The sequence below is a fragment of the Gilliamella sp. B3023 genome, assembly GCF_026536845.1.
In the GTDB taxonomy this organism is placed as follows: Bacteria; Pseudomonadota; Gammaproteobacteria; order Enterobacterales; family Orbaceae; genus Gilliamella; species Gilliamella apicola_E.
Window position 1 is genome coordinate 173,015 of record NZ_JAFNNH010000001.1, and the last position, 57,671, is coordinate 230,685.

The following is a 57,671-nucleotide window of genomic DNA, read 5'->3' on the forward strand; positions in this document are numbered from 1 at the left end:
TTACAGGTAAATTAGCCGATCGGCCTATCACGAATGTTGTTATGATGGGTATGGGTGAACCTTTACTTAATTTATCTAACGTTGCACCAGCAATGGAAATCATGTTAGATGATTTTGGTTATGGTTTATCAAAAAGACGTGTCACACTTTCAACCTCTGGCGTAGTACCGGCATTAGATAAATTGGCAGGAATGATTGATGTTGCTTTAGCTATTTCACTTCATGCACCAAATGATGAAATCCGAAGTGAAATAATGCCAATCAACCAAAAATATAATATGGCAATGCTACGTGATTCAATTTTACGTTATCTATCAACATCAAATGCTAATCACGGTAAGGTGACAATTGAATATGTTTTACTCAATCAAATCAATGATAGTGTTGAACATGCGCATGAACTGGCAAAATTCTTAAAAAATGTGCCTAGTAAGATCAATTTAATTCCATGGAATCCATTCCCTGGAGCACCTTATTCTCGTTGTTCAAATACCCGAATTGATCGCTTTATGAAAACATTAATGGGTTATGGATTTACGGTTATTGTTCGTAAAACACGCGGTGATGATATTGATGCGGCTTGCGGGCAACTTGCTGGAGAAGTGGTTGATCGTACTAAACGCACACTGTATAAGAAACAAAACCTTATTCAACAATAAAAAGGAGTTGTGGATGAAAGGCGTATTAATTGCATTAATTAGTATGTTAATACTAGCTGGCTGTCAAACAAATGCTCGTGAAGAATTTGATCCTGAAGCAGCGGCACTCGCTAGAATGCGATTGGGGTTAGGCTACTTAGCTAAAGCCAATGAATCCGAGGATAATGTTAAAGCTGCACATTATAATCTAAAATTAGCCGCTCAGTATTCACCCAATAATCCACAAGTGATGCTGGCAATGGCAATGTTTGATCAGCATGTTGGTGAATATAATGAAGCAGAAATGATCTACAAACGTATTACATTAATGCAACCTGGTAATGGCTTATTTCATGTCCATTATGGCTCCTTTTTATGTGGCAGGAATCGTTATCAAGAAGCCAAAGAACAATTTAGCAAAAGCCTAGAATTTGATCGACACCGTTGGAAAGCCGATACCTACGAGCAATATGGTTATTGTGCGATTCAAAATGGAGATACAAAAACGGCAGACCTTATGTTCAAACAACTTTTTGAATATGATTCAAACCGCCGAAATAATGTAATAAAAACAGCAGAATTTTATAAAAACAAAGGCGATAAAAAGATAGCTAATTATCTATTTTTAATATCAAAAAAATAAATTATAAAAATTAAAATAAAAATCATTAGAAGCAAGAGTAAATATCATGAGTTTTTGGGCTATTTTATTATTAGCATTAGCCATGTCGACTGATGCATTTGCGGTAGCGGTTTGTCGTGGCGTTTCGCTTAAATCAACACCCTTTTTCGGTGCATTAAAAGTAGGCGTTTTATTTGGCTTTATCGAAGCTATTACCCCTATACTAGGCTGGTTTATTGGCTATATTGCACTTCAATATATTGAAAACTGGGATCATTGGATCATTTTTGCCGTCATGCTTCTGTTAGGTCTTAATATGATTTATCATAGTTTTAAAGAAGAAAACGATGAAAATGACGACCAAAAACCCCTCTCCTCAAAATCATTTCTAATATTAGTCCTTACGGCTATTTCAACTAGTATTGATGCTTTTGCAATTGGTGTTGGATTAGCCCTTGCTAGTGTCAATATCTACTTCGCATCAACAATGATCGGGTTAGCGACTTGTATTATGGTTACCCTTGGGTTATTGCTAGGTAAAAAAATTGGTTGTTTAATTGGGAAAAAAGCATCATTTATTGGCGGTATAGTGCTTATCATCATTGGTTCAATAACACTTTACCAGCACTTAACAAGTTAATTTTGAATATTTTATATAATCAATCGCTAGGTATAAAAAAACCACTCACATAACGGAGTGGTTTTTATTAGGAGAAACAGCAGAATTACATCATTCCGCCCATTCCACCCATGCCGCCCATACCTGCAGCAGCACCTAAATCAGCTTTATCATCTTTAGGTAGATCAGTAACCATACATTCAGTTGTGATCATAAGACCAGCAACAGATGCAGCATATTGTAATGCGCTACGAGTTACTTTAGTTGGATCTAAGATACCCATTGCGATCATATCGCCGTACTCTTCAGTTGAAGCATTGTAACCATAGTTACCTTTACCACCTTTAACTGCGTTAACAACAACAGATGCTTCTTCACCACAGTTAGTCACGATTTGACGTAATGGCGCTTCCATTGCACGAAGGGCAACTTTAATACCAACGTTTTGATCTTCGTTTGCACCTTTAAGGTCTAAAATTGCAGATGCAGCACGAACTAACGCAACACCACCACCGGCAACCACACCTTCTTCAACAGCTGCGCGAGTAGCATGTAATGCATCTTCAACACGTGCTTTTTTCTCTTTCATTTCAACTTCAGTTGCTGCACCAACTTTAATTACTGCAACACCACCAGCTAATTTAGCTACACGTTCTTGAAGTTTTTCTTTATCGTAATCAGAAGTTGATTCTTCGATTTGTTTACGAATTTGTTCAACACGAGCACTGATTAAAGACTCTTCACCAACACCATCAATGATAGTGGTATTGTCTTTATTGATAACAACACGTTTAGCTTGACCTAGGTCTTCTAAAGTAGCTTTTTCAAGCTCTAAACCGATTTCTTCTGAAATTACAGTACCGGCTGTTAAAATAGCGATGTCTTGTAACATAGCTTTACGACGATCACCAAAGCCAGGTGCCTTAACTGCGGCAACTTTAACAATACCACGCATAGTATTCACAACTAAAGTTGCTAATGCTTCGCCTTCAACATCTTCAGCAATGATTAGTAGTGATTTACCTGCTTTAGCAACTGCTTCTAATACTGGTAATAATTCACGGATGTTAGAGATTTTTTTATCAGCTAATAAAATATATGGGCTATCTAATTCAACAGTAGCTGTTTCTGGTTTATTGATGAAATATGGTGATAAATAACCACGATCAAATTGCATACCTTCAACAACATCAAGCTCGTCTTGTAAACCAGTACCATCTTCAACAGTGATAACACCTTCTTTACCCACTTTTTCCATTGCTTGAGCAATTAAAGTACCAACAGTTTCATCTGAGTTAGCAGAGATTGTACCTACTTGAGCAATCGCTTTAGAATCAGCACATGGTGAAGATAATTTTTTAAGCTCTTCAACTGCTGCAACAACTGCTTTATCGATACCACGTTTTAAATCCATTGGATTCATACCCGCAGCAACCGCTTTTAAACCTTCATTAACAATAGCTTGAGCAAGTACTGTTGCGGTAGTTGTACCGTCACCAGCGGCATCGTTTGCTTTTGAAGCCACTTCTTTAACCATTTGTGCACCCATGTTTTCGAATTTATCTTCTAATTCGATTTCACGAGCAACTGACACACCATCTTTAGTAATAGTTGGTGCACCGAATGATTTATCTAATACTACGTTACGTCCTTTTGGACCTAAAGTTACTTTAACTGCATCAGCTAATACATTGACGCCTTTAAGCATTTTAACGCGAGCGTCATTACCAAATTTTACATCTTTAGCTGCCATTTTGTATTTCTCCTAAATTCTGTCTATAAATTAAATTATTTGCCAATTACGCTTGAACAATGGCTAAAATATCGCTTTCAGATAAGATAAGCACTTCTTCGTTATCAATTTTTTCTGTTTTAACGCCATATCCTTCATTGAAAATAACGATATCACCAACTTTTACATCTAGTGGTTGAACTTGACCATTTTCTAAAATGCGACCATTACCAACAGCTAAAACTTCACCACGTGTTGATTTACCCGCAGCTGAGCCTGTTAAAACAATACCGCCAGCTGATTTTGACTCTACTTCTTTGCGTTTAATGATCACACGATCATGCAATGGACGAATTTTCATTAGTTATCTCCTAGCACTAATATAAATTAAATAATTATTAACAATAAATCATAAAATTATGATCTATATAATATAGTGAACATTAAATGGGGGTTGTTTTAAATTCTTCAAGAGAATAACATTAAAAAATTTTTTAATTGATTAATTATTAGTCATCTTTACGCTCAAATTCACCCTCAATTACATCATTAAGTTGCGCATTGTTGCTAGAAGAAAATGATCGAACTTTGAAAGGAAATTTTTTAACAATAAAGCGAACAATATAATCTTGAACGCGTGGAATTAACAAAATCCCGCCAAGCATATCGGTTAAAAAACCAGGAATTAGCAATAAAAAACCCGCAAAGAGTAAGGACACACTCTTAATAATTTCATCTTTAGGGCTTTGATTATTAGCGATTTTTTGTTGCATAATACTTAGGTTATTTAAACCCTGCTTTTTAATTAAAGAAAACCCAATAATCGAAGTGGCAATAATGCCAATTAAAGCAAGAAAAACACCTATTGAATCAGCAACTTTTATAAAGAAGCTGAGTTCCAAATAAGCATAAATAAAAAAAACAATAAATCCAAAGACTCGCATATAAAATTCCTCTAAGTATAGAGTGATATTATGTCATAATAAGTTACTAATATAGTAATAACTAGTTAAATTTCAACCAAACGACATATATTTTTCAAAATATCTTACAAAAGGGATTGACTGATAATCGGGAATCGTGTTTAATACACCTCCATTGTTGCCCGGATAGCTCAGTCGGTAGAGCAGGGGATTGAAAATCCCCGTGTCCGTGGTTCGATTCCGCGTCCGGGCACCAATTACGAAAAAGGAACACCAGCGAAAGCTGGTTTTTTTGTGTCTGAAAATTTTGTGTTTTTTATTCTATCTATCAATAAAGTTCCACTGAGTTTATGCTAAATAGTACTTATAAAAGCAAGTAATTTTGGTTTAATATTAGAAAGTATCCTCAGAAATTGTCATTAATGTCGAAGTGAATAGCTGTCCGCTGGAAAAGATTTTTTTGATAATATGTAAAGAATCATCAATTAAATAGTCAGCCAGTATGCTCACTCCAAAATCATTTTTAATAGCGACATAAATAGAGTTCAACATATTGGTTTCGAAAAATATAGACTTTGTCCCATATTTATCAAGTATATAATGATATTTGAATTATTGGTCTATATGATTTATTTAAGCTGAATTAGTATAAATACTTTTAGCGCACAATCCGTATAATATGTAGCATCAAATAAAGAATTTCTTCATTTGAGATCGTGATATTAATCTGATTAATCAAATATTTTTTGATAACCTGCGCACATTTAAACTCATCTGGATATTGCTTAATTACCTGCCGAAAAACAAATTCGTTATCAGAACTTAGCTGCTGATGCTCAAAAATACGCTGAATAAAAAATTGCATATGAGTTAAAAAACGAGAATAGTGTAATGATTGTTTGTCTATTTCAATTGCAAAATTGAATTGAATAATATTAAAAATATCTTTCAGGATTTTAACGGATAATAAAGTATGCTGCATGGTTTGCTGATGTGATTGTCCATTAACTAGATGAAATGCTATATTACCCACTTCCTCTTCAGGTAAAGCGATATTAAGCTGCTGGTTGATATAGGCTATTCCATGCTCTGCAACTTTAAATTCATTCGGATAAAAGCTTTTCACTTCATATAATAGCCGATTTTGAATAACCACACCTGAATAATACCGTTCAATAGCATAATTAAGATGATCCAATAAGGTAAAGAAGAGCGTTTCTCTAAATGTTGTTTTTAGTGTTTTACTAGCATAATCTAACAAAAATCTTGTTAACTCGATATAATCATCCGGTAATGATTCAATTAAGCTAAGGTAGCCTTGTATTCCCGTTATTTGATGTAAAACGAAACATTTTTCAATCTGCGCTAACTCGATAAGATCACCGACTTTAGCATTAAAACCAATTCCCTTTCCCATCAATATTACCTCGTTATTATCACTGCTTTTCGATAATACGAGGCTATTATTTAAGATTTTATTTACTCTAAATGTTGTCATGAGCTTTACGTCAATTGGTCTAATTGACCATTAACATTAATTAACTTTTGATACCAATAATAACTTTTTTTCTTAATACGCTTCATATCTTTCAGATTAAATTCATCACGATTAACATAGATAAAGCCATAACGTTTACCATAACCTTGGTGAGTACTAACCACATCTATCACCGACCATGGGCAATAACCTATTAACTCCACTCCATCAGTTATAGCTAATTGCATTTGAGTAACATGTTGGCTGATAAAGTCAATACGGTAATCATCATTAACGGTATTATCTATATTTAGTTCATCTGGAGCACCAATGCCATTTTCGGTAATAAGAATTGGTAAATAATAGCGTTCGTAGACTTTTCTTAAAGTTAAACGTAACCCAATGGGATCAATTACCCACCCATATGCGGTTTTATCAACAAAAGGATTGTCTGCCGATCGATATACTCCTGATTCTCCAAGCATAATCTGTTGATCACCGGCTCTTGCAGATATATCAGAGGCGTCGCCTTTACTAGCTGCAATTGTTGCTGTTGAATAATAATTCATAGCAATAAAATCAGGTCGGGCATTTTTTAATACTATCAGATCTTCATCTAAAATAGTTGGGCAGATCTCTCGATCCTTTAAATAACTTAAAAATAACGTATTATAGCGCCCTAATACAGCAATATCGAGAAAGCTCCAACAACGAATAGTTTCCCAATTGTGTGCAGCAATTGCATCTTCAGGTCGGCAAGTTTCTGCATACATTGAGGTAATATTTAATGCTGGACCAATTTTGGCATTTGGACTGAGAGTATGACATAATTGCATTGCTCTAGCTTGTGCAATAAACATATGGTGGCTTTGTTGAAAAAGCGTTTTTTTACTTGGTAATTTGCCATCTTTAGGAACTCCAATTGCTCCCGGATGTAGGATCATGGTATTTTGTTCATTAATCGTTAACCAGTAGTTAACTTTTTTACCAAAATTTCTAAATAAAACTTCAGTATATTGGACAAAAGCCTCGATAGTTGATCGTTCACTCCAACCTCCTTGTTTCTCTAATTGATATGGCAAGTCAAAGTGATACAGCGTAACTATCGGCTCAATACCATAACTAATTAGTTCGTCAATTAAATTGTGATAAAAAGCTAATCCTTCTGGATTAACTTCACCAATCCCGTCGGGGATAATACGAGTCCATGCAATTGAAAAACGATAGGCCTTTAAACCTAACTCAGCAAAAAGCCGGACATCTTCTTTATAATGATGGTAATGATCACTTGCGACTTTAAAGTCCGATACGTTCTGAGGATGACAATACATATCAACAATTGATGGCGATTTGCCAGCTTCATTCCATGCACCTTCAAATTGATAAGCTGAGGTTGAGCCACCCCATAAAAAGCTTTGTGGAAAAGGTTTTAATGTTTTATAAATCATGATCATTCCCTTGGTTTAACTTTTTCACGATCAACAGATCTTCGCTTATTGTTACCATGTCTTTTTTAAGATTTTCGATAATATAATTATCTGAATGTAAGATAATTATCGGTGTAGTTGTCATATAACCTGCTTTTTCAATGGCAGCTAGATCAAATTCAATTAACTCATCTCCGATATTAATTCTTTGACCTTGCACAACTTTATTAGTAAAAAATTGACCGCCTAACTTAACAGTGTCCAATCCTACATGGATCAAAATTTCAATACCTTCATCGCTTTTTATGCCGATCGCATGTTTTGATTCAAGCAAACTCATCACTTGACCGTTGATTGGAGCAACAACTTTACCTTCACTCGGTTCAATGGCAACACCATTACCAATCAAATTTTTTGAAAAAATATCATCATTTACCTCTGATAATGGAATCACTTTTCCTGCTAAAGGACTATTTAAGGTAACGCCACTAAAATCAGAAATATAAGGGCTATTTTGCGAGGATAAATCTGTTTCCATATTGGTAGTCTTTATTGCATCATCTTCATTGATTGGGTCATCAAATCCCATAAACCATGTCAATATAAATGTCACTACCACCGCAATACAACAAGTGATCAAAGCATGGACAATATTCATTGGATTTTCACCAATAAACGCAGGTAATCCTGCTAATCCAGGGGATACGAAAGCATACCGTAATAAACCTGATAATCCTGCATAAACTCCAGCAATTCCACCACCTATCATTGAAGCAATAAGTGGGCGTTTTAGCTTTAATGTTACTCCATACAATGATGGTTCAGTAATACCTAGTAATGCTGTAAAACCAGCAGAATACCCAAGTTGTTTTAAATTTTTATTTTGTGTTTTGATTGCCACACATAATGTTGCTGCTCCTTGCGCTATATTTGATGCTAACATTCCAGGGCCATTAATCATTTCGGAGCCATTACGACTGAGTTGTCCAGTTGCAATTGGTGTCATTGCCCACGCCGTACCGGTAATAATTAAAAATGGTTGTAAACCGCCCATCAACATTGGAATTAGCCAACTGGCTTTACCATTAATATATCCTGCTCCTTGCGCAACTAAATCATTCAATAAAACACCAAATGGACCGATAACAACTAATGCCAATGGTCCTGTTAGTAATAGAATAATCATCGGTTTGATAAAAAATTTTATCATTGATGGCGTGATTTTTTCAGCCAATCTTTCAATGTAGGACATAGCCCATACAGTAATAATGATCGGTAATACTGAACCAGCATAATCAGCTAATTTAACAGGAATACCTATGAAAGTAATATCTTGATTTAATGCCATTAACCTTCCTAGGTTTGGATGAAGCAATGCTCCAGCAATCGTCATAGCTAATATTGGATTGCAGCTAAATTTACTTGCAGCGCCATATGCTAATAAAATAGGCATAAAGAAAAATGCTGCATCAGCTAGCATATCCAACAAGTAATAGGTATGACTATCTGGGGATAATATTCCTATCAGCTTACCAATAGCTAATAGAGCTTTAATCATACCAGCCCCAGTCAAAGCTGGAATTACTGGCGTAAAGGAAGTAGAAATAATACTGATAATATAAGAAAGTATGCCCTCTCTTTGCTTCGCTTTTTGAGTACATTGATTTTCGTTAGACAGATTCTGGTTTATAGATTGATAAACTTGTTGTACTTCATTCCCGATTACAACTTGGAACTGACCACCACTATCAACTACACTAATCACGCCCGTTAATTTAGTAATTGCATCTTTATTCACAATGCTTTTATCTAACAAATCAAATCGTAAGCGAGTTGCACAATGAGTCAAAGAAATCAGGTTTTCCTTTCCTCCAACAAATTCTAAAATTTTTTTACCCAAATGTTGATAATCCATATCTATACTCACTTTTAAAAGACTAAAAAAAAGGACCAAAACAAAAACTTACTTATCTTAATAAGTTTTTGTTTTGGTCCTGCCTGAATAAATCAGTAACATGCCATAATTAAATTAATGGTATACATAATTTACTTTTTTTTCAAACTAAGATACGAAAAATGTGATCTATATCTTATTTTCTAGTTATAAAATAAATTATTAACAAGCAAACTATCTAACAAATGTAGATCTATTCATAAATTGATCACAACTAAAACCACATGCTTATAATTCTACAAAAACACCAGCGAAAGCTGTTTTTTTATGTCTGAAACTCTACCAAATTAAAAACTGTTAAAAATCATTATTAATATCGATATATAAACATGTTTACTAACCTGAGATTTAATATAACCTTCACATTAGAATAAAAAATAACCATATTAATAAAATATAAATTATAATCCTCATCGCAATTCCAACAGAAAAGGCTTGAAAGGTATAATCAAATGGTTGGTTTAAAAAATTCGTTATTATTAACACTATTATGCTTGCCCGTTGTTAGTCACGCAGATTGTGAAAAATGGATTGATATATTGCTCAATGAGCGACACCATTCTCGTGATAGCAAAATGGCAATTTGCGATGTTTGGCCAGCAGATGAAAGCAAATCTATTGTTGTTTTACCCTTACTACAAAAAGGCGGTATAGTTGACACATATGACCTTGATGTTTTATTAATTGATAATCAATCAGGTCAAGTCATTGCTGATAGTTGGCAACCTGATGCGCTTGAAAGTGATGCCAAAGAATTAATTGGTTTTGAAATTGATAAAGATAATTATCAACTTAATCCTGAAACTTTGGCTTTTGGTGTACGTATTCAATATAGAATCAGATCAACTTCCTCTCCTTATAGCGGAGAATATATTAATCTCTACGTTAAACAAAATGATAAATTAAAACCCGTTGTTAATAATCTCCCCATGTTTGAACTTTCAGGTGAGAATGATCAAAGGTGCGCACATAACATTCATATCTATGATCGTAATATAACTTTGGGAAGTAGTATGACTAATGGTTATTTCGACCTAATTGTTTTTGAAAAAAATGTAAATCAAATAGCTGTGGTAGATGATTATGGCGAATGTATTGCACAAGAAATTGTCTTACCTAATAAAACATTTTATATGTATTACAATGGTTTAGAATATCCTGTAATAGAGATTGAGGAATAAGCAATAACAGAGGAACGCAGGAATTGAAAAATTTATAAATATTTTGTTTCAAGAAATAATAATTTTTCGACACGTTATATAAACGTTCTGTAAGAATAATATGGAATTAAAAAAATTTGTAATATAATTTAGTATCCAAAAAATAAAGCCAGCGATTGCTGGCTTTTTATCAAATACAATTTGGAAGTAAATACTCTCATTTTCTCTATAATAAAATTATTTTTTTCAGTGTGTTTCAACTTTTTGTGAGCTAGATCACAAAAATATTCCTATATTTGTAATAATGTCCCAATTTTTACATTAGGTTAATGAAAATAATGGGTATCAAACAATTACAACATAAAATCATCGATATCATCATTTGGAAAAAAGGCAAACAACCAGCACTACATAAACCTTTTTTGTATGTATTATCAAAACATAAACATGATCATACGCGTTCATTTAATTATAAGACTGAGATTGAGCAACCATTGCTTAATTTATTAAAACGTTTAAGACCACAGTGTAAGTATCACAATTCTAATATGCCTTTGGGGCGATTGAGATAAGCGTTTAGGAAATGCATATGATGAATCCAGTTGACAATAAAATTAAACAATTAACACCTGGTGCAGTTTTAAATAACCAACAATTATGTGATATTTTTAAATGTAGTCCACAAGGTGGAATGCGAAAATCTAATACCACTCATACTCTAGTTCTAATTACAAATCATGTAGAGTCAGTTTATTCTGATGTTTGGGATGATGATGTACTACATTATACTGGAATGGGGCAAAGAGGTGATCAAAGTTTGGAATTTATGCAAAATAAAACACTTAATGAGATTGAGTTTAATGGTATTAGTGTACATTACTTTGAAGTGTTTAAGGACAAAGAATATACATATTCAGGACGATTAATTAAAGCAGCTTCTCCCTATCAAACGCAGCAATACGATGCTAATCAATTATTACGTAAAGTTTGGGTTTTTCCATTAAAACTTATTGATAATAAGTTGCCCAATAGTGTTTTTACTGATTATAAAAAAGCGCAAGAAGAACAAGTCCATAAGTACAAAATAGATAAATTACTCAATAAAATAATAAAGCAAAATAAAAAACCAGGTAAACGAGACATTGTTACGCCTCAATATATAAGAAGTACTGAGTTAGCGGAGTTTATAAAACGCAAAGCTGAGGGAAAATGCGATCTATGTGAAAATCCAGCTCCTTTTTTCACCAGAGAAAATATTCCTTATTTAGAATGTCATCATATTCTTTGGTTGTCTGAGGGCGGGGAGGATTCTATAGAAAATACGGTTGCATTATGTCCAAATTGTCATCGTAAAATGCATTTTGTTAAAGATAATAACGATATTTCTAAATTAAAAGCGATAGCAAAGTTGAGAGCAAAAGAGGCCGCAAAAAATGACTGAATTAATTCATGTTGTTGCAGCCGTGATTATTAGTGAAGGGAAATACCTTTGTGCTCAACGTGGTAACACAAAATATCTAGCCTATAAATGGGAATTTCCTGGCGGTAAGGTTGAACCTGATGAAAAATTGGAAGATGCACTGATACGTGAAATTAAAGAGGAACTGGGTTGTAGAATAACGGTCAAAAAGCATTTATTAACGACTGTTCATAACTATGATTTTGGCTCAGTAAAAATTGACGCTTTTGTTTGTGGACTTATAAATGAACAACCACAATGTTTAGAACATCATGAGATTCGTTGGTTGAAAAATGATGAGTTGGGAGGCCTTGCGTGGGCTGAGGCAGATTTGCCTATTGTTTCATATTTGGATACCGTGACTTTTCAATAAATGTTAACACTAGAATCTTTTTTTATACTAATTAAAGGTTCCTTATGTTACAGATGTTATCAAAACTATTATTTAATTTCTTTAGGAATATTGAGTATTAGTTTATAAATATGTTTTATCTTGTGATCCCCAAATTTTTTGTTCAGAAATAGTTAAATCTATTTAATTTATGATTTGAGTGCTAACGCTATAAAAATCTACCCCAACACCTATATATCTATTTTTGTTATAACTAAATGCAAAATAATCGTTTTCGCATCTCACCATAATTTGGTCTAATTATTTCATATTTTTATCATTACTAATCCAATACATTAGTAGCGTAGCGTGAGGTGTCGAGTGAAAAATTTACCTCTTTTTCAAAAATTATATAGGCATGGGATCAGCTTAATCTTATTGGCAATTTGCACTTTTATGCATCAAGCGCAAGCAATTGAATTACTCAATGTCTCTTATGATCCCACGCGAGAACTTTATAAAGCATATAATCAGGCTTTTATCGAGTATTGGCAGCAGCAAACCGGTGAACGGTTGACGATAAATAATTCGCATGGTGGGTCTGGTAAACAGGCGCGTTCGGTCATTGATGGTTTGCAAGCTGATGTGGTTACGCTTGCTTTAGCGAGTGATATTGATGCGTTAAACCGTTATCAAACTAACATATCACCTGATTGGCAAGCTAGGTTGCCAAACAATAGTGCGCCTTACCATTCAACTATTGTTTTTTTAGTGCGTAAAGGTAACCCAAAACAGATTTATGATTGGGGTGATCTCATAAAAGATGATGTTGAGGTAATAACACCCAATCCCAAAACCTCGGGTGGGGCACGTTGGAATTTTTTGGCGGCTTGGGCTTATGCTAAAAGTACCTATGGTAACGATGAACAAGCTCAAGATTTTGTCACCAAATTATATCAACATGTTCCGGTTTTAGACACTGGTGCCAGAGGCGCAACCATTAGCTTTGTACAGCGAGGCTTAGGTGATGTTTTAATTTCTTGGGAAAATGAGGCTTATTTGGCGTTAAGAGAGCAAGGTGGCGATCAATTAGAAATTATTATGCCCTCATTATCCATTTTAGCTGAGCCGACTGTGGCTTTAGTCGATAAAGTTGTTGATAGCAAAGGTACACGTAAGCAAGCGCAAGCTTATTTGGAATACTTATATAGCGATCCGGCACAACATATTATAGCCAAGCATTTTTACCGTCCTGTTAATCCTGATGTCCTTAAACAATATGCTGATCAGTTTCCTACTATTAAGTTAGTTACGGTTGATAACGATTTTGGTGGATGGCAAACAGTGCAAAAAAAATTTTTTAGTGATGGGGCCATCTTTGATGCAATTTATGCTGAGATAAACTAATTACTGCTTATTCTGGCGATGTTAAGTGTGTGCTCACTTAGCTTTGCGGTATAAAGGTGAATGTTATGAAAGTTGCAAGCATTAAACAACAACGGATCATCCCAGGTTTTAACTTAACGTTAGGTTATACTTTAACCTTTCTTAGTTTGATTGTGCTTATTCCGTTATTAGGTTTGTTTCTTTATTCAACAAAGCTGTCTTTTGAGGAGTGGCATCGGTTATTAGTCAGCAAACAGTTTTTATTGGCATTAACTCTTTCATTAAGTACCGCATTTATCAGCGCCGGTCTAAACAGCTTTATTGGTTTACTATTGGCTTGGGTACTGGTGCGTTATCGATTTCCAGGACGTAAGATAATGGATATCTGTATTGATATCCCGTTTGCTTTACCAACAGCCGTTGCTGGCATTGCGTTAACCGCAATTTATGCCAAAAACGGGCCAATTGGGCAATGGTTTAGTTTTAAAATTGCTTATACCCCCATTGGCATTACCTTAGCGCTGTTATTTGTTACATTGCCGTTTGTTGTGCGCACTTTACAACCGGTAATGGCTGATTTACCACGTGAACAAGAAGAAGCGGCGAGTTTACTTGGTGCATCGCCTAGGCAAATTTTTATGCATATTATTTTACCTGCCATTTTACCTGCTTGGCTAACGGGGTTTACCCTCGCTTTTGCTCGTGCTATTGGCGAATATGGTTCAGTGGTCTTTATTGCCGGTAATATTCCATTTAAGACCGAAATATTACCGTTATTAATTGTCTCAAAACTTGACCAATATGCTTATGATGTCGCTGCCGCGATTGGCGTAACGATGTTACTGATTGCTTTTGTATTGTTATTAATTATGAACAGTTTACAGCGAAAACTTAACCGTAAGATTAATAAAAACCATTAATATAAGATTATGCAGATATTACAATCAATAACAGAAAAAAAGAGAGTAACCCGTTTACAGCTATTGCTAATCTTGTTGGCGGTATTACTGTTTTTCGGACTTTTATTGTTGCCGCTAGTTGTGGTGCTCGCGCAGGGGCTAGCTAATGGTGTAAATGCATTTTGGCAAGTGATTATTGAGCCAGATACCTTATCCGCTTTTAAATTAACACTGATTGCCGTTGGTGTAGCGGTGCCATTAAATGTGATATTTGGTGTATGTGCAGCTTGGGTCATAACTAAATATCAGTTCAAAGGCAAACAAATATTAGTCACATTAATTGATTTACCGTTCTCGATTTCCCCCATTGTTGCAGGTTTAATCTATGTATTGCTATTTGGCGCACAAACTGCGTTGTATCCGTTTTTGCAGGCGTGGAATATTCAAATTGTCTATGCGATTCCAGGAATTATTTTAGCAACGATTTTTGTATCCGTTCCTTTTGTGGCAAGAGAACTCATACCGATAATGGCGCTACAAGGTACTCATGAAGAAGAGGCCGCCAGCGTCCTTGGTGCAAATGGCTGGCAAATTTTTTTCCACATTACTTTACCCAATATTAAATGGGCCTTAATGCATGGTGTTGTTCTTTGCACCGCTCGCTCACTCAGTGAATTTGGCGCGGTATCGGTTGTTTCTGGGCATATTCGTGGTTACACCAATACATTACCGCTTCATGTTGAGATTTTATACAATGAATACAATATTGTTGCCGCATTTAGTGTCGCTATTTTGCTATTAATGATGTCGCTTGCGTTACTCTTGATTCGTCAATGGATTGAAAGGCGCTTAGCCAATGAATGTCATTACGGGAACTAAGAGGTAGATATGAGTATTACACTACACAATATCAATAAAAGTTTTGAACACGTTAATGTCTTAGAAAATATCAATTTCAGCATAAAACAAGGTGAATTAGTTGCACTATTAGGCCCATCTGGTTGTGGAAAAACAACTTTACTGCGCATTATAGCCGGTTTAGAAACTGCCAGTTCAGGGCAAATCTATTTTGCTGATAGGGAAGTAACTAAGCTGAGCGCCAAGCAACGAGATATTGGTTTTGTCTTTCAAAATTATGCGTTATTTCGGCATATGAATGTAGCTGAAAATGTGGCATTTGGACTAAAAATGAAACCAAGATCTGTACGATTAAATAAAACAGCTATTGATGAACGCGTTAATCAATTACTCGAATTAGTGCAACTTGACCATTTTGCCAAACGTTATCCAGACCAACTGTCAGGTGGTCAGCGTCAGCGAGTTGCGTTAGCGCGTGCGTTGGCTTCGAAACCTAATGTGTTGTTGCTTGATGAACCATTTAGTGCTTTAGATGCTAAAGTCCGTAAAGATTTAAGACGTTGGTTGCGTGATTTTCATCATGAACTCAATGTTACCAGCATCTTTGTTACCCATGATCAAGAAGAAGCACTGGAAGTTGCTGATAGAATAATTTTAATGAATCAAGGTCACATAGAACAAATAGGTACCCCTGCCGAAGTCTATAAGCAACCAAAAACCGCCTTTGTTGCGCATTTTCTAGGGGATGTTAACCTTTTATATGGTTATATTGAAAATAATACATTAATCATTGGTGATTTTCACAAAGATATGAGGGAACAAGGTACCTGGCCTGATCAGTCTGCTATCGCTTATGTTCGACCTCACGAAATCAGTATTGCTAAAATTGCCCGAAAAAATGATATCCAAGGAGAAGTTGTACGTATACATACTGCTGGTCCAACCGTCTTTCTGGAAATTGCTGTAGCCGGACAACCAAAGCATATTGATGTATCTATTAGCTATCGACAATATGAACAACAGCAAGTTGAAATTGGTGATACTGTCTACTGGCAACCTGCACTCGTTAATATTTTTATGCAAGATGAACTATTAGAGTTTATGATTTAAGAAGAATGATTCCTATAAATTAAATCTGATAATCAAGTATTTTGGAATGAGTTTGCTCAATTAATGCATGACTTTTGATATCTTCCAATGACAACTCTTGATTGCATAATTGAATAAAGCGCCAAATATAATTACGTTGTAATTTATGTCGTTTTAATCCTAGCCATGTAACATGTGATTCAAACAGATGTTTCGCATCCAATTCAACTAAATTGATATCATGATCAGGGTTATACATTTTATTACCTAAAATACCAATCCCTAAACCTAACTCAACATAAGTTTTAATAACATCAGGCTCCTGAACATTGAGCGAGATATTGGGTGTCAATCCAATAGCCGAAAAGGCTTTATCAATACTTTTACGAGGAAATATTCCTTGACGATAAGTGATGATAGGTAATGTTTGTAACATATCTAACGTCACTTTATCGACTTTAGTCAAAGGATGATCTTTAGGAGTAACTATAGAGTAATGCCAACGATAAAAAGGGTAAATAGCAAGTGAATTGTTATCTACTCTTTCATTATCAATACCAATATCCGCTTCGCCAGAAAGAAGCTGAGAGATAATTTCACTAGATGATCCCTGATTGATAATGATATGAACTTTAGGAAAAAGCATTCTAAAAGATTTTATAATATTTGGGAGAATATAACGGGCCTGAGAGTGGGTGGTCGCTATCACTAATGAACCTTCATCAGTATTAGAAAAAATGGTTGATAACCGCTTAATATTATTAATTTCATTTAAAATTCGTTCGGCAATAACCACCAATTCTAAACCGGGTTCAGTCATGTTAATCAAGCGCTTACCTTGACGAATAAAAAGATCAATATTCAGCTCTTCTTCTAGCTCTTTGATATGTCGGCTTACACCAGACTGAGATGTGTATAAAGAATTTGCGACTTCGGTTAAATTATAATTACAACGCGCAGCTTCGTGAATAATCCTTAATTGTTGTATATTCATGACGATCTTCCTAGTAAAAATTACTTTATTCCCGTTATATAGTTGTATTATTTATGTGTAAGTTGCTGTATATAATTAATAACTAAAAAGTGAATTATTTAAAAAATTTCAGACCGCCAGCAAGCATAAGCAATATGATGAAACTGGTTATAAGCATTTTGTCTAATTTATAAATTATGCTTATTCGTAATTTTATTAGTAAAATTATGTGCTTTGATAAGTAATTTCAGTATAAAAGAACGTATAAAAAAGACAAATATGATAAAGTAATAACCATATGAATTATGGCTATATATGCCTACAGTCAATAAACATAGTTTAAAATTATCAATCAACAACTTTTATACTTATCTCAATTCGCCTCTTGATAAAAATCGATCGCTGAATTGAGTACCGGTTTCACAATCTCATGACGAATAACAAAATCACCAAATCCTTCTTCTTTATTGCGATGAATGGACCATGCGGCAATAAGTGGTTCGAGTGCTAATAAAATCTCCTCTACATTCACGTTTTCTTTATATAAGCGAGGAATTCGTGTGCCTTCTCGATTACCACCAAGATATAAATTGTAGCGACCAGGTGCTTTACCCACCATGCCCACTTCCGCCAACATGGCTCTAGCGCAACCGTTAGGGCAACCGGTTACACGCAAAATAATATAATCATCGGATAAGTGATGCTGAGTTAACATCTGTTCTATTTTAGTTACAAACGTCGGTAAAAACCGTTCTGCTTCAGCCATAGCTAGTGGGCAAGTTGGGAAAGACACACAGGCCATGGAATATTTACGTTGTAATGTGACAGTATCGTCAAGCAAACCATATTGACGTGCAATTTGTTCAATGGCTGCTTTTTGTTCCTCTGGCACGTTAGCTATAATTAAGTTTTGATTGGCGGTTATACGCAGATCACCTTGATGAATTTTGGCAATTTCTGCAACGCCGGTTTTTAATGGTTTATTGGGATAATCAAGTAACCGACCATTTTCAATAAATAGCGTTAAATGCCAGTTATCATCAATACCTTTATACCAACCAAATTGATCACCTCGTCGACTAAAGTTATAAGGTTTACTACTTAGAAATTTACTTCCGGCACGTAGTTCAACCTCTTTTTTGAAGTTTTCCACGCCAACACGTTCAAGCGTATATTTAGTTTTGGCATTTTTTCGATTATTGCGGTTACCCCAATCACGTTGGGTGGTCACAACGGCCTCAGCAAACGTCAGTACTTTTTCGACAGGAATAAAACCAAAATCGTCGGCTTTGCGTGGGTAAGTTGTTTTATCACCATGCGTCATTGCCAAACCACCACCAACTAATACATTAAAACCAATCAGTTCGCCTTTTTCTGCTATTGCTACAAAGCTAAGATCATTAGCATGAACATCCACATCATTAATCGGGGGGATGACAACGGCAGTTTTAAATTTACGCGGTAAATAAGTCGAACTTAAAATTGGCTCACTATCGGGTGTAGAAAGCTTTTCACCATCCAGCCATATTTCAACGTAAGCACGGGTTTTCGGTAAAAGGTGTTCTGAGATTTTGCTTGCCCAATGATAAGCTTGTTGATGAACTTTTGATTCCACAGGATTTGAAGTACATAAAACGTTACGATTCACATCACCGGCAGTGGCAATCGAATCTAGCCCTATCTTATGCAACAGCTGATGAGCAGACTTAAGGCTGCGTTTAAACAGTCCGTGAAATTGGAAAGTTTGTCGAGTCGTGAGTCGAATACTGCCATATTTTGTTGCTTCAGTAGCAAATTTATCGATAGTCAGCCACTGTTTTGGGGTGATGATACCACCGGGCAGGCGGCAACGTAACATCATGGAGATCAGTGGCTCCAGTTTTTGTTCTGTGCGTTCTTTACGAATATCGCGATCATCTTGCTGATACATGCCATGTAAGCGAATTAGCTGAGAATTATCGCTGTTAAAGCCACCCGTTAAACCGTTATTAAGATCATCAACGATAGTGCCTCGCAAATAATTACTTTCTCGCTTAAATCGTTCAGAATCCGATAAAGGCAGATCAGAGACATCATTTTGTGGCGGTGTTAAATTGACTGTTTGAGTCAGGGTAACTGTTTTAGATTTGCTCATATTACATCACTCGATAAATTAATATTAGTTGTTGTATCTGTTTATCATTAGTAAACATCTCGTTGATAGCGCTTTTGACTTCTTAATTCATCCAAATAACTTATAGCTTGTTCTTGACTATATTGTGCTTGAGTCATCAAAATTTGTTGAAGCGCTAAATCAACCGCTTTTGCCATACGTTTAGCATCCCCACAAACATAGATAAAGGCACCTTCTTGTAGCCATTGCCAAATATCACTGGCTTGAGCAACTAATTTATCTTGTACATAGATTTTCTCAGCTTGATCTCGTGACCAAGCAAGATCGATGCGAGTTAACAGACCATCTTTAACATAGCTCTGCCATTCCACTTGATAGAGAAAATCGGATATAAAATGTGGATTGCCAAAGAATAACCAATTCTTACCGGTAGCACCTTGACTCGCACGCTGTTGTAAGAACGCCCTAAAGGGGGCAATGCCCGTACCGGCAGCAATCATAATGATTGGTGCATGAGTATCATCAGGTAATCGAAAATTATCATTATGCTCAATAAAAATTTTGACTTGATCTTGATCAGCAATTTGATTTGCTAAGAATCCAGATGCGCCGCCCATACGGATCTTATCGTCGACCTGATAACGTACTACATTTACGGTAAGATGAACTTCTGAGCCAACTTCATCTTGCGCAGAAGCAATGGAATAGAAACGCGGAGTAAGAGGTCGAAGCAATTCAACAAAGGTCTGTACCTCTATCTTGCCACGATAGCGGTTAAGCATATCAACCAGTGGTAATGTTTGACTCATTTCCAATAAGGCTTCTCGATCGCCCATTAAGGTAAGAAGTTCGGGATGTTGAACGGCTTGAGCGTATTTTTCAATAATGATGGGCGTATTTTGAGTCAATTCAACATATTCAGTCAGAACCGTTTTTAAAGCGATCTGTTGTCCATGATATTCAACTGGCGTTTCGCCTGCAAGTTGGGTGATACTTAGTATCTCCTCCACAAGTTCATTACTATTTTGATACCAAACACCTACCGCATCACCAGGTTGATAATGAAGATCCGAATCGGACAGGTCAAGTTCAATATGACGAATATCTCGATCTGAATCGCGTGAGGTGATTTTTTGATTAACGTTAACGGTTGCAATAAATGGATTATCGCGGTGATAAAGGCTACTGTTAACGGCTATACTGGTTGAATTTTCTGTTGGCGATTGTGTGTTTGATAGTTGTAATTGACTAAGTTTATCAATCACTGCCTGTCGCCAAGAGGTACTTATGGTTTGAAAATCTGTATCAGCATCTACGCGTACTAGCAGGCGCTGAGCCTCTAATTCAGCGAATCGTTGATCAAAGTCTTTAGCGGCTTGACAAAATTTTGGATAAGAAGCGTCACCTAAGCCAAAAACCGCAAACTGTAAATGAGTTAATTTAGGCGCTTTAGCTGCAAACAGATATTTATAGAGTGACAGCGCTTCTTCCGGTGGCTCGCCCTCACCTTGGGTTGAGGTCACCAATATTAATATCTCTTCCTGACTGAGTTTTTTAGCTTTATATTCTCCTGCCGGCAGATGAGTCACCGCAATACCCAAACGTTCAATATCCTGACTTAACTCGTTAGCGACTCGGCGGGCATTACCGGTTTGTGATGCCGATATGATTGTGACTTTTTGCTCCGCTTGTGTCATATTGGAGGGGAGAGTGGTACTCGGTAAAACTTGTTCGACGGAACTTTTTTCCGCCCGTCCCCATAAATAACCCGATAACCAAGCTAGCTGCTTATCGTTGTAATTTTCAATAATTTTTTTTAATTCATCACAATTAAAAGGAAATTGTTGTGTACTCATACGATGACCTTATCTGATAGCGTTTAGCTATCGTTAAATTGCTATTGGCTCGTAACCTTAACGTGCTATGGTAAATCCAACCAACTTAGATTCACTTACCTTTTGCCAGTAAAGTCTAATGTTGTTTATTTATAAAAAATCAAAAAGTTATTTTATGTAAACCGCACTCTCTACCTTGTGGTCCTTTAGTTGGATCGACGTAGTCCATTTCGTTAGGTAAATTATGTTTTTCGATATAATTCTGCATATCTTGACTCGTCCAATCGAGTATTGGGGCGATCTTAAATAAATTGTCCCCTGCTTTTGTTACAATATTGAGTTCTTGCCTTAGCGCAGATTGTTCACGGCGTAGTGCAGTAAACCACAATGTGGGTTTAAGCGTAGACAAAGCACGGTTAAACGGCTCAATTTTAACAATTTGTGTAAACTCGGTGTGTTCCGGCGTATCGAGTTCAGGTAGCCCACCATATCGCACATTTAAATAAGCGGTCGTCCTTTGTGGGACAAAAATATGTAGATTAAGATTAAGTTGTTTAGTAATTTCATTGGCTACGCGATAAGTTGCATTGGTTGCATAACCGTTATCGACCCAAACAACCTTAATATTCGGATCGATTTGGGTAACAAGGTGCAAAAGTACTGCCTCATAAGGGCCAAAATGGGTACTGATAATACTTTTCACTGGAATATCTTGTTGTTTTTTCAGTGCCCATTCAATAATGGTTAACGGTGACTGATTTTGCAATTTTTGGTTAACTTTAGTTAAATCTAGCATGGCTTTTCCCTTTATTGATTTATGGATGATTAACTATTTAGCTGATTACTGATTTACCCATTGATATAACTCAGCAACGACTTCTGGCCGACTAAATGTTTCTGGTATCGGCTCTTTGGCTTGTAAACGCCGTCTGACCTCCGTGCCTGAAATAAGAACGCGATCAGCACTATCGTGGGGACAGGTTTTCGTTGATGCCATACCGTCACATTTGTGGCAATAAAATGTCCAGTCAATCTTAATTGGCTTAATGAGTAAATCGTTGTCTTGCAAATGGCTAAAGATCTCTTGCGCAGCAAACGGTGAGTAAAAATCCCCAACCCCAGCATGATCGCGGCCGACGATAAGATGACTACAACCATAATTTTGTCTAAAAAGAGCATGTAGTAACGCCTCTTTCGGCCCAGCATAGCGCATATCTAAAGGGTAACCGGAATGAATAACGGAATCTGGCACAAAGTAATTGTGAATTAAACTATTAATTGCTTTAAGACGAATGTTGGCCGGTACATCGCCGGGTTTTAAGTTACCAAATAATGAATGGATAAGCACACCATCAAAAAGTTCTAACACGGTTTTAACTAAATATTCGTGTGAACGATGCATTGGATTACGAGTTTGAAAGGCCGCTATTTTTTTCCAACATAATTGATTAAAGCGTTCCCGTGCCTGTTGTGGCGTTAAAGCATATTGACCAAACTGTGCTTTAAAGCCATTATCGTGCAAAACTCGGACTTTACCACCTAAATTAACCGGTGGTTGAGCCATCAGCATTGCAACACCAGGATGGCTTGGATCTGTCGTTGTAAACACCTGATTAGCTTCATATTGTTTATCTGGACGATAAATGCTATCCACATTCAAAATACCGATTATCTGCCCATCTGGTGTTTTTAAGGCGATTTCATCACCTAATTTTAGGGTATCAGCTTGAGCATCGGTCACCGATACAGTTATAGGAATTGGCCAAAAAACCCCGTTCGCTAAATGCATACTATCGCAAACGCTACGCCAGTCCTCTTCTCGCATAAAGCCATACAGAGGTGTAAAACCCCCGATGCCTAACATGACTAAATCTCCAGTTTCACGACTGGATAAGGTAATTGCTGGTAAATTTTTTGCATATTGTTGCAGGGCTAGACGTTCATCGTCATCAACCTGTAAAGGTTGTAAACTGTCACTAGCATGAGGCGCGATCAATCCCATAATGATTCCTTACCGATATTTTTATTAAATCTAATTAAAAGCGATTATCGATAAATAAGGAAATATCAATTTTATATACCATTATGCGATTTGTGCATATTCAAAATTGATTGAAGATGTTATCACTACAATAAGATAAAAGTTATCGGAAGCCCAAAGCTAAAGTGTTATAATTAATTCGCATACATCAAGTTGAACGTATTTAGTAAAATAGAAATATTATTAAATTTCTATATATAATTTTTAATCTCTTTTCAGATAACGAATTGTGATATTGATAGCTTTGTGCTAGTTTTATTATTCATTATTGGTCATACATTCCTCTACCCAAGGTTTACTTATGTCAAATTCATCTGCAAAAAAAGTGGCTTTTGCTGCTTTTATTGGTACTACTATTGAATGGTATGATTTTTATATCTATGCGTTAGCATCGGTATTGATTTTTGGTCAGCTATTTTTTCCATCTGATAACGAGTTTGTACAAATTTTAGGGGCGTTTGCTACCTTTGCAGTAGGTTTTTTATCCCGTCCTTTAGGTGCTATGTTATTTGGGCATATTGGTGACCGTTTAGGGCGTAAAAAATCACTTATTATCACTTTGCTTTTAATGGGGACGGCGACCACTTTTGTTGGGTTATTACCGTCTTATCAACAAGCAGGTATTTTGGCACCAACGTTATTGGTTGCATTGCGAATTTTACAAGGTGTTGCCGTTGGTGGTGAGTGGGGTGGTGCCGTGTTGATGACGAATGAACATGCGCCGAAAGGGTTGAAAAACTTCTTTTCATCCTTTGCTCAATGGGGAAGCCCAGCAGGCAATATTTTAGCATTACTGGTTTTTTCTTATATTATTCGTTTACCTGTTAATGAACTGATTGATAGTGGTTATTGGCGTATTCCTTTTTTAGCCAGTGCTATTTTGTTAATTATTGGCATTATTGCTAGAGTGACGTTAACCGAATCGCCGGTTTTTGTTGAAGCATCTAAAAAACAAGCGGACTTAAAGCAAGAGTCAGCACCGATTATTGAAGTATTTAAAAAAGCATTGCCATTATTAATATTAGCGATTGGTGCTAATGTGCTGTCATTTAGCGGTATCTTTTCCAATACCTTAATGATTGGTTATACTACTTTGGTACTTGGTGTCGAAAAATCAGTGATAGTTGATGCACTGTTTTGGATCGCTATTGTCCATTTTGTTGCTCAACCGTTTATCTCTTATTGGTCAGAAAAATTCTCGGCAACACGCTTTTTGATTTGTACAGCAATATTGGCAATGGCATCAGTATTTTTGTTATTCCCGATTATAAATTCAGGCACAAAAACCAGTTTTATTATTGGGATTTCGCTAAATGTGATTTGCTACAGCGGCTTTTATGGTGTAATAGCTGGGTATTTGAGCCGTATTTTCCCTGCCAGAATGCGCTATACTGGGTTATCAATGAGTTATCAAGGATGTGCGGCTATTTTTGGTAGCTTAATTCCAATGATAGGGGGTTATGTTATTTATACCTTCAAAAGTTTTTGGTTACCCTTAGCCTTGTTTTATTGCGGTTTAGCACTGATATCCATTATCTGCATCTACTTGTTAAGCAAATATCGTTATTATGATGAATAATAAGGTCTATATATGAAAACTGTTTTATCAATTCAGTCCAATGTTGTTTATGGTTATGCCGGTAATAAAGTGGCAACACTAGCGATGCAATTACAAGGTGTCGAAGTGATGCCAATACACACCGTTCAGTTATCGAGTAATACGGTTTATCCACATTATGACGGCATTGTGCTGGGCGCTCAGCAAATCACTCGAATCGTCAATAGTTTGGAAAAAATTGGCGTATTGTCATCCATTGACGCCATTATTTCGGGCTATATTGGGCTTGCCGAACAAGGTGAAGAGATCCTTGAGGCCGTAAAAAAGATAAAATTTTATAATCCTAATGCGATTTATGTTTGCGATCCGGTGATGGGGGGCGATATCAATAAAGGCAGTTCCTTGCCACAAAATATTATTGATTTCTTCACTAAGCAAGCAATCAAATACGCTGACTTTATTACACCTAATTTATTAGAATTACAGATATTATCGAATCTGGAAATCAAAACCTTTAACGATGTGCTTAACGCAATAAAAACACTGCAAAATAAGCCGATTCAAGCCATATTGGTTAAAAATCTGCTGCATGCCGGTAAAACGACTGAATTATTTGAAATGATTTTAGCCACACCATCACAAAGCTATCATCTGGCTCGACCATTATATGATTTTCCACACCGTCCATTAGGCGTTGGGGATTTAATCTGTAGTCTGTTTACTGCCCATTTAGTCAATGGACAATCCCAACTAACCGCCTTTGAACTCGCCGCCAATGCCGCCAATCACGTGCTTGATATCACCAAACAACAAAATGCCCGAGAGCTCGCGATTATTGATGCTCAACAATGGATTAAACAGCCGGATTTGCAGTATCGCGGAACACCGCTTGCATTATAAGGCAATTAAGATCGGTATTATTGTCATTGGTCATAATCATTTTAGCTGCAAAATTTAATTAGTTTATTCTTGGCATAGAAAATGCATTCCTCAAAATGTTACTGTTAACAATTGAGGAACGACTAAAATGTGGAAAAGACACCCAATATTATTAAGTTTATTGCTTATTAATCCTTTATCTGGTGCTGCTGATATACCGCTATCAGAGACAGGAAAGTACTGTGATACCCCTTCCCGTTGTCTTAACCCGATAACTACCAATGTCATGGTAACGTCCCCCAATTATTTAGCGACTCAAGCTGGAATTGATATATTACGTAAAGGAGGCAATGCGGTTGATGCAGCGATTGCCGTAGCCTCAACGCTTGCTGTTGTTTATCCTCAAATGAACACCATAGGTGGCGATAACTTTTGGTTAGTCTACAACGCTAAAACCAAAGAACTAAAAGGGCTAAATGCCAGCGGTCGTTCTGGTAGTTTAGCCACGATAGACTATTATAAAAATCAAGGTTTCCATAAAATTCCCTCACGAGGTTATCTGGCAGCCAATACCGTTCCAGGGGTGGTTTCCGGTTGGGATGAGGCGTACCAATATGCATCTAAAAATATGAAAAATGCACTACCGTGGCGCACGTTATTCGCATCAGCAATTGATTATGCCGAACATGGATTTTCGGTTTCACCTAGCTTAAATTATTGGACAACAATCAATATTGATCCAAAAGACAAAGAGTTTCGGGAGTTACAGCGTTTTTCGGAATTTAAAAAAGTATTCTTAAAAAACGATGGGCAAGCTTACCAAATCGGCGAAATCCTTAAACAACCCGATTTAGCTAACACATTAAAAACCATAGCAAATAAAGGCGCTAAGGAATTTTATCAGGGTGATATTGCCAAAAATATTGTCAACGATCTGCAAAGCCATGGTGGTGTGTTAACTTTAGATGATTTTGCTAAGCATCGTGCTACATGGGTAGCCCCGATCCATGTTAATTATCGAGAATATACGGCCTATAATCTACCACCCAATACACAAGGTATGGCATCGTTAGAGATTCTAAATATACTCAATAATTTTGATATAAAATCCTTGGGTGAAGGTAGCGTTGATTATTACCATTTAATTATTGAAGCAACAAAACAAGCATTTGCTGATCGAGATAAATACCTTACTGATCCCGATTTTAATCAGATTCCGCTTGCTCTCTTATTATCTACCCAACATGGTCAGCAACAAGCAAAACAGATTGATATGCAAAAGGCTCGTGTAGAAATAAAGCCATTAGATCCTAAAGGCGATACCGTTTGGTTTGGTGTTGTTGATGCAGAAGGAAATGCGGTATCTATTATTCAAAGTATTTACCATGATTTTGGTTCCGGCATTGTTGCTAAAGATACAGGAATTTTATTGCAAAATCGTGGTAGTTTTTTCTCGTTAGATCCTAACCATATTAATCGTTTAGAGCCAAATAAACGCACCTTTCATACGTTAAATCCAGCCATGCTTTTAAAAGACAATAAACCTTATCTGGTTTATGGCACCATGGGCGGAGAAGGACAACCACAAACGCAAGCGGCAATTGTGACACGAATTGTTGATTTTGATATGACACCTCAAGATGCCATTAATGCACCAAGGTGGTTACATGGCCGCACATGGGGTGCATCTTCCAATAATCTTAAAGTTGAAGGGCGCATACCTAACGATGTAACTCATTCCCTCAAATTACGTGGGCATGATGTGCAAGTTATAGATGATTACACCGATACCATGGGACATGCCGGTGCCATTCTTGTCGATGCAAATCATCATCTACTAATGGGCGCAACCGACCCGAGAGGGGATGGTTTAGCAGCTGGGTATTGATACTATTTGGGTAATGAATTGATAGCGGTTAAATAAAGTTGCTCAATGCAGAAAAATCCCTTTTGAACTATATATAATCTTGTTAAGGTTTCCACCGTTAAATGTTGGAAGCCTTAAACGAGATAACGGTATAGACTCCTCAATATTTTTTACAAATTTTAATAAGCAATAACTATTGGCTTGGTATTGTTTGCTATAAACAAGTTGTTGTGAGTTTTTTTGCTGATTTAGCCAATGCTTGCGCAAACAAAGTAATTTTTAAAACCGCATCAAGCCAATTCAATGCGGTTGTTGTATAAAAATTACACCTTAAACGTAATCCACGGCTTAAGTTTAACCACTGTTTGAATCAAACCGGCGTTTTGTTGTGCGTCAATCACCGGTGTGATCGGTTTGTAGGCTGTAGGAGCCTCTTCACGTAGGCGTTCTTCTTTTAAGGTAATACATTGCCATGGCAAATTAACCTTATCATATTCAACTTTTTTGCTACGCATAGCTTGTCGTCTTTCTGCTCGACCTGCACCGTGTGAGCAAGACCATAACCAATCAGCATTACCTTTTCCTACTGCCACATAAGAGTGATCACCCATTGAGCCAGGGATTAAAGCTATCTGACCAGCATAAGCAGGCGTCGCCCCTTTACGATGAATATTCATCTCATGTTCAGGCAAAATGATATTGTGCGAAATGTCGACCACGAGTTGACTATTATCTTGATGAAAAATAGTTGCAAGTGATTTACGTATCAATTCGGTAATCACAATTCGATTAATCCAAGCATAACGCGCAGCAACGCCCATAGCTTGTAAATAGGCTTGTGCGTGACTATCTGTTAAACCAAACAATCCTGATTTTGGTTGTTTTTCATTAATCGGCCATAAAGCTTTTGCTTTATCTTGCCAACGCTGACCAATGTAAAAACCGACATCACGCGATCCAGTGTGAATCATGACGACAACACTATTTTTTTCAAGACCTAATTGATAAGCTAAATGTCGATCGATAATATCATCAACAATTTGTAACTCGACAAAATGGTTGCCAGATCCGACTGTACCTAAACTCGCTGGGCGGATAATATTGCGTTTTTCAAAAAAGGCTTCAGGCGCATACTGACTATCTGCCTTAATTAAGTGATTACCCGATATTTTATTAAGCTCTGCGTGTAATCGTTCATAATTAACTGAATTCCACAAACCTTGCTGCGGTAACGCCGATAACCATGCTGCAAGGCCTTGATCGAATAATGCTTGAAAAGAGTGTGGAGTAACAGGTACATCACGCTCATCTTGCAATAACACACGTTTTAATTGTGCAATAATTGTCGATTTTTGTTCACACACCTGATCAAAGCTTAAACCCGTGGTAAAAAGCCGCATACCGCAATTAATATCGGTACCAATTGCTGCCGGAATAACTAAATCCTGTGTAGTTGCAACAATACTACCAACAGGCGCAACCGCACCCGGATGAAAATCAGGTGTAGCACGAGCCATGCAAACTTTCCCTACACTATTAGGGACGTTCACTGATGCAAAGTTCAGAAGCTGCTCTACTGCTTTTTGCTCTAAAGGCAATGGACTCGGTAACAAAATCTGAGCAGAAGTATTTTCTTTATTTAAAGTATAAATATCATTATTAAAATGACTTTCAATCCCAAGACGGGACAAACGTTTTTGTAAACGGGAAAATGTAGACATAATAGCCACCTAGAAAACAATAAAAAAGCGTCTCCTCAAATTGAGAAGATAATTACTGTTTTCCTGCAGCAGCACTATTCAGGAAAGCGGATGAATTCTATACGCTGATTATTTATTTGTAAAGGACAAAATTGATATAGTAAGTCTGATAAATTTATTTTTATGACTCGCTCATTTGCTTTAAAATAGCAAACTCACCGATAAATTGATGAAGTTTATTTAAATCTTAAAAGGTGTTACTGATGGTCAACCTTGGCAGATTGATATGCAAAAAACAGCAGATCATTTTGGGTGATGATTTGTATTTTTCAATCCAAATATTGGTAAGGTTTTCCTATGCTTCTGAAACTTGGCTTTGGGCTTGGACAAGTGTAAACACACTATTTGCTTGCTAAAGATTAGCACGTGACTTTTAATGACGGATCGAAGCTAATTGCAGTAAAAGAAAAACATCAAATCACTGCTGAATTTGATCATTTATCGCAATGGGTTAAACTCAATGGCTAGAGGGTTTACTCGGGCTAATTCAAAGTAAAATAGACAAATACGGTGATTAAATGGACAAAAAAGCAAAAAAGATTTTGTTTCAAACCTATTGGAAAAATGGCTGGAAAGACAGAAAGGAGATAAAAACAGAGCCGAACGACTTCGCGTATGCGAAAGAAAAAGGATTAATGTTTGATCCCATTACCATATCACACGATGATTGTGTCAATAAAATCATAAACATCGTCTCCACAATCACACTTGAACACGTTGCCAAAGCATTTTTGAGCAGCTTATCAACGCGGCGACTTGATTGGCGCTCAGGTATTGCATCATACTTTATCGCCAAATTAATGACAGCACATCAATATACGCCAGTCGTGTCTGGTCAATCTTATCAAGATGGCCAAATGAGTCATTCATCCCATACGTGTCAGGTCTGCCGAGATCTCAAATATGGCATGATAGGTAATGAAAACTACGTCAAAGCAGATTTAAATATCTTAAACTTTGAACGAATAAAGTGGGGAGGAGTGCGTCATGGTGATTTACTTTATACCTACTTTGATCTCATGCAATTCACTAAACAGGCAATCTCTGAACCGACCAAAGATGATATAGCTATTTTAAAAGGGATATTAGCCATTATTGCATCCTGTCAGCAAGATGATTACCCGGGTTCACTGAGTGATAAACTGACGGATGTACCTAACTTTAAATCCAATCAGGATGAACGTAACACCGTTATTGAGATTTTGGCTTGTGTGGGGATTTTACAACCCGCTTCTTATGAGCGCCCAACAAGGGGAAAACACGATTGGGTATATGCCACTTATTGGCGTGGTCAGGATAAATACAATCAACAAATGGTGAAGCAATTATTTGGGCTTTAATGCGTGATCTCTAATTTGCTCTAGGGGCTGTTAATCTTATCCCAACTCAGCCCACCAAATATTTTTTAGCCTGTCGGCATCATTACTCTTCTGTTTTTTCGTTCTCGAAACAACAAAAAGATATATTTAACAATAATTTACCAAATGAGATGGTTTTTTCATATTGTGTAGTGAGTGATAAGCCCAACAGCGACGAGAAACAGATTTACCATTGAAGACCAAATCAAAGCAACGGCACATGTTGAATGTCGAAAAGATGCTAATGTGATTGATGAAATCCCAAAAGTAGTATATGAAACCAAGATTGATAACTATTTCTTTATTCGTAAAATTTTTTGTATATAATTTAGATAATCTTTATAACTTATCTTTTTTTTTAAAAGAAAATAAAGGAAATATATGAAACCAATTGGAATGAGAGTAGGTGGTAATATAATTAGTGAACTTTCAGATAAAATACCTACCTATATAGTTGCTTTAAATGAACTTATTAAAAATGCCTATGACGCCTTTGCAACAGAAGTTATTATCACCCTTGATACAATTAATAAAAAATTGGTTATTAAAGACAATGGCTTAGGAATGGATGATAAAAGTATTAAGAAGCTTTTCCATATTTCCATTAGTGAAAAAAAGTTTGGAAAACTTATCAGTAATAAGGAAAGCAAATTAAAAAGATATACACAGGGTTCCAAAGGATTAGGCTTTTTATCTGTTTTTAAATTTGGCGATAATGTTACATGGGTAACAAATAAAAATGGAAAAAAGATAACATTTTCAGTCAATAAAGATGAATTAATTTCACTAAAAAATATTGCTTCCTATCGTGTAAAAACAAAAGAAGAAACATCTACCGAAAAAGGTACGACTATTATAATTGATATCTGTCAAGACGATAATGATGATTTAGAGAAATATTTTTCACATGACAAAAATATTAAAAAATTAGTTAATGCCTTTTATGATGATCAATTTAAAATAGTTTTAAAGACAAATCATGGTCAATATGAAAATGAAAGGCATGCTAATTTTGTAGATATAGATAAAGAAGATCAGCTTTTTTATATTACATATTCATCCAAAAAAGCAAAAATTGAGTTTTTTTATAAAGGTGGAAAATATAATGAAATAAAGTATGACATTAATACTAATGAATACATATTAGATATAGAGTTAATTGCATATTCTTTTAAGTCAGGCGGTACGAAAAAAGTTTCACAATTATATTATCGAGAACATGATGATGCACTAATTCCATTAATTTATGTCAATAATAATTTATTTCATAATTATACTTTATTCGACCCAAGTATATTCAGAAAAAAGAGATCTGGGAATGTATTACCACAACTAATTGGCCATATTAAAATTATTAGTTCTCATCCTTTAATGGAGTTTAATTCTGATAGAACTAATTTTGTACAAAACAAATTGACATCTAGCATCAAGGAAAAGTTAAATGAATTAAACCAAAAGATTCAGGAGTATGGCTCTTTTTATAGGCATGAAATTAAAGAAAAATTTGGAAATATCGAAACAGGGGCTGCATATCCTTATGATATAAACAAATCTACATCAACAAGTGGTAAAGAAAGTAGTCTTTTACCTCAACCTGCTCAAATAACTTTACGACAAAAACTAAAAAGAATAACTATCCCTTCACGACAAATAAATCTTTTAAAAGAAATTACTTTTGCTTGTAATAGTAGCGGGGAGCAGATAGATCTTGTTCAAGATATACAAATAGAAATCGATGGAAAAAAAGCAACTAAGTTTATTTTACAAAGTCAGGATTTACCATGTGAAAAAACAATTAAATATATTTACAATGATTCAATAACTGGAAAGGTAGTTGAAAACTTAAAACTAATATTTGAATTACCGGAAGCTAAGATCACAGCTAACAGTGAAAAAAGTTTATTTAATCTTCCTTTAACTAAAGACTATTCAATCAAGATTCCATATGTTTCGAAATTAATAGTTCAACTTGAAAAAATTTATAAACAAAAAGGAGAATATAATGAAACCATTGCTTGCGCATTGAGAAGTATCTTTGAGTTATGTAGTGATTATTTAAAAAATAAAGATCCTAATATTTTCCCAATTTCCTTAACTATAAATGAATTAGAATCTAGAGTTAAATATATTATTGAATTCATAGCATTAAATAATAAACTGAAGACTGAATTGAGTAAAGCTATAGCTATAGATTATAAGTCTTTCAATAAGTTATTAGATAAAGAAGAATTTTTAAATATGGTGAAAAAAGCTCATTTAGGAGCGCATAAATCAATGCTTTATTTAACTGATTCAGAAATAAATGATATAGCAAAAAAAGCAGTGTTATTTGCTGTTCTTTCTGATGCCTTGTTATATAATGTTTCTGATAATATTATTTCTGAATGTAAAAAACCAGAGCCACTAAACAGTAAAGGGAAATAAAATGTTAGGTGATATATCATTCCGTAATTACAAAAAAAATGATATACATGGTTTAGCACTTTATCCTGCAACTATGATAGCACCAGTTCAAAATCTTATTCTTCAAGAACTTTTAAAATCGGAAAATATTGAATCTGTTTTTGACCCTTTTTTTGGCTCTGGTACAGCACTTTATGAAGCATTGGAATTATGTCCTAATATTAAACTAGTTGGTTGTGATATCAATCCTCTAGCCTATTTAATAACAAAAGTGAAATTACAAGGAATAACAAAAAGTATAAAAACTGATATAGAAAAATTAAAAAATTATTTAGATAGTGTTGAAATAGATGATTTTTCATTTCCCAATATGAATAAATGGTTTCGTTCGGATATTATTATCAGTCTAAAAAAAATTCGCCAATCTATTATTTTGATAAAAAGTAAAAAGAATAGACTCTATTTTTGGTCAATTTTAAGTACATTTATTCGAAAATATAGTAATTCACGTAGTTCAACATATAAACTACACGTTAAAAATATTGAATGTATTCAACGTATGAAGAATAATTTAATAGATGATTTTATTACTAGCGTTGAACAAAATATTTCAAAATTCACTATTTCATCTTCTAATTTAAATTTATATAAAAACGATTCTTTAAAACAATTGGCTAAATTCAAAAAAAATTCAATAGATTTATCTATATCTTCGCCACCCTATGGGGATAATGCAACAACAGTACCTTATGGACAGTTTTCATCACTAGCACTCCATTGGATTGATAAAAAAGATTTGGCTTTTGATGGTTGGGAATTAGATAATTATTCGGCAATAGATCGAAAGAGTTTAGGTGGATTTTATAAAGGTCCGATTAAAAATGAAATTGGAAAATCACTTTTACAACCATATTTAGACAATATATCATTTTCAAAACAAAAAAAAGTAATTAGCTTTTTTAAAGATTATTTCTTATTTCTTGATGAACTATGCAGAGTTACCAAAAAATATATTGTGTTGACTTTGGGAAATCGTACTGTTGATGGAGTTAATATCAACCTAACATCAATCACCCAAGAATACTTAGAACATAAAAATTTTAGAAATATCTATGAATGCAACCGAGAGATTCCTAATAAACGAATACCAAAATTAACATCGAAAGTAAACAACAATCCTGTTTTTTCAATGAGTAAAGAGTTTGTTATTATTCATAGAAAAACTACCTAAGAGGGTTATTTTTTCACAACCCTCTCCACCCCCTTCACCGTTATCCTCAAAATCTTAGCAATATCTTCAACCGAAACACCTTTTTCTAACAATGCATTAATCAATATTTTCTTTTCAGTCTCAGCTTTTACTTTTATTTCTTTTGCTTTTTGTTGAGCTGTTTTTGTCTTATCCTTTTCAACCGCCAACTTCTCTTTAGCGATCTTTTTTTCTTCCTTACGGATCATATCAATCACTTGATAAGTCGGTACGTATTTTAGGCTTTGTTCTAGCTCGTCCATAAGTTTAGTACTGCGAAAGCTAATATAGGATTTTGGGGTGATGATTAGGTGGTCGATTAGGTCGATATTTAGAATACGGCCAACTTGAATGAGGCGATCGGTGATATCTTTATCGGCATCCGACGGCGTCAGCGATCCTGACGGATGGTTGTGAACTAATATCACGCGTGAGGCGTTTTTCATCACCGCAACACGAAATACATTCATCGGTTCAACGTCGACCGATTTATAACTGCCAAGCGCAATCAGTTCGATGTACAGAATATAACCAGCTTGATTCATGCCAATCATCCAAAGATGTTCTTTTTCTTGGTCGATTTGGTTATCACGCAATAACACACGTTGCATAATGCTGTACACATCATCTGTGCCTTCAATATAGCGTTTGTCATGCTTAGTCAGTTTAATATCCATCGTATCACCTTGTAAAATCAGTTAAAAAATAATATAGCATATTCTGTTTAGGCTGGGCAGTCGTTAATTAAACAATTCCAACTGTTTACTTTTTAGGTTATAGTGTTTGTGAAAATTATTGAGGAGTCTATACCGTTATAAGGAGCGTAATGATGTATCATGCAATTTTACCGAGTAAGCAACAGCCTGCTGCTGAGCGATTTTTGCAACAGTTGCCCAAGTTAGTTGCAGCAAGTCCTTTATGCCTGCGCCTTAAACCGACATCATTGCTGATTGATATTGCTCCGTACACCTTAACGGCTCAGCCCCACAGTTTTATTGCAGTCCGGTTCAACCTATCACCACGTGCAGCTGGTAGACGGGATAATGTTATACGGCAATTGCTGGAACAGCATGAGCCTGACCTTTATCAAGCGGTATTAGACCTTGAGAAAACCACCCCTAACCAGGTCAGTCAGCAAGCGCAAGCATTTAAATTATGGCTTAAAGATTTGCTCAGTAAAACCGTCATGCCTTGCGATTATTGCCAATCACCTCTGACGGTTCGTATTGGTCACCGCCTTAATTTTCGTTGCCGAAGCTGTCGACGCACGTTTAATCCACTCAAAAAATATCAATTAGATCATTTATCTCATTGCGAACTGTGGTTACCTTTTGTTGACTTATTGCTACAAGGTGAAACCCTTAAAACCGCTAATCAGCAATTAGGGATTAACTCCAATACCGCCTCTAAATGGAAGTCCTGTTTTCTGTGGATAATGGAAAAGCAAGGGTTTTCCATATTGGCGAATTATTGCCGAGTAAAGCGACGCCAACGTTATCGGCAAATTTGGTTAGATGTTAAAGCCGGAGCAACATTTTTACCCACCGTTGGCTCTCGTTTTAGGCATAAATCACATTTTTGATTCATATCTTTGTAAAAAAGATTGAGGAGTCTATACCGTTTCAATCAGCACGTTAAATGATTTCTCTTTAAAATCGCGATTATAGAATTTTGACTGCTGTTTTTGCTTTCTACATTCTATAGTCGATATATTAACCAAAATTCATTCAAATAAATCAGCTATATCAATTTAAAATCAAGTTAGCTACTTTATTCAAGACAAAGCCAATTATCTATCTAATACTACTGTTTTCTACCCTTAATGATGTTGTAGTAAGACGGACAAAAGTATGGATAAAGAGATAGATTCGCCACCGCACCCAATTAAACGTAAAAAGAAGCTGATTATATTAACGCTATTATTTCTTTTTTTTGCTTTGGCTTATGGCGTTTATTGGTTTATGTTTAGTCGATTTAATCAATCAACTGATAATGCCTATGTTATGGGTAATCAGGTCCCGGTTGATGCGCAAGTAAATGGTGGAATATTGACGATTAATGTCGATAATAACGATTTTATTCAACAAAATGATGTGATAGCAACGATTGATGCAGTTGATGCAGAAAATGAATTTGGTTATGCCAAAAATGCGTTAATCAAAGCGATTAGAGAGTTGCATCAAATTCAGATCACAAATGAAAAACTTTCAGCCAGCATTCAGTTAAAACAAGTCACCTTAGACAAACTTAAGCAAGATCTTGAACGCCGGGAGAATCTTTGGTCACGAAAGGTTATTTCAAAAGAAGAGATTATTCATGCAAGGCAAGATGTCGATTTTGCTATTAATGATTTAAAGATATCTCAGCATGAATTAGCCATTAATAATGCGCTACTAATGAAAACGCCATTATTAGAACAACCAAGTATTCAGCAAGCAATTTTTAAATTAAAACAAGCTTGGCTTAACTTAAAGCGAACCAAAATCACCGCACCTGTAACTGGGTATGTCGCGAGGCGAAGTGTCCAAGTTGGTACACAAGTGACTAAAGGTGAGCGTTTAATGGTTATTGTTCCATTAGATCAAGTATGGGTAGAAGCAAATTTTAAAGAGGTACAGTTAAACGATATTCGTATCGGTCAGTCAGTTACCTTAGAAAGTGATTACTATGGTGAAAAAGTTGAGTATAAAGGAAAGATAAGTGGTATTGCGATGGGCACCGGTGGCGCTTTTTCTTTGCTACCTGCACAAAATGCGACAGGAAATTGGATCAAAGTGATTCAACGTTTACCGGTACGGATTGAATTAGACAAAGCGCAACTTAAACAATTTCCATTACGTATAGGCTTATCAATGAATGTTAATGTGGATACGCATGATACGTCAGGTAAGCTTTTAACCGATATTCCAGCGAAGACGATAAAATATCAAACGGATTCACTTTCTTTTGATGAAACTGAATTTGAGCAGCTCGTTGAGGATATTGTAAAAACCAATTTCTACGCTACGCAGATTGTTCAATGAATCAAAGTAAAGCGTCCTCATTGCCTTTAACTGGCATCAGATTTATCTTACTAATTATTTTATTAGCGGTAATCGCGTTTTTACAGATTTTGGATTTAACAATTACTAATGTGGCGTTATCAACCATTACGGGTAATCTTGGTGCTTCAAATTCGCAAGGAACGTGGGTTATCACCTCTTTTGCCGTTGCTAATGCTATTTCGATCCCCTTAACGGGATGGTTAGCTCAGCGCTTTGGTGAAGTGAAATTATTTACTTATTCTATCTTATTTTTCGTAGTCACTTCTTGGCTTTGTGGTATTTCAAATAGTTTAGCCATGCTGATTTTTTCAAGATTATTGCAAGGTATGGTTTCTGGACCAATCATCCCTCTATCGCAAAGCTTGCTATTAGCGTATTGCCCGCCGGCCAAAAAAAATATGTCATTAGCCATATGGTCAATGACAATTATTATTGCGCCAATCTGTGGTCCAATTCTAGGTGGTTGGATTAGTGATAATTATTTTTGGGGATGGATCTTTTTAATCAATATTCCTTTCGGGATCATCATTTGGTTTGGTGTTCACCTTTTATTAAAAGATCGTGAAACGGCTACCAGCAAACTACCCATTGATAGGATTGGATTAGTTTTATTTATAGCTGGCGTGGGGTGTTTACAACTGGTATTAGATAGAGGAAAAGAGCTTGATTGGTTTAATTCTAATCAGATTATTATTCTTTCTGTATTAGCTGTTGTTTTTATTAGTTATTTTATTATTTGGGAACAAACAACAGATTATCCAATTATTGATTTATCCGTTTTTAAATCCCGAAATTTTACCATTGGCACAATTTGTATCAGTTTGGCATTTTTACTCCATATTGGCACGCTGGTTATTCAACCACAATTATTACAACGTGTGTTTGGTTATACTGCAACTTACGCCGGTTTAGTGTTGGCGCCAATTGGTTTGGTTCCTATTTTTCTTGCGCCAATAATTGGCCGATTTGCTTCAAATGTTGATATGCGAAAAGTGGTGACGTTTAGCTTTATTGTGTTTGCACTCTGTTTTTTTTGGCGAGCATATACATTTGAATCAAACATGACTTTTGCTGATGCAGCATGGCCGCAGTTTTATCAAGGTTTTGCGATAGCGTGTTTTATTATGCCATTAAATATTATTATTTTATCTGATATTCCTATTCATAAATTAGCAATTGCCGGCAGTATTTTTAACTTTTTTAGAACGTTGTCGACATCAGTTGGTACCTCGTTAACCGCTACTTTATGGGAGCGTCGTGAAGTGATTCATCACAGTCAATTGACTGATATAATTTATCAAAATTCCCAAGCATTAAATTACACTTATCAACAGTTCAATCAACTAGATTTATCTAACATGCAAGTGTCAGCTATGCTGGCACAACAGATTACCAATCAAGGATTATTAATTGGCATTAATGAAATATTTTGGCTATATGGTATGATATTTTTAGGTTTAATTGGTATAGTATGGTTAGCAAAATCTTCAGTGAAGGTTAATTGATACTTGGCTAATCAAGTCAATGTGATTTTTATTTTGTGGCAGGAGTTAAGTATCAATCATTGGTATAGTATTCAGATATAAAATAAGCAGGAGAGCGCATTTTGCATATTGATTCAGTGATTCAATTAGATGAACAAGACTCAGCAACTTTGTACTTTCTCCATAACGTTAATACCGATTTTCATCGCCATCCTTGTTTACAATTAACGATATCACTAAACGATATTTTTTTAAGTTTAGAAACAGAAGATAAAAAGTATCGTGAATTTGGTTTTATTATTCGTTCAAATCTGTCACATAAATTAAATACAACTTGCGCTATCAATTTTTTACTCGAACCCGACGCGCCTTATTTTCATTTGTTGTCACATTTTACCGAAAACGATCCTATTTATCGTTTATCGCGTGAAGAAGCCTCAATACTGGCACAATATTTTATACATACTATTGAAAATAAACAGGTATTCGATGTCGAGCATATTGTTAATTTATTATATCGCCCTAATACCAGTTGTCTTTGTCGGCAAGATAGTCGAATAGTTAAAGCAATTTCAATAATTTCGTTATTGCCGGTAAAACAGATATCCTCAAAAGACATTGCTGATAAAATTTATTTATCCGAAAGTCGTTTTTTACATTTATTTCGAGAAAATCTAGGTATTAATTTCCGAGGCTATCTGTTATGGAAAAGATTGCGTGATGTTATTAATACGCTTGACGCATCGGCAACTTTAACAACGTTAGCTAATGATATGGGCTTTGCCGATTCAGCTCACTTTAGCCGAACTTGTGTTGCAAGTTTCGGATTAAGACCCTCAGAGCTGAAACGAGCGTTAATTTATAATCAAAAATTGCCAAACAATAAACATGGTAAACATATTTATTGTTTGCATAAGCCAGCAGAAAAATAACTCACCAGACCCAGCTGAGCCATTCAATTCTGCGTTAATTTTAGTATGTTAAAAATTGCTAATTATTTTCGTGCAACAAATACATAGCCTCATAAGGTTGTAATACCATTTCACCTTCAAACTCTGTTTGATTTGAGTAATTACTTAACAAGTTTTGCCAAGAACTATTTTCCAATGCTTTAGGCAATTGCCATTTAACCGTATTTTCGGTCAGATTGGCTATCACAAGTAACGTTTGATTATTCCAATGTCTGACATAGCACCAACAATCAGCATTATCAGGCGTTAGATCTTGATAGTCACCGAAAATAAAGATCGGGTATGTTTTGCGTAATTTGATTAAAGTTTTATAGCAATAGAAGATTGAATTGGGATCGTTAAGTGCTGCTTTAACATTGATTTTTGGATAATTATTTGCCACCTCAATCCAAGGTTTACCTTGGCTAAATCCGGCATTGGCAGTATTATCCCATTGCATTGGCGTTCGGCTATTATCCCGTGATTTACTAGCAAGAATCGCTAACATGTCAGACTCTGACATACCTTCGGCAATTTTTTCTTGGTAGATGTTAAGACTTTCCACATCTTTATATTGCGAAATATGAGTAAAATGGGGATTGGTCATCCCAATCTCTTCACCTTGATAAAGATATGGCGTGCCTTGTAGTCCATAAAGAATCATCGCCAGCATTTTTGCTGATTCGTTGTGGTATTGGTCTTCATTACCTAAACGTGACACAATGCGAGGTTGATCGTGATTACACCAGAAAATTGCATTCCACGCCTTACCGTGCATACCCACTTGCCAATAGCCAAGTATCTTTTTGAGTTCAAGTAAATCAGGCTTAGCCAGCGTCCATTTTTCCCCATTTGGATAATCAATCTTTAAATGATGAAAATTAAACGTCATGGTCAACTCTTTGCCATCCAATGCGGCATATTTTTGACAGTTTTCTAATGTAGTTGATGACATTTCACCCACGGTTTTTAAGTCATTAGGTTGAAAAACATCTCGGCTTAACTCTTGTAAAAATTCGTGTATTTTCGGGCCATCCGTATAATATTTTCGTCCGTCACCATTCACGTCATCCGGAAAGTCTTGCTGTTTAGAGACTAAATTAATCACATCCAGCCTTAATGCATCGACGCCTTTATCTGCCCAGAATTGACAGACATTTTTGATCTCTTGGCGAACGGTTGGATTTTCCCAGTTAAGATCGGCTTGCTGTTTTGCAAATAGATGTAAATAGTATTGTCCTGATTGCTCATGCCACTGCCAGGCTTTGCCGCCAAATTTAGATCGCCAATTGTTGGGTTCTGATCCGTCAGCTTTGGCATCTTTCCAAATATAAAACGATCGAAATGGGCTGGTTTTATCTAAGGCGGATTTAAACCATGGATGCTCTGTTGAAGTGTGGTTAAATACCATATCCATCATAATACGGATATCACGTTCATGCGCCTGCTTAACCAATAATTCAAAGTCGTCCATCGTGCCATAAGCCGGATCAATATCATAATAATCCGATACATCATAACCATTATCTACTTGCGGAGAAGGATAAATTGGCGTTAACCAAATCGCACTAATTCCCAGATTTTTCAGATAATCTAATCGACTTATGATACCTAATAAATCCCCCGTTGAACTCGCACCACTGGCTTGAAAACTTTTGGGATAGATTTGATAAATAGTACCATTTTGCCACCAAGGGATTTCGTTCGTATTCATTGTTTGCTCTTTATTTTTAATCAGTAAAATTAAATTCACATAAAACGGGTGAATTACTATTTATTATCATTATTGAATATTTAGTGTGCCTTTTTTCTGTTTTATTTTATAAACAATGATGGTTAATGCGATTGGAACAATAATCGCTACTAGCATTGCTAAGGCATAAATTGACCAATAAACAGGTTTTATTGATAAGATACCAGGCAATCCTCCCACACCGATACCATTAGATAATACACCATATAAACCACAGATTAAGCCAGCACTAGCTGCACCAACCATGGCACAGAACATTGGGAATTTATAGCGTAAGTTAATACCGTACATAGCTGGCTCAGTAACACCTAGATAGCCGGATATAGCAGCAGGAATGGAAACTTCGCGCTCATTATGTTTTCGACTGATCAAAATGATGCCAACAACGGCTGAAGCTTGAGCAATATTGGATAAAGCAATGATTGGCCAAATTGGTGTACCGCCCATACTTTCTGTCATCTGCATATCGATAGCTAATGTAGTATGGTGAATTCCAGTAATAACCAACGGTGCATAAAAGAATCCAAAAATTGCCGAACCAATGAAGGCATAATCACCAGTCATTAAGTATTTAACCACATAAGCAATACCATTGCCTAACATTCGTCCGATTGGCCCTAAAAGAAAATGTGCAAGGACGACGGCTAATAGTAGTGATACGATTGGTACAATCACTAAAGTTAGGTAATTAGGGACAATTCTACGTAATCGAGTTTCGATCCATCCCAATGCCAAACCGGCAAAAATAGATGGAATCACTTGAGCTTGATAGCCGACTTTTTGAATCGTAAACCAACCAAAATCCCACACGTCAGGAACGATTTTCCCTAGATTATAAGCATTCATCAGTTGTGGAGAAACCAATGTTATGCCTAAAACAATCCCTAACACAGGAGAACCGCCCATTTTTTTGACTGTAGACCAGCAAATAGCCACCGGTAAAAAGTGGAAAATCGCTTCACACGGTAACCAAAGAAAACTATGAATAGGTACCAACCAAGTATACGTGTCAGTAAGCGGTTTATCGTTAATAGTTGGCATTTCACCAATTACATTACGCAAGCCGAGTAATAAACCACCCGCAATCATTGCAGGTAATAATGGTACAAAAATTTCAGCTAAATTTGAGATTAACCGTTCAAACCATGACATATTTTGTTTAGCTGCGGCTTTTGTTTGCTCTTTGGTCGCTTCGTCAATATTTAATTGTTCAATCAATAATTTGTAATAACTATCAACATCCGTTCCAATAATAACCTGAAACTGCCCGGCATTATTAAAGCATCCTTTGACAAAAGACAATCCTTCAATCGCTTCAACATTGGCTAATTTGGGATTAGCAAGCGCAAACCTTAATCTTGTCAAACAATGGGTAACACTAGCAATGTTTTCTTTTCCTCCAACAAGTTCAATCAATTGCATAATTGATTTTGTTGAAATTTTAGGTGCTTTTGCCATTGTTAAGTCTCCTTATTTTCAATTTAAGCCAAAATTTTTTAATTATTTTGACTCTAATTTGGTAACAATTAAGCATAAATTGAATTATTATTTAAATAAATGGGAACGTTCCCTTTTTGTGATAAACCTCACAATTTTAGGCAATATATCACTCAAAAATAGTTAAATGAGTATTTGGGAAGGAACCGTAATAATTTTAGGTTTTGCTCCACTTTGTAGTATTTGCAATAACTCGTTTGCAGCATAAGTACCAGCTTTATCAAAACCAAGATCGACAGTAATCGTTTTGGTAAACAAAAATTTAAGCAGCTCACTACTACCAATGCTAATAACAACAATATTATTGATATTTTTTTCAGATAAGAACTTATTTAGGCCTAAAGCAATTGAATCGGTAGCACAAATGATTGCTGTTGGTGAATCAACCAATACTGACTCGGCAAGCTCATAACCAGAATAATAGCTTAATTTGCCAAGCACCGCATTTGGCTTAAGTTTATGAGTATGACAAAAATTAGTATACGCTTGGTAGCGTAATTCGCCAGTAGTCTGATCTTGTTTAGTAATACCAATATAGCCAATTTTTTTATGCTTTTGATATAAATAGGTTAATGCTTTGTTTACCGCCCCTACATCATCATAACAAATGCAAGTATAATCAGAAAAAGGCCTAGCAATAACCACACATTTATCTTGCCAAAATGTCAGTCGAGAGCTATTCAATCCTGTAAAAGCAAAAATCACTACACCGTCAGCTTGCTTTTCTTTTAACATTGTCAGGTGTTCTTCGACTTTTTGCGGGCTAAATTGGCTCTCGATGATAATCGGATCATAACCATTTGCATAAAAAACAGGTAACATGTTTCGAACTGCATGATTTTCGGATATGGAATCAAGGCGAGTAACAATTATACCAATCACTTTATTACCATAACCACGCATTGCTCTAGCTGATTTGGATGGGGTAAATTGATATTGTTCAACAATTGCCATCACTTTGTTACGTGTCGATTCCTTCACCATTGGGTCGTGATTAATAACTCGCGAAACAGTGGATTTACTCACCCCGCTCAATTTGGCAATATCTTTAATGGTTAAATTCGGTGATGGCTTATTCATAATCAATTTTTAGAATGAAAATCAATTAAATCATAGTAATATAGTTTTAACAAAATGGCGATAGGTTGGCTAATAAGTTAATATCAAAATTATTAACTATTGCTTATTCTTCATTTATAATTGGATTGAGATTTTATAGAGAAACAAAACTTAACTGAATCAACAAAGCATTAATAACCTCATATAGACAATGAATTATGAAAAAATCATATTTACTTTTAGGTTACACGCTATTTTTTTTGAGTTTATCTGGATATGCGTCTAGTGATGACACAAAGACTATAACAGAACAATTTAGATCAGCTTTATTATGTCAGTCAAAGCCTTTTGCCATAGAAGATAAAAAGATCATTGCTGAACTTGCAAAACAAAAAATTACTATAAAAAAACAAGATAGTATAAATGAAATCGAATACTATTTTGAGCAACCTATTAAAGTTAAGAATGTATGGGTTAATATGATTCGTTATGAAAGCGATAATTTTGTCACATCTTTTTATGCTAAAGCCAAAGGTGATATGTACAAGTTCGCTAAATTGATTGAGGTTAACCCTATATTACGCAGCTGTGAAGAACCTATTCCTTTGAATGATACAGACATATTCCGAAAGGAAATTACCCCTATTACTGACAATAATCTTTACCCAGATACAATCGTTATTGGTCAGTATAAAGACTCAAAGCCGGATGAATTTTATTTCATTTGTTCTAAATTTGAGGCTAATTAGCCATAATTTTTTGCTTAATGAAGATCATGCTATTAGTTTACTAACATTACTTATGTATAAACCTATTTATTAGCACTTTGTTTTGATTTATAAGCACTTCCCCACGCTAACATAGCATCATGCACTTGTTTTAAACTTTGCCCGACATCGGTCAATGTGTATTCCACTTTAGGTGGTACTTGGGCATAGACTTTGCGGCTGATTAAGCCGTTTTTTTCCATTGTTCTTAGATGTTGGGTTAAGACTTTTTGAGATATACCGTTTAGTGATTTTTTTAATTCTCCAAAGCGTTTTGTACCTGTTAATAAATCACGAACGATTAAGACTTTCCATTTATCACCCATTAACATAAGGGTAATTTCGACAGGGCAAGGAGGTAAAATTACGTTGAGTGACATTAGTTAAAAATCCTTTAAATTCAATAATAGTATCATTTCGGTAACTATATTACTGCTTGGTACCTACTTTACAATAGATACTTAGAATATTAACCTAAAAATATCAAATTGTTAAAAGATTTTTCCAATTTAAAACCTGAATCAAACAATACTTATAAATTAATAAAGGAGTAAAAAATGAAAATTGCGGTTATTGGTGCTAGTGGTAAGTCAGGTAGTCTGATCGTTAAAGAAGCAATTGCGCGTGGACATGATGTAACGGCGATTGTTCGTAATCCCAACGCTCATGTTGACCCTAAGGCAAAAATTCTAGTTAAAGATCTGTTTGATCTAACTTATGAAAATTTGAAACCTTTTGATGTCATTATTGATGCTTTTGCGGCATGGACGCCAGAAACCCTTCCACAACATCAAACTAGCTTAAAACACTTAACTGATATTTTAAGCGGTAAACCTAATCGTTTATTAGTTGTAGGCGGTGCAGGTAGTTTATATGTCAATCCTGAGCATACTATTCGTTTAGTTGACTCTCCGGATTTCCCAGATGAATTTAAACCATTAGCCAATAACATGGCAAAAGCTTTAGATCAATTAAGAACTTGTAATGATGTAAATTGGACCTATCTAAGCCCAGCAATTGAGTTTATTGCTGATGGTCCAAGAACTGGTCATTATATTGTTGGTGGCGAGCAAATTTTGGTTAATAGCCAAGGGAAAAGTCAAATCAGCTATGCTGACTATGCAATCGCGATGATTGATGAAGCGGAGAATGCAAAACACATTAAACAACGTTTTACTGTAGCTACTAAATAATATTTTCAAGACCTTACATTAATAGCGATACCTAAAAGGTTTACTTTAATGTAAGGCACATAATCTAATCATTCCAATGTTTTATTCGATTTTCCTATCTAATCACCCAAAATGGTGCAAAAAAATTAACCAAACTGATTTAAATGGATCATTTTAGTGCAATTACACTTACAGAAAACCAAATCATGTCAGTTATGACTTACTTTTTGATTTTGTGGCACGTTTATTGCATAAGTATAAAGATTATTATGAAAATTTGATAAAACAAATAATACTGATAATATGAATTAGTATATGTCTAATTTGTAATCAATTCAGTTGGGAAAATTATTATGCAGTACGATCTCATTATTAAAAATGGTCTTGTCATTCTCGAATCTGGCGAAACTTATACCGATATTGCAATAAAAAATGGCAAAATTGCAGCAATTGGCCCTAATTTAGTGCAAGCCGATGAAATTATTGATGCTAATGGCTTGATTGTTAGTCCTGGAATGGTTGATATTCATGTTCATATTAGTGAACCAGGTGGTGTTCGTCATGAGTGGGAAGGCTATATCACAGGAACAAAAGCATGTGCAAAAGGTGGCGTAACAACCTTTGTTGAAATGCCTCTTAACCAACTCCCTGCCACTACTAGTGGCGAAACTCTTCGTACCAAATATGCTGCTGGTGAGGGAAAACTTTATGTCGATGTTGCTTCTTATGGTGGATTAGTTCCTTATAATCTGACCAATAATGGTATTGCAGAACAAGTCGAAGAAGGTGTCGCGGCATTTAAATGTTTTATGGCAACCTGTGGTGATCCAAACCTTGACGGTGATTTTGCCAATGTAAATGATTACGCATTATGGGAAGGAATGCGCCAAATTGCTAAAACCGGTAAAGTGCTAGCTATCCATGCAGAAAATGCCGCAATTACTGATATTTTAGGGCAACAAGCTAAAGCACGAGGCGAAAGTAAATTATCACAATATGTAGCAACCCGTCCGGCATTTACTGAAATTGAAGCAATTCGTCGAGCAATCTTTTTCGCTAAACAAACTGGGTGCCCGATTCATATATGCCATGTCGCTTGTCCAGAAGGAGTTGAAGAGGTTATCAAAGCACGCCAAGAAGGCATTAATGTGACGTGCGAAACCTGTATCCATTACCTCTATTTTACTACAGACCAATTGGATGCTATTGGACCAATTGCAAAATGTTCACCACCAATCCGTGATCAGCAAGCTCAAGAAGGATTATGGAAATATCTATTTGCTGGCCACATCATCACTGCGGTGTCTGACCATTCACCATGTACTTACGATTTAAAAGACAAAGCCAATGCCTTTGATGCTTGGGGCGGAATTTCTGGTGTTCAAAATAATGTGGATATTATGTTTGATGAAGCCGTACAAAAACGGGGTATGTCATTAAAACAATTTGCCGATATCATCGCTAAAAACCCAGCTGAAAGATACAACTTACCAACTAAAGGTTCAATTCAAGTAGGTAAAGATGCTGACATCATCTTTATTAAACCTCATTCTAGCTATGTATTAAAAGAGCAAGATCTCGAATATCGTAATAAATTTAGTCCTTATGTAGGACGACAAATTGGTGCACAAGTGGTTCAAACATTATTACGAGGCAAAACTATTTATCAAATTAATGCCGGTATTAATTCAACACCAAGAGGTGAATTTATTCGGCGTTAATAATGGAATTGAAACGACAGAAATAAGTAGGGAAGGAAAGTCATGAAGAATAATACAGCACAATCACCAAATACATCGATGCAGATTGATAGTTCTTTATTACCCAAATCTAGCAAAGATCGAACTATGAATCCTTTAGCCTATTCTTTTATGTGGATTGGCGATGGCATGAATTTGGGTAATATGACCTTAGGTGCAAGCTTAGTTGTAGCTGGTGTTGCCACCATGAATATTTTCCAAACTTTTGCCGCAACATTAATTGCAATATTGATTATCACGACAATTTTTGTTTTTAATGATCGCTTAGGATATCGCACAGGTATTCCTTATGTGGTACAACTTCGCATGTCATTTGGTATAAAAGGCGCTATTATTTCTTCATTACTTCGCGGTATTCCTGCTATTGTTTGGTATGGATTTCAAAGTTGGATAGGTGCAACTGCGCTCAATGAAATTATTAGAATATTATCTAATGGTGATTTTAATAATATATTTATCTGTTTTCTTATTTTACAATTTTTCCAAATCGCTTTGTCGCTTTATGGATTCCATGCAATAAAATGGGTAGAAACGTTAATTTCAATTGTTATTCTTTGTGCGTTAATTTATGTCTTTATTATATTACTCAATAATCATCAAGAAATTATTATAGACAAATGGGTAAATACCGAAGGAACTTGGGGATTACCATTCTGCGGCTTCATTATGATGTTCTTAGGTAATTACGCTGCAATTTTTCTTAGTGCAGCTGATTACTCACGAGAACTAAAAGCTGGTTTTAGCGATAAAAAAAGGGGGCTCCTCTATTTTCTACCAATTTTTGTTGCTTACGGTTTTATTATTACTATTGGTGTGATGTTAGCTTCAGTCACAGGTAACTCTAATCCAGTTAAAGCATTTGCGATTGTAGTAAATAATCCATATATCACCATTGTGGTATCATCCTTTATTGTATTAGGTACCATTGCTGTAAATATCGTTGCTAATATCATCCCACCAGCTTACGTAATTACGTTATTAACAAAAGCTAAATATAAAGTAGCAGTAACCATTACAGGATTATTAGCTATCGCTTCTTTTCCTTGGGTTCTTGTTCAGGATACCTCAGCAAAAGGATTAGGCTTGTTTATTCTAATTTACTCCGCATTTTTGGGACCAATTGTGGCAATTTTGTTGGTGGAATACTATCTGTTACGTCGCCAAAAAATTGATGTAAATACACTATATGATAACAACGGTCAATTTGCTGGATTTAACCCCGCTGCTATTCTAGCGATGCTTATTGGATCAGCAGCTGCATTTTATGAAGTGAGCTTAACATGGATTGTCGGCTTTGTTGTTGGTGGTATAAGTTATATATTGCTCACTAAATTCTCATTTAAAAACTCACCTTTCAAAAAAGGGACAATATTTGAAAAAAAATAGATTAAATGACGATCAATATTGTGCAGTAAATTTATCATAATTCACTGCCAATTTGATATGTCACTTGGATCTTTCGGTTATCAGGTATTTCTAAATTAGATAACACAGCTAATTGAGGAAAATTAGGTCTTAAAAACTGGGAGAGCATCGCTCTTAATGTGTGATTAACCAATAAAACAGGCGGCGCTCCCATTGCATCTTGCTGATTTAATGCTTGTTTGAGTTGTTGAAGAATATGTTCTGCTAGTCCCGGTTCAACATTACTAGTATTTTGCAAAGCTTGCAGTAATATTCTTTCTAAATCAATATTTAATCCAATTACTCTTATCGGTTCCGTCCCAGGAAACCATTGTTGGGTAATCACACGCCCTAGCGCTATTCTAACAATACTGAGTAAATGATAGGCATCATTTTGATTTGGTGCCTGTTCACAAATCGTCTCAATAATTGTGCGCATATCACGAATCGATACTTTTTCAGCAAGCAAGTTTTGTAGAATTTTATGAAAAGTAGTTAAAGGCACTACGTCAGGAATAAAATCTTCGACTAATTTAGGAATATCCTGCTTTATTCGATCCAATAATTCTTGTGTCTCTAATCGTCCCAATAAATCACTGGCAAATTGATGTAACAAATGATTGAAATGGGTGGCAATCATGGTACTAGTATCAACAACAGTGTAACCCAATATTTGTGCATTTTCTTTGTCATTTTCATCTATCCAAACAGCAGGTAAACCAAAAGCCGGCTCAATAGTTTCAATGCCTTCGATAGTTTCGGTTACTGTGCCGGGGTTGATCGCTAACCACTTATTATTCATAATTTCGCCTTGACCAATTTCACCACCTTTTATAAAAATTTTATATTGATAAGGTGATAACGAGAGATTATCCCGAATATGAACTTGAGGCGGTAAAAAGCCTAATGTTTGCGCAAACTTTTTACGCAAGCTACGAATTCGACCAAGTAATTCACCATTTTGGTTTTGATCAACCATAGGAATGAGCCCGTATCCAACTTCCATCGCTAAGATATCTTCAATATTGACATCAGACCATGAAGCGTCAACATTTGTTGGCGCTGCAACACTTTTTGGTGGAGTAGCAACTGTTTTCTCAACTCTCTTTTGTTTGGTTAACCACCAAGAAATTACTGATAATACCGCAGTAAACATTAAAAATACTAAATTTGGCATCCCTGGAATAAGTCCAAGCAAACCAATAACAACCGCAGTTAATATTAATACTTGAGGATTATTAAATAACTGTTTGAGCATTTGATCGCTAATGTTTTCTTGTGAGGTAACCCGAGTCACAATTACACCCGCAGCGGTAGAAATAATCAGTGAAGGGATTTGTGCAACTAGACCATCACCAATAGTCAGTAATACATAGGTTTTACTTGCATCTGAAAATGTCATACCATGCTGCATTACCCCAACTAATAATCCACCAACAATGGTTATGGCCATAATTAGTAATCCAGCGATGGCGTCACCACGTACAAATTTACTCGCACCATCCATTGAGCCATAAAAATCGGCTTCCTGTGTAACTTCCGCGCGCCGTGCTTTGGCTTCATCTTCACCAATTAATCCAGCATTGAGATCAGCATCAATTGCCATTTGCTTACCCGGCATACCATCCAATGCGAAGCGAGCACCAACTTCAGCTATCCTACCAGCACCTTTAGTGATTACCATGAAGTTGATAATCACTAAAATAATAAAGACAACAATACCAATAGCGAAATTACCGCCCACTAAAAAATGTCCAAAAGCCTCAATAACTCTACCTGCTGCATCACTACCAGTATGACCTTTTAACAGTACAACCCGAGTTGAAGCAACATTTAGAGATAGTCGTAATAACGTTGCAAAAAGCAGAACTGTAGGAAACGCTGCAAAATCTAAAACCCGCTTAGTAAACAAGGCAACAATCAAAATTATAATTGATAATGCAATATTAAAAGTAAAAAACAGATCCAATATAAATGCAGGTAAAGGTAATACCATCATTGAAAGAATCAATAAAATAAGCATTGGCCCTGTTAAAATTCGATAGTGACCACTTTTTGATAGATTTACTGATAATAAATTGGCTAATTTTGATTTCATCATAGAGATTTACTTTTACTCATTCACGGATAAAGATTCAGGGATCGGTATATTCGTTGGTTTTTGAGGCTTATCACCACCATGTTTATGCCAACGTTTTAATTGATAAACCCAGGCTAAAATTTGCGCAACGGCAGCATAGAGTTCGGCTGGAATGGTTTGTCCTATTTCACCATAGCGATATAAAGCCCGAGCGAGAGGGGGAGCCTCTAATTGTGGAATGCGGTGCTCTTGGGCAATTTCTTTAATTTTGATAGCGATATTGTCGGTACCTTTAGCTATCAGTTTAGGGGCAGACATAGTTTTATCATCATATTGTAGTGCAACAGCATAATGAGTTGGGTTAGTGATAATAACATTGGCTTTTGGTACATCTTTCATCATTCGACGTCTTGCTATTGCTTGTTGCATCTGGCGAATGCGACCTTTAATTTGTGGATTACCTTCTTGCTCCTTGAACTCGTCTTTAATCTCTTGTTTAGACATTTTTAATTTTTTTAAATTACTCCAGATTTGATAAAAAATATCAAATCCAACCATAGGAATTAAAGCTAAAATAGTTAATATTCCTGAATAAATAAGCAGCTGCATAACGTTAGATAATGCACTATTTAAATACATATTTGGCAGCGAAAGCATATTTGGAAATTGATTGATTAGAAACAATGTCACGGCAAAACCGATTAAAACAACTTTAAGCAGGCTTTTAAATAACTCTGAAAAAATTCGAATACTAAAAATTCTTTTAAATCCGCTAATCGGATTCAATTTACCAAAATTGGGTTTAATTGATTGCAAACTAAAAAGTAAACCACCAATTCCCATAGGTGCAATGATGGCAATAATGACTAATCCGAAAAAAATAGGTAAAATCGACCAAAATCCAGCGGTTAATAAATTAATTAAATTGAAAATAATTTGTTTATCATCATCTGTTCGGTATGCAACCAACATAGCGTGTTGAATAATTGTTTTTAAATTAGCAACAAAATGACTGCCCATCATCCAAAATAATAGGATACTAACCAACAAAATAATTAACGATGTTAACTCGCGAGATCGTGGGATTTGTCCCTTTTCCTTGGCTTTTTTTAATTTGCTATCGGTGGGTTGTTCGCTTTTATCTAGATCACTATCATCAGCCATATCTTAATTAAATCAATTTTATTGCCTAATTACCGTTTACAGCACAGTATGAACGCAACTTGATAAAGTTATTGGCTTAATAAGACCCTAATTTAATAGTTATTTATCTCGTTTACCGTGAAACAACTTCAAAATGATTAAACTTTAGCGCGTTTAGATGAAATAGTTTCTGGTTGTTGATAACCATTATGGGTATAAACAGCAGGATTATTCATGCTTTTCAAATAATCTATTGAATGTTGAGTTACGTTCATTCGGTTTTGAATAAGCACTCCGTTTTCCCGATTGATTTGAGCTAATCGCTGAGTCATTTTTGTGATAGCTTGCCATTTTAATGCTAACTCTTGTTTTTCACTATAAGGTGATTGAATATTGCATTGCTGACTAACTTTTAGTCTTTTTTCATCCAGTAATTTTAACTCAATAAGTAATTGGCTTTTTTGGTTTATAATTTCACTCAATTGATTTACTGAATTATTTTTAAATAATATTTGTTGTTCAGCTTCTAAAATATCTGACAGGGCTTGTAACATAACTGTTACATTATTAAAAATGTTATCTAATTCTAACATGACGACATTCCTTCAAAATCAATTAGATTTCAATATTTTCGAAAGTTTGCTTAATAATTTCATCGGCAATTTTATTTGGATTGATCACTAATTTACCTTCAGTAATGGCCTGTTTTATCTTTTCAATTTTACTAGTATCGATATCATTTTCAGTTGAATGCAACAAAGCTATAGTATTTTGGCTTAACTTAACATTCAACGTTAAGTTATTTGAGTTTTGCACAGATGCATTAGTTTTTTTATTTTGCTCATTTATACGATTAAGTACCCCTGATACGGCGGTAACCATTTTTGTTGCATCTATACTCATAAAATTCCTTCAATTAACGTTGAGGTTTATAGGGGAGGTTTAATCTAATTATCGGCAAAAATCAGAAAATCATTAATTTTATTTGTTTAAAATTGTGATACCTTTTTCTGTAACAACACCCTGAACAATATTACCTGTATTAAGTTTGATATTTATTAATTCACCCAAGGCACCATTGCTTAGTGTTTTGCCATTAGCAGCAATTGAATACCCCTCACCATTAACAATTACTTTTACTGTTTGACCTGCTTTAACATGCCAATTTTTCTGTAACATTGAATTTTTAATAGGCTCACCATTATTAATATTTCTTAAAGCAATATGATTGATAACCTCTGATTTATTCAAAATTACAGCAGGTGGTAATTTATCTAACCGCCCAGATTGCATTTTCACTTGCTGCTCTGTCATTAATGTTCCTGCACTTATCGGCTGATTCGCCATAACATAACTCCCAGTAACAGCAACATAAACTTGAATATATTTAGTGATATTTTCACATTTAGCAGTGATGGTTAAATTACCCCAATGCTTATTTTTATTTAAAATCGCAAATGTTGGTGAATCACAATTTAACTGAGGTTTCAAAGTGAGGTAATCAATAGCAATATTATCAATATTAGCTTCGCTAATTTGTTGATAGATTAGATCGCTAATCTGTTTTTCCATTGAGTTAGCCAAAGCTATTTTTGAGCTACACAACACACCTAAAAGGCTTATATATTTTATAAACTGAGACATATTTGTTCACAACATTATTGGTAACTAAATTTTACTTTATCAGCTAATTTATTGAATGTTGAAATAAGGGCAATTTTTATCGTTATTTATACGATGATTTTTTTTTGATTTGCTTAAAATTCTCTACATAAAAAAAGATGAGATGATTTTATGCTAAATAAATTAGATACTTTTGTTAACTTTCATCAACAAGCATTAAATGTTCGTGAAAAACGACAAAATATACTTGCGACCAATATTGCCAATAGTGATACGCCTAATTATCAAGCTAGAGATATTGATTTTAATATTGAATTAAAAAAAGCTATCAATAATCAACATACGCTTAATAATATAAAACTTAATATAACATCAGCAAAGCATATCCAAACCATCGGCTCAGCAGATTATCAACTTCTGTATCGCATTCCTTATCAATCATCTGCTGATGGTAATACTGTTGAAATGGATCAAGAAAGAACAGCTTTTATGGATAACAGTATCCATTATCAAAGTAATTTAACATTTTTAGGTGAACAATTTAAAAATGTAATATCCGTATTACAGCAAGGATAACCATTATGAGCTTCTCTATTTTTTCTATCTCTGGTTCTGCCTTAATGGCACAAACTCAACGAATGAATGTTAGTGCGAGTAATTTAGCAAATGCTGATAGTGTTACAAGTACTTCAGGTCAAGCTTATCGAGCTAAACAAGTTATTTTCCAAGTCGATGATAATAATTATCCCAATAGCGTAGCTGGAGTAAAAGTATCTGAGGTCATCGAAGACCCATCACCAATGAATTTAGTCTATGACCCTAAGCACCCTTTAGCTGATGAGAAAGGTTACATTCAAAAACCTAATGTAGATGTAGTGGCAGAGATGGTCAATACCATTTCAGCATCTCGTAGCTACCAAGCAAATGTGGAAGTCATTAATACCGTAAAAAGCTTAATGCTTAAAACACTTACCTTAGGGCAATAAAGGGGCTTAATTCATGGGTATTTCGAATATACCAGTTTCAGAATCGTCAAATATGGCTAGTCCACAAGCAGTGAGGAAAGGTTCATCTGATGGTAATTCTAGTCAGGAATTACAAGATAACTTTTTAACATTACTTATTGCCCAAATGAAGAATCAAGATCCAACTAATCCAATGGATAATAGTCAGTTAACCTCGCAATTGGCGCAAATTAATACATTAGCAGGCATTGAACGACTTAATACAACGTTAGGTATGGTTTCAGGCCAGATTGACGATAGTTTATCAGTCAACGCGAGCAATATGATTGGTAAAGGCGTTATGGTTCCTGGTAATAAAATATTAGTCGCAACTTCAGAAATAGATGGTTCAAAAAGTGATAAAGAGACCATTACTACGCCGTTTGGTTTTGAACTTATGCGTGATGCTGATTCGGTTGTTATCACCATAAAAGATGAAAATGGTAATGTTGTACGAGAAGTTGATCTTGGCTCCATCCCTGCTGGTGTTAGCTCTTTTACTTGGGATGGAGAACTTAACGATGGAACTTTAGCTCCAGATGGTAGCTACACGTTTTCAGTTAATGCTACTTACGAGGGGCAAAAAGTCACATCAACACCATTAGCTTACTCTGTTGTTTACGGAGTAATTAATAGCAAAGTTAATAATAAAGTATTACTTGATTTAGGGATACTTGGTTCAATTAGTATTGACGAAGTGCGTCAAATTCTTTAAAGGGGAATAAGTTTATATGGGATTTTCTCAAGCAATCAGTGGTATGAATGCCGCTTCTAAACAATTAGATGTTATTGGTAATAATATTGCCAATTCTGCAACAGTTGGCTTTAAAAGTGCTAGTATTTCATTTGCTGATATCTATGCCGGTTCAAAAGTAGGGATGGGTGTTAAAGTTGCTGCTGTTATGCAAAATTTTAATGACGGCACAACAACTTCAACCAACAACAGTTTAGATGTGGCGATTTCAGGTAATGGATTTTTCCGATTAGTTGATAGCAGTGGACAAATCTACTATACCCGTAATGGTCAGTTTCAATTAGATGCTGAACGTAATATCGTATCTGCTGACGGTTTCAACTTGACTGGTTATCTTGCGACAGGTACTCCACCACAAATTCAACAAGGTTCAGCACCAGGCCCATTAAAAATTTCACAAGAAATGTTAAATGCATCAGCAACCAATAAAGCTGCTTTGCAAACAAATCTAAATTCAAATAGTAAAGTTCCTGAAAAACAACCGATTAATGCAACAGATGCTGACACATTTAATTATTCAACCACTATCACCACTTATGATTCATTAGGTAATCAACGTAATGTTCAGCTTTTTTATGTAAAAACAGCAGATAACCAATGGGATGTTCATTACCTTGATAGTAGCGATCCTAATGCAACTCTACAAGTATTAGGAAAAATGGAATTTGATTCATCAGGCAAATTAATCAGTGATCCAGAAATGACTATCAATATTAATGGCATAAATGGATCAGAAGATAATAGCTTTACATTGTCACTTGCAAACAGCACTCAACAAAATATGGGTAAAGAAGTCGGTAGCATAAAAACCCCTATCGTTGATGGCTACGCAGCAGGTGATTTAGTTGGCTATAGTATTAACAATGATGGTACGATTTACGGTGTTTATTCTAACCAACAAACCATGTTATTAGGTCAAATTGCCATGGCTGATTTTGCCAATGTTAATGGATTAGAGTCAGCAGGGAATAATAACTGGCGTTCAACACTAAATTCTGGTGGTGAAGTATTAGGCTCAGCCAATACTGGTACTTTTGGATCATTAGCCAGTGGTGCCGTTGAATCATCCAATGTTGATATGAGCCAAGAATTAGTTAATATGATTGTTGCCCAACGTAATTATCAATCTAATTCTCAAACCATTAAAACGCAAGATCAAATTCTTAATACATTAGTTAATTTAAGATAATTTAAGGAATATGTATGGATCGCGTTATTTATACTGCCATGTCTGGCGCTAGCCAAACATTAAATCAACAATCCATAACCAGTCATAACTTAGCTAATGTATCAACAGCAGGCTTTCGTGCTCAATTAACGGCAATGAAAGCCGTTCCTATTGTGGGTAATAGTATGCCAACAAGGACCATGGTTGCAGCAACCACGCCTACCTATGATTCAACAATGGGTGCATTTAATTACACTGGGCGAGATTTAGACGTTGCTTTATCTGAAGATGATTGGCTAGCTGTACAATTAGCTGATGGTAGTGAAGCATATACCCGTAATGGTGCGATTCAAATTGATGAAAATGGCACGCTTAATATCCAAGGTCATCCATTACTTG

53 protein-coding genes and 1 tRNA gene (2 of these 54 running past the window's edge) are annotated in these 57,671 nt (G+C 35.4%); 32 read left to right on the forward strand and 22 right to left on the reverse strand.

Going from position 1 to position 57,671, the window contains the following annotated elements; translation table 11 throughout:
* The 3 genes in view from J3U16_RS00880 to J3U16_RS00890 are tightly spaced (at most 46 nt apart) and all read left to right on the forward strand, a layout consistent with a single transcriptional unit that may run on beyond the window.
* On the forward strand, positions 1-659 hold the 3' portion of the coding sequence (locus J3U16_RS00880; protein WP_065733729.1) for a bifunctional tRNA (adenosine(37)-C2)-methyltransferase TrmG/ribosomal RNA large subunit methyltransferase RlmN. The gene continues 475 nt to the left of window position 1, outside the view; 659 of the gene's 1,134 nt are visible here — the last part of the coding sequence; its start codon lies off the left edge, out of view; the stop codon is at positions 657-659.
* 13 nt (positions 660-672) lie between these two features.
* Positions 673-1,281, forward strand: a complete 609-nt coding sequence (locus J3U16_RS00885; protein ID WP_220225435.1) for a hypothetical protein — start codon at positions 673-675, stop codon at positions 1,279-1,281.
* A gap of 46 nt (positions 1,282-1,327) precedes the next feature.
* Complete coding sequence (locus J3U16_RS00890; protein ID WP_065562750.1) at positions 1,328-1,900, forward strand: manganese efflux pump MntP family protein; 573 nt, start codon at positions 1,328-1,330, stop codon at positions 1,898-1,900.
* Positions 1,901-1,985: 85 nt separating this feature from the next.
* Here the strand turns inward: J3U16_RS00890 and groL are convergent, their stop codons facing one another.
* The 3 genes from groL to J3U16_RS00905 form a co-directional block, all read right to left on the reverse strand.
* Complete coding sequence (groL, locus tag J3U16_RS00895) at positions 1,986-3,632, reverse strand: chaperonin GroEL (protein ID WP_065562751.1); 1,647 nt, start codon at positions 3,630-3,632, stop codon at positions 1,986-1,988.
* 46 nt (positions 3,633-3,678) lie between these two features.
* Complete coding sequence (locus J3U16_RS00900; RefSeq protein WP_034915350.1) at positions 3,679-3,972, reverse strand: co-chaperone GroES; 294 nt, start codon at positions 3,970-3,972, stop codon at positions 3,679-3,681.
* A 148-nt stretch (positions 3,973-4,120) separates the two neighbouring features.
* The gene (locus tag J3U16_RS00905) at positions 4,121-4,555 is read right to left on the reverse strand and encodes an FxsA family protein (RefSeq protein WP_065562752.1); all 435 of its coding nucleotides are present in this window, start codon (positions 4,553-4,555) and stop codon (positions 4,121-4,123) included.
* Between the two features lie 159 nt (positions 4,556-4,714).
* On the opposite strand from J3U16_RS00905, the gene J3U16_RS00910 reads away from it, so the two are divergent.
* A tRNA-Phe gene (locus tag J3U16_RS00910) sits at positions 4,715-4,790 on the forward strand.
* A gap of 402 nt (positions 4,791-5,192) precedes the next feature.
* Here J3U16_RS00910 and J3U16_RS00915 read toward each other — a convergent pair.
* The 3 genes from J3U16_RS00915 to J3U16_RS00925 are packed head-to-tail and all read right to left on the reverse strand — an operon-like array spanning position 5,193 to position 9,353.
* On the reverse strand, positions 5,193-6,032 hold the full coding sequence (locus J3U16_RS00915) for a PRD domain-containing protein (protein ID WP_267330809.1): 840 nt from the start codon (positions 6,030-6,032) through the stop codon (positions 5,193-5,195).
* Between the two features lie 5 nt (positions 6,033-6,037).
* Complete coding sequence (locus J3U16_RS00920) at positions 6,038-7,459, reverse strand: glycoside hydrolase family 1 protein (protein ID WP_267330810.1); 1,422 nt, start codon at positions 7,457-7,459, stop codon at positions 6,038-6,040.
* Complete coding sequence (locus tag J3U16_RS00925) at positions 7,449-9,353, reverse strand: beta-glucoside-specific PTS transporter subunit IIABC (RefSeq protein WP_267330811.1); 1,905 nt, start codon at positions 9,351-9,353, stop codon at positions 7,449-7,451. The genes J3U16_RS00920 and J3U16_RS00925 overlap by 11 nt, the downstream gene beginning before the upstream one ends.
* Positions 9,354-9,844: 491 nt before the next feature.
* Here J3U16_RS00925 and J3U16_RS00930 point away from each other — a divergent pair, with 491 nt between their 5' ends.
* The 8 genes from J3U16_RS00930 to J3U16_RS00965 all read left to right on the forward strand — a co-directional run bounded on the left by J3U16_RS00930 (position 9,845) and on the right by J3U16_RS00965 (position 16,595).
* Positions 9,845-10,573: a hypothetical protein gene (locus J3U16_RS00930; protein ID WP_267330812.1), complete on the forward strand. Its 729-nt coding sequence runs from the start codon at positions 9,845-9,847 to the stop codon at positions 10,571-10,573.
* A gap of 317 nt (positions 10,574-10,890) precedes the next feature.
* A complete protein-coding gene (locus J3U16_RS00935) occupies positions 10,891-11,124 on the forward strand; it encodes a hypothetical protein (protein WP_267330813.1) in 234 nt (77 codons plus the stop codon).
* A 17-nt stretch (positions 11,125-11,141) separates the two neighbouring features.
* Positions 11,142-11,993 (forward strand): HNH endonuclease, encoded by an 852-nt coding sequence (locus J3U16_RS00940; protein WP_267330814.1) that lies wholly within the window; start codon positions 11,142-11,144, stop codon positions 11,991-11,993.
* Entirely contained in the window at positions 11,986-12,384 is a 399-nt protein-coding gene (locus J3U16_RS00945; protein ID WP_220225439.1) for a (deoxy)nucleoside triphosphate pyrophosphohydrolase, read from the forward strand. Before J3U16_RS00940 ends, J3U16_RS00945 begins: the two co-directional genes overlap by 8 nt.
* A gap of 414 nt (positions 12,385-12,798) precedes the next feature.
* Positions 12,799-13,749, forward strand: coding sequence for a sulfate ABC transporter substrate-binding protein (locus J3U16_RS00950; RefSeq protein ID WP_416379906.1), 951 nt, complete (start codon positions 12,799-12,801; stop codon positions 13,747-13,749).
* Positions 13,750-13,829: 80 nt separating this feature from the next.
* Complete coding sequence (cysT, locus tag J3U16_RS00955; RefSeq protein WP_416380738.1) at positions 13,830-14,648, forward strand: sulfate ABC transporter permease subunit CysT; 819 nt, start codon at positions 13,830-13,832, stop codon at positions 14,646-14,648.
* A 9-nt stretch (positions 14,649-14,657) separates the two neighbouring features.
* Positions 14,658-15,506, forward strand: a complete 849-nt coding sequence (cysW, locus tag J3U16_RS00960; protein ID WP_267342361.1) for a sulfate ABC transporter permease subunit CysW — start codon at positions 14,658-14,660, stop codon at positions 15,504-15,506.
* Between the two features lie 9 nt (positions 15,507-15,515).
* Positions 15,516-16,595, forward strand: a complete 1,080-nt coding sequence (locus J3U16_RS00965) for a sulfate/molybdate ABC transporter ATP-binding protein (protein ID WP_267339024.1) — start codon at positions 15,516-15,518, stop codon at positions 16,593-16,595.
* A gap of 19 nt (positions 16,596-16,614) precedes the next feature.
* Here the strand turns inward: J3U16_RS00965 and J3U16_RS00970 are convergent, their stop codons facing one another.
* From J3U16_RS00970 to sat, 5 genes are all read right to left on the reverse strand, one after another.
* Positions 16,615-17,568, reverse strand: coding sequence for a LysR substrate-binding domain-containing protein (locus J3U16_RS00970; protein ID WP_065733648.1), 954 nt, complete (start codon positions 17,566-17,568; stop codon positions 16,615-16,617).
* Between the two features lie 352 nt (positions 17,569-17,920).
* Positions 17,921-19,681 (reverse strand): assimilatory sulfite reductase (NADPH) hemoprotein subunit, encoded by a 1,761-nt coding sequence (gene cysI / locus J3U16_RS00975; protein ID WP_220218385.1) that lies wholly within the window; start codon positions 19,679-19,681, stop codon positions 17,921-17,923.
* A gap of 47 nt (positions 19,682-19,728) precedes the next feature.
* Positions 19,729-21,516: an assimilatory sulfite reductase (NADPH) flavoprotein subunit gene (locus J3U16_RS00980; RefSeq protein WP_267342362.1), complete on the reverse strand. Its 1,788-nt coding sequence runs from the start codon at positions 21,514-21,516 to the stop codon at positions 19,729-19,731.
* Positions 21,517-21,655: 139 nt separating this feature from the next.
* On the reverse strand, positions 21,656-22,291 hold the full coding sequence (locus tag J3U16_RS00985; protein WP_065562758.1) for a phosphoadenosine phosphosulfate reductase family protein: 636 nt from the start codon (positions 22,289-22,291) through the stop codon (positions 21,656-21,658).
* Positions 22,292-22,336: 45 nt separating this feature from the next.
* Positions 22,337-23,497 carry a sulfate adenylyltransferase gene (gene sat / locus J3U16_RS00990; protein WP_267342364.1) on the reverse strand — a complete coding sequence of 387 codons (1,161 nt, stop codon included), beginning with the start codon at positions 23,495-23,497 and terminating at the stop codon, positions 22,337-22,339.
* A gap of 340 nt (positions 23,498-23,837) precedes the next feature.
* Here sat and J3U16_RS00995 point away from each other — a divergent pair, with 340 nt between their 5' ends.
* The 3 genes from J3U16_RS00995 (at position 23,838) to ggt (ending at position 27,861) form a co-directional block, all read left to right on the forward strand.
* Positions 23,838-25,115 carry an MFS transporter gene (locus tag J3U16_RS00995; RefSeq protein WP_267330820.1) on the forward strand — a complete coding sequence of 426 codons (1,278 nt, stop codon included), beginning with the start codon at positions 23,838-23,840 and terminating at the stop codon, positions 25,113-25,115.
* 12 nt (positions 25,116-25,127) lie between these two features.
* Positions 25,128-25,994, forward strand: a complete 867-nt coding sequence (pdxY, locus tag J3U16_RS01000; protein ID WP_267342366.1) for a pyridoxal kinase PdxY — start codon at positions 25,128-25,130, stop codon at positions 25,992-25,994.
* A gap of 127 nt (positions 25,995-26,121) precedes the next feature.
* On the forward strand, positions 26,122-27,861 hold the full coding sequence (gene ggt / locus J3U16_RS01005; RefSeq protein WP_267342367.1) for a gamma-glutamyltransferase: 1,740 nt from the start codon (positions 26,122-26,124) through the stop codon (positions 27,859-27,861).
* A gap of 302 nt (positions 27,862-28,163) precedes the next feature.
* On the opposite strand, the gene J3U16_RS01010 is transcribed toward ggt, so the two are convergent.
* Complete coding sequence (locus J3U16_RS01010) at positions 28,164-29,561, reverse strand: RtcB family protein (protein ID WP_267342368.1); 1,398 nt, start codon at positions 29,559-29,561, stop codon at positions 28,164-28,166.
* A 557-nt stretch (positions 29,562-30,118) separates the two neighbouring features.
* On the opposite strand from J3U16_RS01010, the gene J3U16_RS01015 reads away from it, so the two are divergent.
* The 4 genes from J3U16_RS01015 to J3U16_RS01030 all read left to right on the forward strand — a co-directional run bounded on the left by J3U16_RS01015 (position 30,119) and on the right by J3U16_RS01030 (position 34,592).
* The gene (locus J3U16_RS01015; protein WP_267342369.1) at positions 30,119-30,940 is read left to right on the forward strand and encodes a hypothetical protein; all 822 of its coding nucleotides are present in this window, start codon (positions 30,119-30,121) and stop codon (positions 30,938-30,940) included.
* Positions 30,941-31,114: 174 nt separating this feature from the next.
* The gene (locus J3U16_RS01020) at positions 31,115-31,285 is read left to right on the forward strand and encodes a hypothetical protein (protein WP_267342409.1); all 171 of its coding nucleotides are present in this window, start codon (positions 31,115-31,117) and stop codon (positions 31,283-31,285) included.
* A gap of 54 nt (positions 31,286-31,339) precedes the next feature.
* Entirely contained in the window at positions 31,340-33,382 is a 2,043-nt protein-coding gene (locus tag J3U16_RS01025) for an ATP-binding protein (protein WP_267342370.1), read from the forward strand.
* 1 nt (position 33,383) lies between these two features.
* A complete protein-coding gene (locus J3U16_RS01030) occupies positions 33,384-34,592 on the forward strand; it encodes a hypothetical protein (RefSeq protein ID WP_267342371.1) in 1,209 nt (402 codons plus the stop codon).
* A 5-nt stretch (positions 34,593-34,597) separates the two neighbouring features.
* Here J3U16_RS01030 and J3U16_RS01035 read toward each other — a convergent pair whose 3' ends face one another.
* Entirely contained in the window at positions 34,598-35,287 is a 690-nt protein-coding gene (locus tag J3U16_RS01035) for a JAB domain-containing protein (RefSeq protein WP_267342372.1), read from the reverse strand.
* Between the two features lie 149 nt (positions 35,288-35,436).
* Between J3U16_RS01035 and J3U16_RS01040 the strand changes: the two genes are divergently transcribed.
* From J3U16_RS01040 to J3U16_RS01055, 4 genes are all read left to right on the forward strand, one after another.
* Positions 35,437-36,192: a hypothetical protein gene (locus tag J3U16_RS01040; protein WP_267342374.1), complete on the forward strand. Its 756-nt coding sequence runs from the start codon at positions 35,437-35,439 to the stop codon at positions 36,190-36,192.
* 268 nt (positions 36,193-36,460) lie between these two features.
* Positions 36,461-37,633, forward strand: coding sequence for an HlyD family efflux transporter periplasmic adaptor subunit (locus tag J3U16_RS01045; RefSeq protein ID WP_267342375.1), 1,173 nt, complete (start codon positions 36,461-36,463; stop codon positions 37,631-37,633).
* A complete protein-coding gene (locus J3U16_RS01050; RefSeq protein ID WP_267334056.1) occupies positions 37,630-39,159 on the forward strand; it encodes a DHA2 family efflux MFS transporter permease subunit in 1,530 nt (509 codons plus the stop codon). Before J3U16_RS01045 ends, J3U16_RS01050 begins: the two co-directional genes overlap by 4 nt.
* Before the next feature lie 101 nt (positions 39,160-39,260).
* Positions 39,261-40,070: an AraC family transcriptional regulator gene (locus tag J3U16_RS01055; protein ID WP_267342376.1), complete on the forward strand. Its 810-nt coding sequence runs from the start codon at positions 39,261-39,263 to the stop codon at positions 40,068-40,070.
* Between the two features lie 58 nt (positions 40,071-40,128).
* Here J3U16_RS01055 and treC read toward each other — a convergent pair whose 3' ends face one another.
* The 3 genes from treC to treR form a co-directional block, all read right to left on the reverse strand.
* Entirely contained in the window at positions 40,129-41,802 is a 1,674-nt protein-coding gene (treC, locus tag J3U16_RS01060) for an alpha,alpha-phosphotrehalase (protein WP_267342377.1), read from the reverse strand.
* 69 nt (positions 41,803-41,871) lie between these two features.
* A complete protein-coding gene (gene treB, locus J3U16_RS01065) occupies positions 41,872-43,299 on the reverse strand; it encodes a PTS trehalose transporter subunit IIBC (protein WP_267342378.1) in 1,428 nt (475 codons plus the stop codon).
* Between the two features lie 162 nt (positions 43,300-43,461).
* On the reverse strand, positions 43,462-44,418 hold the full coding sequence (gene treR / locus J3U16_RS01070; protein ID WP_065733630.1) for a trehalose operon repressor TreR: 957 nt from the start codon (positions 44,416-44,418) through the stop codon (positions 43,462-43,464).
* Positions 44,419-44,615: 197 nt separating this feature from the next.
* Between treR and J3U16_RS01075 the strand changes: the two genes are divergently transcribed.
* On the forward strand, positions 44,616-45,146 hold the full coding sequence (locus J3U16_RS01075) for a hypothetical protein (protein ID WP_267342379.1): 531 nt from the start codon (positions 44,616-44,618) through the stop codon (positions 45,144-45,146).
* 62 nt (positions 45,147-45,208) lie between these two features.
* Here the strand turns inward: J3U16_RS01075 and J3U16_RS01080 are convergent, their stop codons facing one another.
* Positions 45,209-45,544: a winged helix-turn-helix transcriptional regulator gene (locus J3U16_RS01080; protein ID WP_267330834.1), complete on the reverse strand. Its 336-nt coding sequence runs from the start codon at positions 45,542-45,544 to the stop codon at positions 45,209-45,211.
* Positions 45,545-45,721: 177 nt separating this feature from the next.
* On the opposite strand from J3U16_RS01080, the gene J3U16_RS01085 reads away from it, so the two are divergent.
* The 3 genes from J3U16_RS01085 to J3U16_RS01095 all read left to right on the forward strand — a co-directional run bounded on the left by J3U16_RS01085 (position 45,722) and on the right by J3U16_RS01095 (position 49,482).
* Positions 45,722-46,357 (forward strand): NAD(P)-dependent oxidoreductase, encoded by a 636-nt coding sequence (locus J3U16_RS01085; RefSeq protein ID WP_267342380.1) that lies wholly within the window; start codon positions 45,722-45,724, stop codon positions 46,355-46,357.
* Between the two features lie 332 nt (positions 46,358-46,689).
* Positions 46,690-48,057, forward strand: a complete 1,368-nt coding sequence (gene allB / locus J3U16_RS01090) for an allantoinase AllB (RefSeq protein ID WP_267342382.1) — start codon at positions 46,690-46,692, stop codon at positions 48,055-48,057.
* A 42-nt stretch (positions 48,058-48,099) separates the two neighbouring features.
* Positions 48,100-49,482: an NCS1 family transporter gene (locus J3U16_RS01095; RefSeq protein WP_065733626.1), complete on the forward strand. Its 1,383-nt coding sequence runs from the start codon at positions 48,100-48,102 to the stop codon at positions 49,480-49,482.
* Between the two features lie 34 nt (positions 49,483-49,516).
* On the opposite strand, the gene flhA is transcribed toward J3U16_RS01095, so the two are convergent.
* From flhA to flgA, 5 genes are all read right to left on the reverse strand, one after another.
* Entirely contained in the window at positions 49,517-51,598 is a 2,082-nt protein-coding gene (gene flhA, locus J3U16_RS01100) for a flagellar biosynthesis protein FlhA (protein ID WP_416380534.1), read from the reverse strand.
* 15 nt (positions 51,599-51,613) lie between these two features.
* A complete protein-coding gene (gene flhB, locus J3U16_RS01105) occupies positions 51,614-52,744 on the reverse strand; it encodes a flagellar biosynthesis protein FlhB (protein ID WP_267342386.1) in 1,131 nt (376 codons plus the stop codon).
* Positions 52,745-52,881: 137 nt separating this feature from the next.
* Positions 52,882-53,316, reverse strand: a complete 435-nt coding sequence (locus J3U16_RS01110) for a flagella synthesis protein FlgN (RefSeq protein WP_065562519.1) — start codon at positions 53,314-53,316, stop codon at positions 52,882-52,884.
* A 22-nt stretch (positions 53,317-53,338) separates the two neighbouring features.
* Entirely contained in the window at positions 53,339-53,626 is a 288-nt protein-coding gene (flgM, locus tag J3U16_RS01115; RefSeq protein ID WP_267339050.1) for a flagellar biosynthesis anti-sigma factor FlgM, read from the reverse strand.
* A gap of 78 nt (positions 53,627-53,704) precedes the next feature.
* Entirely contained in the window at positions 53,705-54,367 is a 663-nt protein-coding gene (gene flgA / locus J3U16_RS01120) for a flagellar basal body P-ring formation chaperone FlgA (RefSeq protein ID WP_267330838.1), read from the reverse strand.
* Between the two features lie 150 nt (positions 54,368-54,517).
* On the opposite strand from flgA, the gene flgB reads away from it, so the two are divergent.
* The 5 genes in view from flgB to J3U16_RS01145 are tightly spaced (at most 16 nt apart) and all read left to right on the forward strand, a layout consistent with a single transcriptional unit that may run on beyond the window.
* Positions 54,518-54,922 carry a flagellar basal body rod protein FlgB gene (gene flgB, locus J3U16_RS01125; protein WP_267337178.1) on the forward strand — a complete coding sequence of 135 codons (405 nt, stop codon included), beginning with the start codon at positions 54,518-54,520 and terminating at the stop codon, positions 54,920-54,922.
* Between the two features lie 2 nt (positions 54,923-54,924).
* On the forward strand, positions 54,925-55,332 hold the full coding sequence (flgC, locus tag J3U16_RS01130; protein ID WP_370632647.1) for a flagellar basal body rod protein FlgC: 408 nt from the start codon (positions 54,925-54,927) through the stop codon (positions 55,330-55,332).
* Between the two features lie 13 nt (positions 55,333-55,345).
* On the forward strand, positions 55,346-56,065 hold the full coding sequence (flgD, locus tag J3U16_RS01135; RefSeq protein WP_267342387.1) for a flagellar hook assembly protein FlgD: 720 nt from the start codon (positions 55,346-55,348) through the stop codon (positions 56,063-56,065).
* A gap of 16 nt (positions 56,066-56,081) precedes the next feature.
* Positions 56,082-57,293, forward strand: coding sequence for a flagellar hook protein FlgE (flgE, locus tag J3U16_RS01140; protein WP_267342389.1), 1,212 nt, complete (start codon positions 56,082-56,084; stop codon positions 57,291-57,293).
* Between the two features lie 14 nt (positions 57,294-57,307).
* On the forward strand, positions 57,308-57,671 hold the beginning of the coding sequence (locus J3U16_RS01145) for a flagellar basal body rod protein FlgF (RefSeq protein WP_267342390.1). The gene runs 386 nt beyond the window's last position; 364 of the gene's 750 nt are visible here — the first part of the coding sequence; the start codon lies at positions 57,308-57,310; its stop codon lies off the right edge, out of view.

Excerpts from the sequence above, each read along its gene's own strand:
- J3U16_RS00970 (WP_065733648.1), bottom strand. The coding sequence starts at position 17,568 with ATGAATATACAACAATTAAGGATTATTCACGAAGCTGCGCGTTGTAAT.
- J3U16_RS01080 (WP_267330834.1), bottom strand. The coding sequence starts at position 45,544 with ATGTCACTCAACGTAATTTTACCTCCTTGCCCTGTCGAAATTACCCTT.
- J3U16_RS00935 (WP_267330813.1), top strand. The coding sequence starts at position 10,891 with ATGGGTATCAAACAATTACAACATAAAATCATCGATATCATCATTTGG.
- flgE (WP_267342389.1), top strand. The coding sequence starts at position 56,082 with ATGGGATTTTCTCAAGCAATCAGTGGTATGAATGCCGCTTCTAAACAA.
- J3U16_RS00885 (WP_220225435.1), top strand. The coding sequence starts at position 673 with ATGAAAGGCGTATTAATTGCATTAATTAGTATGTTAATACTAGCTGGC.
- J3U16_RS00940 (WP_267330814.1), top strand. The coding sequence starts at position 11,142 with ATGATGAATCCAGTTGACAATAAAATTAAACAATTAACACCTGGTGCA.
- J3U16_RS00980 (WP_267342362.1), bottom strand. The coding sequence starts at position 21,516 with ATGAGTACACAACAATTTCCTTTTAATTGTGATGAATTAAAAAAAATT.
- J3U16_RS01025 (WP_267342370.1), top strand. The coding sequence starts at position 31,340 with ATGAAACCAATTGGAATGAGAGTAGGTGGTAATATAATTAGTGAACTT.
- pdxY (WP_267342366.1), top strand. The coding sequence starts at position 25,128 with ATGAAAACTGTTTTATCAATTCAGTCCAATGTTGTTTATGGTTATGCC.
- J3U16_RS00945 (WP_220225439.1), top strand. The coding sequence starts at position 11,986 with ATGACTGAATTAATTCATGTTGTTGCAGCCGTGATTATTAGTGAAGGG.
- treB (WP_267342378.1), bottom strand. The coding sequence starts at position 43,299 with ATGGCAAAAGCACCTAAAATTTCAACAAAATCAATTATGCAATTGATT.
- J3U16_RS00965 (WP_267339024.1), top strand. The coding sequence starts at position 15,516 with ATGAGTATTACACTACACAATATCAATAAAAGTTTTGAACACGTTAAT.
- flgB (WP_267337178.1), top strand. The coding sequence starts at position 54,518 with ATGCTAAATAAATTAGATACTTTTGTTAACTTTCATCAACAAGCATTA.
- flgD (WP_267342387.1), top strand. The coding sequence starts at position 55,346 with ATGGGTATTTCGAATATACCAGTTTCAGAATCGTCAAATATGGCTAGT.
- groL (WP_065562751.1), bottom strand. The coding sequence starts at position 3,632 with ATGGCAGCTAAAGATGTAAAATTTGGTAATGACGCTCGCGTTAAAATG.
- J3U16_RS00995 (WP_267330820.1), top strand. The coding sequence starts at position 23,838 with ATGTCAAATTCATCTGCAAAAAAAGTGGCTTTTGCTGCTTTTATTGGT.
- J3U16_RS01085 (WP_267342380.1), top strand. The coding sequence starts at position 45,722 with ATGAAAATTGCGGTTATTGGTGCTAGTGGTAAGTCAGGTAGTCTGATC.
- ggt (WP_267342367.1), top strand. The coding sequence starts at position 26,122 with ATGTGGAAAAGACACCCAATATTATTAAGTTTATTGCTTATTAATCCT.
- cysW (WP_267342361.1), top strand. The coding sequence starts at position 14,658 with ATGCAGATATTACAATCAATAACAGAAAAAAAGAGAGTAACCCGTTTA.
- J3U16_RS00915 (WP_267330809.1), bottom strand. The coding sequence starts at position 6,032 with ATGACAACATTTAGAGTAAATAAAATCTTAAATAATAGCCTCGTATTA.
- J3U16_RS00900 (WP_034915350.1), bottom strand. The coding sequence starts at position 3,972 with ATGAAAATTCGTCCATTGCATGATCGTGTGATCATTAAACGCAAAGAA.
- cysI (WP_220218385.1), bottom strand. The coding sequence starts at position 19,681 with ATGAGCAAATCTAAAACAGTTACCCTGACTCAAACAGTCAATTTAACA.
- J3U16_RS01045 (WP_267342375.1), top strand. The coding sequence starts at position 36,461 with ATGGATAAAGAGATAGATTCGCCACCGCACCCAATTAAACGTAAAAAG.
- J3U16_RS00925 (WP_267330811.1), bottom strand. The coding sequence starts at position 9,353 with ATGGATTATCAACATTTGGGTAAAAAAATTTTAGAATTTGTTGGAGGA.
- sat (WP_267342364.1), bottom strand. The coding sequence starts at position 23,497 with ATGGGATTGATCGCGCCTCATGCTAGTGACAGTTTACAACCTTTACAG.
- J3U16_RS01035 (WP_267342372.1), bottom strand. The coding sequence starts at position 35,287 with ATGGATATTAAACTGACTAAGCATGACAAACGCTATATTGAAGGCACA.
- J3U16_RS01110 (WP_065562519.1), bottom strand. The coding sequence starts at position 53,316 with ATGTTAGAATTAGATAACATTTTTAATAATGTAACAGTTATGTTACAA.
- allB (WP_267342382.1), top strand. The coding sequence starts at position 46,690 with ATGCAGTACGATCTCATTATTAAAAATGGTCTTGTCATTCTCGAATCT.
- J3U16_RS00930 (WP_267330812.1), top strand. The coding sequence starts at position 9,845 with ATGGTTGGTTTAAAAAATTCGTTATTATTAACACTATTATGCTTGCCC.
- J3U16_RS00890 (WP_065562750.1), top strand. The coding sequence starts at position 1,328 with ATGAGTTTTTGGGCTATTTTATTATTAGCATTAGCCATGTCGACTGAT.
- flhB (WP_267342386.1), bottom strand. The coding sequence starts at position 52,744 with ATGGCTGATGATAGTGATCTAGATAAAAGCGAACAACCCACCGATAGC.
- J3U16_RS01075 (WP_267342379.1), top strand. The coding sequence starts at position 44,616 with ATGAAAAAATCATATTTACTTTTAGGTTACACGCTATTTTTTTTGAGT.
- J3U16_RS01040 (WP_267342374.1), top strand. The coding sequence starts at position 35,437 with ATGATGTATCATGCAATTTTACCGAGTAAGCAACAGCCTGCTGCTGAG.
- J3U16_RS01050 (WP_267334056.1), top strand. The coding sequence starts at position 37,630 with ATGAATCAAAGTAAAGCGTCCTCATTGCCTTTAACTGGCATCAGATTT.
- J3U16_RS00905 (WP_065562752.1), bottom strand. The coding sequence starts at position 4,555 with ATGCGAGTCTTTGGATTTATTGTTTTTTTTATTTATGCTTATTTGGAA.
- flgA (WP_267330838.1), bottom strand. The coding sequence starts at position 54,367 with ATGTCTCAGTTTATAAAATATATAAGCCTTTTAGGTGTGTTGTGTAGC.
- treC (WP_267342377.1), bottom strand. The coding sequence starts at position 41,802 with ATGAATACGAACGAAATCCCTTGGTGGCAAAATGGTACTATTTATCAA.
- J3U16_RS01095 (WP_065733626.1), top strand. The coding sequence starts at position 48,100 with ATGAAGAATAATACAGCACAATCACCAAATACATCGATGCAGATTGAT.
- J3U16_RS00920 (WP_267330810.1), bottom strand. The coding sequence starts at position 7,459 with ATGATTTATAAAACATTAAAACCTTTTCCACAAAGCTTTTTATGGGGT.
- flhA (WP_416380534.1), bottom strand. The coding sequence starts at position 51,598 with ATGAAATCAAAATTAGCCAATTTATTATCAGTAAATCTATCAAAAAGT.
- J3U16_RS01010 (WP_267342368.1), bottom strand. The coding sequence starts at position 29,561 with ATGTCTACATTTTCCCGTTTACAAAAACGTTTGTCCCGTCTTGGGATT.
- J3U16_RS00950 (WP_416379906.1), top strand. The coding sequence starts at position 12,799 with ATGCATCAAGCGCAAGCAATTGAATTACTCAATGTCTCTTATGATCCC.
- J3U16_RS01030 (WP_267342371.1), top strand. The coding sequence starts at position 33,384 with ATGTTAGGTGATATATCATTCCGTAATTACAAAAAAAATGATATACAT.
- treR (WP_065733630.1), bottom strand. The coding sequence starts at position 44,418 with ATGAATAAGCCATCACCGAATTTAACCATTAAAGATATTGCCAAATTG.
- J3U16_RS01015 (WP_267342369.1), top strand. The coding sequence starts at position 30,119 with ATGGACAAAAAAGCAAAAAAGATTTTGTTTCAAACCTATTGGAAAAAT.
- J3U16_RS00985 (WP_065562758.1), bottom strand. The coding sequence starts at position 22,291 with ATGCTAGATTTAACTAAAGTTAACCAAAAATTGCAAAATCAGTCACCG.
- flgM (WP_267339050.1), bottom strand. The coding sequence starts at position 53,626 with ATGAGTATAGATGCAACAAAAATGGTTACCGCCGTATCAGGGGTACTT.